Below are 52,389 nucleotides of genomic sequence, written 5' to 3' on the forward strand. Positions count from 1 at the left end.
GGGCTCGGCCGGCTCAGCGCCGGCGGCGACCGGCTCGCCGACGGCCTGATCCGGCTGGAGAGCGGCGCCGGCGAGTTGGCCTCCGGGCTGACCCGGCTGGGCGGCGGGGCCGGCGACCTCGCCGACGGTCTGGCCGACGGCGAGCAGAAGATTCCGGGGTACGACGACGCGGACGCCCGCTCCGGCGTCCTCGGCGATCCGGTGTCACTGGACCGCTCGGCCCGCCACCCGGCCGGCTCGTACGGGGTCGGCTTCGCGCCGTACTTCCTCGGTCTGGCGCTCTGGGTCGGCGCGATGATCACGTACATGCTGCTGCGGCCGGTCAACCGGCGGCACGTCATGTCCGGCGCACCCGCCTGGCGGGTCGCGCTGGCCGGGTTTCTGCCCGCCGCGGCGGTCGGGCTGGCCCAGGCCGGTGTGCTCTTCACCGTGGTGACACTGGTGTTGGGGCTGGCCCCGGTGCACCCCGCCGCGACGCTGGGTCTGTTGGCGCTGGTCTCGCTCGCCTTCACCGCGATCATGCAGTGGCTGGGCGCCCAGCTCGGCCCCGCCGGGCGGCTCGCCGCGCTGGCCCTGCTGATGCTCCAGCTCACCTCCTCGGGCGGCACCTACCCGGTCCAGACCTCGCCCGGCTTCTTCCAGGCGATTCACCCCTGGTTGCCGATGAGCTACGTGGTGGCGGGGCTGCGGCACACCATCAACGGCGGCCCGGCCGGCCCGGTGGTGACGGCGGCGCTCGTGCTGCTCGGCTTCGCGGTGGCGGCGCTGGCCCTGACCACCGGCGCGGCCCGTCGCTCACGCCGGCTCACCCCGGCGAAGCTGCACCCCGAGCTGACCATGTGAGGATGGGCCGGTGACGGACGGACGGTCGAGGCGGCGGGAGGACACGCGTCAGCGGCTCTTCGTCGCCGCGGTGGACCTCATCGCCGAGCGCGGTTTCTCCGCGACCACGGTGGACGACATCGCGGCCCGGGCCGGTGTCGCGAAGGGCACGGTCTACTACAACTTCGAGTCCAAGACGGTGCTCTTCGAGGAGTTGTTGCGCCACGGCATCGGCCTGCTCACCGCCGAGTTCCGGGCGGCGGTCGCCGGGCAGCCGCCGCGCGCCGCGCTGGCGGCCCTGGTCCGCGCCGAACTGGAGTACATCCGCCGGTACCGGGCCTTCGCCCAACTGCTGCTGTCGGAGATGTGGCGGACCAACCGGGAGTGGCAGCAGACGTTGCGGCTGTTGCGCGGCGAGGCGATCGCGGTGATCGCCGAGACCGTGCGGGCCGGGGTGGACAGCGGGGACCTGCCGGCCGATCTGGACGTGCCGACCGCCTCCTCGGCGTTGTTCGGGGTGGGCCTGGTGGTGGCCGTGGACTGGCTGGTGTTCCAGCCCGACCGGCCCATCGCCGACGTGCAGGAGGCGCTGCTCGGCATCGTGCGCCGGGTCGCTCAGACCTGACCGCAAGTCCTGCTCAGGGCGGGTAAATCGGTTGAGTCGACGGGGCTGCTGCCGGCACGCTGGGTGTTCCGCCACCCACGTCCGGAGGAACTCCGATGCGCCTGCTCCGTGATCTGTGGGGCACCTCGCCGCGCCGTCTGACGCTCGTGGCCGTCCTTATCGTGCTCGGCGCCGCCGGTCAGGCGGGCGCGTCGGCGCTCGCCGGCGCGGTGCTGGTACACCGGTCGACGAGCTCCTTCGCGGTGCTGGCCGCGGCGCTGGCCGCCGTGGTGCTCAGCGATCTCGTGGTGAGCCTGTTGATGGCCGGGCTGACCGCCGACTGGTCCGCGGACGTCCGTCGGCGGCTCTGCCGGGTCGCGCTGGGGCAGGACCTGCCGAGCCTCGAGACCACGCCGGTGGGCGAGCTGCTCGACCGCATCGACGGGGACGTCTACCAGGTGGCGTCGGCGGTACGTAACCAGGGCTCGCGCCTCGCCCAGGGGCTCTGTGTCGGCCTGCTGTCGATGGTGGTGGCGCTGGCCGTGTGGTGGCCGGCCGGGATAGCGATGCTGCTGCTCACGGTGCTGCTGGGGGTGGGACTGCGCCGGCCCACGGCGCGGATCGGCCCCGCCCGGATGGTCGAGGAGGAGGCCTGGTCGGACCTGGCCGCCGTGATGGAGGAGGCGGTGCACGGTCAGGACGACGTGCGGACCAGCCTGGCCCAGCCGTACGTGCTGCGGCTGTACGCCCGGCGCGCTGCCGCCGTGCTGTCCCGCGGCCACCGGGTCTGGGTGCTGTCCGCCCGGGTGGCGACGGTCGCCACCGCGACGATCCGGGCGGGCGTCGGCGTGGTGGTGCTCGGCGGCGCCTGGGCCCTGGCCACCGACCGGGTCGACGCCGCCCGGCTCACCGCGATCTGGCTGCTCGCCCTGGCCTTCGGGGCCACCGCCGAACACGTCAGCCGGATGGTGCCCGAGCTACAGGAGGCCCTCGGCGCGTGGGCCCGGGTGCAGTTGCTCCAGAAGGCCCGGCAGGAGCCGGTCGGCGGGGCCAGTCCGGCCGAGGGTGACCTGCGCATCCGAGACCTGACGTTCGGATACGAGGTGAGCGGCCCGGAGAGCGGGCGGGGTCCGGCCCTGCGCGGGCTCAGCCTGACCTTCGCGCGCGGCCGGTCGTACGCCCTGATCGGGCGGACCGGGTCGGGTAAGTCGACCCTGGCGAAGGTGCTCACCAGGGCCGTGGACGTGCCGTCGGGCACCGTGTTCCTCGGCGGCACCGACCTGTGTGACCTCGACGTCGAAGAGCTGCGCCGCTGGGTGGCGCTGGTGCCGCAGCGCACCGAGATCCTGGCCGGCACGCTCGCCGAGAACGTCGCGCTCTACGACCCGGAGCTGCTCGACGCCGCCGCCCGGGCGTTGGACGAGCTGGGCCTGGCCGGCTGGATCGCCGAGCTGCCCGACGGGCTCGCGACCCGGCTGGGGGAGGGCGGGCACGTGCTCTCCGCCGGCCAGGAGCAGTTGGTGGCGTTCGCCCGGATCCTGGTGCGCGATCCGCACGTGGTGATCCTGGACGAGGCCACCGCGCGGCTGGACCCGGTGACCGAGGCGCGGGTGCAGCGGGCCACCGAACGGCTGCTGCGCGACCGGATCGGCATCGTCATCGCCCACCGGCTCTCCTCGGTGCGTCGCTGCGACGAGGTGGTGGTGCTGGCCGACGGCGCGGTGGTCGAGGCCGGCCCCCTGGAGACGTCGACGCGCTTCGCCGAGCTGCTGGCGACCAGTCACGCCGCCGTGTACGCCGGCGGGGCGTCGGCGTTCCGGTCCGGCGGCGGCACCGACCTGCTGACCGGCCCGCAGAACGCCGGTAGCGACCTGTTGACCGGCCCGCAGACCGCCAGCACCGACCTGTTGACCGGCCCGGACGCCGCTGGCGCCGACCTGTTGACCGGCTCCGAGACCGCCGGCACCCGGCCGGGCGCTGGTCCGGTCGGACCGGCCGTGACGGGTGAGCCGGGCCCGGCGGCGCGGGCCGAGCCGCCGCCGTTGCCACCGACCCCGCCGGCCCGCACGTTCCGGGAGATCATCCGGCTCTGCACCAACGACCCTCGGTACGGCGCGGCGGCGATCGCGCTGTTCCTCGGGCTCAGCCTGCTCGGGCTGGACGGCCCGCTGCTGCCGTGGCTCTGGGCCGACCTGGTCGACGGGACCGGCAACCCGTACCTGCCGGCGCTGGGCATCGTGGCCGGGCTGCTGGTCACCCTGCCGCTGCCGTACTACACCCACGTCTGGTTCCCGCACTGGTGGGTGCGGCAGATGCTGCGGATCGGCCTGCGTCTGGTGCACGGCCAGACCGGCCCGCGCCGGGTCAGCTCGCACACCCCGGCCGAGGTCGTGGCGCAGGGCGGTGACACCGAGCGCGTGGTGCAACTCGCCGACAACGTGCTCGACCAGTCCGTCGCGCTGGTCCTGGTGGTCGCCATGACGGCGGTCACCGGCAGCGTCGTACCGGGGCTGTTCTTCCTCGGCACGATGGTCGTCTCCGGACTGGCCGCGACGCTGTTCGGTCCGAAGCTGGAGCGTGCCGCCCGAGCGACCGTGACGGCGCGGGCGGCGTTCGCCACCGCCCTGGTCTCGGCGCTCTCCGCGGCGCGGACGGTGAAGCTCGCCGGCGCCACGGCGGCGGTGCTGCGTCACCTCGCCGTCCTGGACGCGCTGCGCAGTGACCGGCAGCGACGGGAGATCTCCGTGCAGGTGTGGTCGCGGTCGACGCCGTCGGTGGCCAGTGGCCTGCTGCCGATCGGCGCGTGGGCCCTCTACCTGGGCGGCGAGCTGTCGGCCGGCGCGGTGCTGGTGGCGGTCTCCACGCTGGGCGCGGCCCGGTGGTTCGCCTGGACCACCGCGTCGTTGATCTCCCAGCTGCCGTCGGCGCGGGTGTGGACCCGCCGGACGGTGGCGATGACTGGCGTGGGCGCGTACACGGCGGCGGTGCCGGCGGTCGACCTGGCCGCCGGGACCGCGCCCGCGCCGACGTCGCCGCCCCGGCACCCGCTGCGCCGGTTGGAGCTGCGCCGCTTCTCGGTGGTGCACTCCGACGGCACGGTCGCCGTCCGGGACGTGGACCTGACGGTGCAGCGCGGGCAGTTGGTGCTGGTCGTGGGGCCGGTCGGGTCGGGCAAATCCTCGCTGCTGCGGGCGCTGGCCGGCATCGTGCACCACACCGGCGAGCTGTCGTGGAACGGCGACCCGGTCACCGAGCCCGAGCTGTTCCTGCGCCCCAACCAGGTCGGCTACGTCGGCCAGTTGCCCCGGGTGCTCTCCGGGACGGTGGCCGACAACATCGCGCTCGGCCACCAGGTGGACGCGGCCGGCGCGGTCAGCACCGCCCAGCTCGACCACGACCTGGCCGCCGCCGGCGGTGGGCTGGGTCTGCTCATCGGGCACAAGGGCACCCGGCTCTCCGGCGGCCAGCTACAGCGGCTGGCGCTGGCCCGGGCGCTGGCACCGCGTACCGAACTGCTGGTCGCCGACGACGTGTCGTCGGCGCTGGACGTCACCACCGAGCTGGCGCTGTGGCGGGCGCTGCGGGCGCACGGGGTGACCGTGGTCGGGTCGACCGCGAAGCGTGCCGCGCTGGTCCGCGCCGACCACGTGGTGGTGTTGCACGCCGGGGCGGTGGCGGCGCAGGGCACCTGGCGGGAGCTGGAGGGCGACTGGTCGCACCTGGCCGGCTGACGGTCGGGCGGCTGCCGGTGACGGCAGCCGCCCGTACGGGGTTCGGATCAGGCGCGGGCGTACTGGGCGGGTCCGCTGTACGCGACGCCGAGCTTCGCGGCGGCGCGGCGCGGCCAGTACGGGTCGCGCAGCAGTTCCCGGCCGAGCAGCACCAGGTCGGCCTCGCCGTTGGCGACGATCTGCTCGGCGTGCTCCGGCTCGACGATCAGGCCGACCGCGCCGGTCGGCACGCCCGCCTCACGGCGAATCTGGGCGGCCAGCGGCACCTGGTAGCCGGGGCCGAGCGGGATGCGCTGGTCCGGGCTGACGCCGCCGGAGGAGGCGTCGACCAGGTCGACGCCGACGCCGGCCAGCTCACCGGCGAGCACCACGCTGTCCTCGACGGTCCAGCCGCCCTCGACCCAGTCGGTGGCGGAGATCCGGGTGAGCACCGGCACGCTCTCGCCGACCGCGGCGCGCACGGCGCGGGCGACCTCCAGGGTGAGCCGCATCCGGGCGGCCCGGTCGCCGCCGTACGCGTCGGTGCGGTGGTTGGTCAGCGGCGACAGGAACTCGTTGAGCAGGTAACCGTGCGCGGCGTGGATCTCCACGGCGGCGAAGCCGGCGGCGAGGGCCCGCTCGGCGCCTGCGGCGAACGCCTCGACCACCCTGGCGATGCCCGCCGCGTCGAGGGCGGTCGGCGTCCGGTAGCCGGGCGTGAACGGCTCGGACCCGGGGGCGACGGGCGTCCAGCCGCCCTCGGCGTCCGGCACTCCGCCGCGCTCCGGCGCCCACGGCCGGTAGGTGGAGGCCTTGAAACCGGCGTGCGCGAGCTGGACGGCCGGCACGGCACCGTGGGCGGCGACGAACTCGGTGATCGGTCGCCAGGCGTCCACGTGCGCGTCGGACCACAGCCCGGTGTCCTGCGGGGTGATCCGACCCTCGGGGAGTACGGCGGTCGCCTCGGTCAGCACCAGCCCGGCCCCGCCGACCGCGCGGCTGCCAAGGTGGATGCGGTGCCAGTCGGTGGGCAGGCCGTCCGGTCCGGCCGAGTACTGGCACATCGGCGCCATGGCGATCCGGTTGGGCAGGGTGACCCCGCGCAGGGCCAGGGGAGTGAACAGGGAACTCATCAGGTCATCCTCTCCGAAACGGCGACGGGCCCCGGGTAGAGGGGCCCGTCGCCGTGCAGTGACTTGTCAGGCAGGGACGGGGCTGAGCTCGGGCCGGGTGTCGGCGACCGGCTCCGGGTCGACGAGATCCCGGCGGCCCGCGGACTCGTACGCGGCCCGGTCGAGGGTGCCCTCACGGGCGGCGACCACGGTCGGCACGAGCGCCTGCCCGGCCACGTTGGTGGCGGTACGGATCATGTCCAGGATCGGGTCGATGGCCAGCAGCAGGCCGGCGCCGGCCAGCGGCAGCCCCAGCGTGCTCAGGGTGAGGGTGAGCATGACGATCGCCCCGGTCAGGCCGGCGGTGGCCGCCGAGCCGACCACCGAGACGAACGCGATGAGCAGGTAGTCGGTGACGCCGAGGTGCACGCCGAACACCTGCGCCACGAAGATCGCGGCGAGGGCCGGGTAGATCGCGGCGCAGCCGTCCATCTTCGTGGTGGCGCCGAACGGCACCGCAAACGAGGCGTACTCGCGCGGGACGCCGAGCCGCTCGACGGAGCGCTGGGTCACCGGCATGGTGCCCACCGACGAGCGGGACACGAAGGCCAGCTCGATCGCGGGCCAGGCGCCGGCGAAGAAGCGCAGCGGGTTGAGCCGGCCGGCGAGGATCAGCACCAGCGGGTAGACCACGAACAGCACGATGGCGCAGCCGACGTAGACGGCGGTGGTGAACTTCGCGAGGGGTGCCAGCAGGTCCCAGCCGTACGAGGCGACGGCGTTGCCGATCAGGCCGAGGGTGCCGATCGGGGCGAGTCGGATGACCCACCACAGGGCCTTCTGCACGATTTCCAGCAGCGAGCGGTTCAGCGCCACGAAGGGCTCGGCGGCGTCGCCGACCAGCAGGGCCGCGGCACCCACCACGAGGGCGAGGAAGACGATCTGGAGGACGTTGCCCTCGACGAACGCGCCGACCGGGTTGGTGGGCACGATGCCGGTGAGGAAGTCCGTCCAGGAGCCGGTGTTCTTGGGCGGGGTCGCGCCACCCAGGTCGAGGCTCACGCCGCGGCCCGGGTTGACGAGCAGGCCGAGGCCGATGCCGATGCTCACCGCGATCAGTGCGGTGATGCCGAACCACATCAGGGTCTTCAGCGCGAGCCGGGCGGCGTTGGCCACGCCGCGCAGGCTGACCACGCTGACCACGATGGCGGTGAAGACCAGCGGCGGCACGGCCAGCTTGAGGAGCTGGATGAAGAGGCTGCCGACGGTGTGCAGGGTGCTGGTCAGCCAGCTCAGGTCGTTGCTGCGGGCCAGGAAGCCGAGCGCGACGCCGAGCACGAGGCCGAGAAGGATCTGCACGGAGAACGGAATTTTGCGCAGGCCGAAGGGCATGAAGTGTCCAATTGTCTGTTCTGGTCGGGGTAGGCGCGAGGAGGGCGGCTACGCCGGACAGATGCCGCTGGCCTGCAGTCGGAGATCGACATACAGGCGAACGGTGAGGCCCCAGACATTGGTCATCGCTCGCCGACAGTACGCCGATCAGCGCGATCTGCAAGGAACGGTGGCCGTGACGCTCCTTACAAGCCCCGCTCGCGGCGGGCCAGGGCCAGGGCCGTGCCGGTGGCCACGCCCCACAGCACCGCGAGCCCGAGAACCAGCCGCTCCACCACGCCGACCAGGGCGCCCCGGCCGACCACGAGCATGGCCAGGCCGACCGTCGCGCACAGCGGCAGGGCGAGCGCGGCCGTGCCGGCCGCCAACCGGCGGACCACCGGCCCGGCCGGCCCGGACACGGCCAGCGCGATCATGGCGAGGACCACCGCCGCCGTCGCCGCGATGCTCGCGCCCCCGTGCACCAGGTCGGCCACCGTGGTGCGCTCGAACGGCGGCAGTGGGCAGCCGGCGGAGCAGGTCACCGCCCCGGACACCGCGGTGAGCACCGCGCCGGTGGCGAGCAGCGCCGGCGCCACCCGCACCCCGGGAGGCAGCGCCGCGGCGATCAGCAGCAACGCGCCGGCCAGGGCGAGAACCCCGATCCGGTACGTCACGGCGTGCGCGCTGCCAGCGATGCCCGCCTCGCTCACGTACCCGGTGAGACCGGGACCGGGACCGGCGACGACCGCGACCGTCACCGCGACCGCGCCGGCCACCGCGCAGCCGGCTGCGGCGGACCCGGCGACCCGGCGGGCGACGTCCCCGCGAGCGACGGGTGCCGTCGCGGTGCCGGCCCGCCCCGGCTCAGCCACGCCCGTGCGGCGTCGCCCAACCGGACTCGTCGGGCCCCAGCGGCACGATGCCGGTCGGGTTGATCTCCCGGTGGGTGCCGTAGTAGTGCCGCTTGATGTGGTCGAAGTCCACCGTCTCGCCGAAGCCCGGGGTCTGGAACAGGTCCCGGGCGTACGCCCAGAGCACCGGCATCTCGGTCAGCTTGCTGCGGTTGCACTTGAAGTGCCCGTGGTACGCGGCGTCGAAGCGCACCAGCGTGGTGAACAGCCGCACGTCGGCCTCGGTGATCGCGTCTCCCATCAGGTAGCGCTGCCCGGCCAGGCGTTCGGACAGCGCGTCCAGTCGGGCGAAGAGCGCCCGGAACGCCTCGTCGTACGCCTCCTGCGAGGTCGCGAACCCGCACCGGTAGACGCCGTTGTTGACGTCGGTGTGGATCTCGGCCATCAGCGCGTCCATCTCCGGGCGCAGCGCGACCGGGTACAGGTCGGGTGCGCCGGGCGCGTGCAGTCGCCGCCACTCGGTGGAGAAGTCGAGGGTGAGCTGCGGGTAGTCGTTGGTGACCACCCGGCCGGTCAGCGTGTCGACAAGCGCCGGCACGGTCACCCGGCCGGTGTAGTCCTCGTCGGTGGCCAGGTACGCCTCGGAGAGGAAGCTGACACCGAGGACCGGGTCGAAGCCGTCCGGGTCGAGGGCGAACGCCCAGCCCCGCTCGTCCCGGATCGGGTCGACGGTGCCCAGCGAGATCGCGTCGTCCAGCCCGAGCAGGCCGCGCACGATCCTCGCCCGGTGCGCCCACGGGCACGCGCGGCACCAGATCAGCCGGTACCGGCCGGCCTCCAGTGGCCAGCGGTCCTGTTCGTCCGGGCCGCCACCCGGCGGGGAGGTCGAGTGGGGGGTGACCCGACCGGTGAAGCGGTTGGGTTGGCGGACGAAAGCGCCACCACGGCTGGTCTCTGCGCTGAACTGGGCCCGGGCCATGCCGCCAACCTATCCGCTGGGAGCGTGGATATCCTGGCGGCTGGGGAGTCCCCCCGCGACCCGGTGGACGCCCGCACCCTCACCCTTCCCACCCCCGAAGGACTCGCGATGACCGTGGCATACCTGGTGGCCGGTGTCCGTACCCCCATCGGCCGGTACGCCGGCGCGCTGGCCGGCGTCCGCCCCGACGACCTGGCCGCACACGTGATCCGCGAGCTGGTCGCCCGGCACCCGTCGGTGGACTGGGCCCGCGTCGACGACGTCGTGCTCGGCTGCGCGAACCAGGCCGGCGAGGACAACCGCAACGTGGCCCGGATGGCGGCGCTGCTCGCCGGCCTGCCCGAGGAGGTGCCGGGCAGCACCGTCAACCGGCTCTGCGGCTCCGGCCTGGACGCCCTCGCCATCGCCGCCCGGTCCATCGTGGCCGGCGAGGCGGACCTGGCGGTCGCCGGTGGGGTGGAGAGCATGAGCCGGGCGCCGTTCGTCGTGCCGAAGGCGACCTCGGCGTACTCCCGCTCGGCCGAGATGTATGACACGACCCTGGGCTGGCGGCTGGTCAACCCGCTGATGCGTGACGGCTGGGGGGTCGACTCGATGCCGGAGACGGCGGAGAACGTGGCCGCCGAGTACGGCGTCGACCGGGCCGAGCAGGACGCCTTCGCGTACCGCTCGCAGCAGCGCGCCGCCAAGGCGCAGGCCGACGGCCGGTTCGCCGAGGAGATCGTGCCGGTGTCCGTGCCGGCCGGTCGCCGGGAGACCCGACTGGTCGAGGTCGACGAGCACCCCCGGGAGACGTCGCTGGAGAAGCTGGCCGCGCTGCCCACCCCGTTCCGCGACGGCGGCACGGTGACCGCCGGCAACTCCTCGGGCGTCAACGACGGCGCGGTCGCGCTGCTGGTGGCCAGTGAAGCGGCGGTGCAGCGGTACGGCCTCACCCCGCTGGCCCGCATCGGCGGCGCGGCGACGGCAGGCGTACCGCCGCGGATCATGGGAATCGGCCCGGTGCCGGCCACCCGCAAGCTGCTCGACCGGGTCGGCGTGGAGCTGGGCGCGGTGGACGTCATCGAGTTGAACGAGGCGTTCGCCGCGCAGTCCGTGGCGGTGCTGCGCGAGTTGGGGTTGCCGGTCGACGCCGAGCACGTCAACCCGAACGGTGGCGCGATCGCGCTCGGGCATCCGCTGGGCGCCAGCGGCGCGCGGCTGGCGCTGACCGCCGCCCTGGAGCTGCGCCGTCGCGGCGGCCGCCGGGCCCTCGCCACCATGTGCATCGGCGTCGGGCAGGGCATCTCGCTGCTGCTGGAGTCGGCCGCCTGAGCGCGGAAAGTTACGTGAAGGGATCTGCCGTACGTGGGAGTTGTCGGCCTAGAGTGGTCCACACCACACGACCCGCGGGGTCGGCCGGCGGTCGCGCGCGCTCGTCGACGCCGGTGCCGCCTCGCGCCGCGGCGACGAACTGGGGAGCACACCGATGCCGGACGCACTGCCGACCGAGATTGACCTGACCAGGCCGAGCGCGGCCCGGGTGTACGACTATTTCCTGGGCGGGGCGCACAACTTCGAGGTCGACCGGCAGTTGGCCGAGCAGATCGCCAGCATGACCCCGAATCTCGCCGCCACCATGCGCTCCGGTCGGGAGTTCCTGCGCCGAGCCGTCCGGGTGCTGCTCGACGCCGGCATCGACCAGTTCCTCGACATCGGCTCCGGCATTCCGACAGTGGGCAACGTGCACGAGGTGGCCCAGGCGGCCAACCCGAAGGCCCGGGTGGTCTACGTCGACATCGACCCGGTCGCCGTCGCGCACAGCCGTGAGCTGCTCGCCGGCAATGACCTGACCGGGGTGATCCACGCCGACCTGCGCGAGCCGGAGCGCATCCTTGCCGAGACCCGGCGGCTCGGGCTGATCGACTTCAGTCGACCGATGGGCATCCTGCTGGCCGGGGTGGTGCACTTCATCCCGGACGCCGACGGTCCCGAGGAGATCCTGTCCACCCTGCGGGCCGCCGCCGCGCCCGGCAGCTTCCTGGTCATCTCGCACTCGACCTTCGAGGACCAGCCGCAGGAGATGCTGGACGCCCAGCGCCTCTCCGCCCGGACGGCCACCGAGATCACCCTGCGCTCCCGGGCGCAGGTCACCGGCTTCTTCGGCGACTGGACGGTGCTCGAACCGGGCGTGGTGCACATGCCACTGTGGCGTCCCGACTCGCCGGCCGACGTGGATGAGCACCCGGAGCGGTTCGGCGCCTTCGGGGGCGCGGCCCGGTACGACCAGCCCGCCGGCTGATTCCAGTGGCCGCCGTCCCGGACCCCACCGGGGTCGACGTCGGCCGGGGCGGCGCCCAGGGCTACGCCGCCGACTGGGCCCGCGCCGTACGCCGCATCGGTTTCGTGCCGCTCAGCGCGGCCGAGACCGAGCGGCTGTTGCTGCTGCACACCGTCCGGCTCGCCCAGGTGGTGCGGGCCGAGCCGTTCAGCGCCCGCCCCGCCGAGGAGGTCGGGCGGGCGCTGGTGGAGGCGCACCTGACCGAGCCCCGGGCGTTGGAGTGGTCGCTGCGCGCGCTCGGTGACGACTTCCCCGATCGGGTCCTGGCGTCCGGCGACCGGCCGGCCGACCTGGGCGAGCGGATCGCGGCGGTGCAGGGCGGGTTGGCCGCCGGGTTCGCCCGCGCGCTGCGCGACCGCACCTTCACCCAGCAGGAGCGCATCGCCCGCTCGGCCTGGCAGGCCCGCGACGAGGTCGAGCAGGCGCTGCGCGACAGTGAGGCGCGGTTCCGGGCGGTCTTCACCGGCGCGGCGATCGGGATCGGCATCGCCGGGGTGGACGGCCAGATCATCGACGTCAACACGGCGTTCGCCGACATGCTCGGCTACTCGATCGAAGAGCTGTGCGAGATGAACGTGGCGCAGCTGTTCCACGCCGACGACGCCGCCGGCATGTGGGAGCTGTACCAGGAGCTGATCGAGGGCAAGCAGGACTCGGTCCGCGTGGAGAAGCGCTACCACCGCAAGGACGGCACTATCGTCTGGACGGACCTGGCCGTCTCGTTGATCCGGTACGACGACGGGCGACCCCGGTTCACCGTCGCCATGATCGAGGACATCACCGAGCGGTACGAACTCCAGCAGCGGCTGCGTTTCCAGGCGCTGCACGACCCGCTGACCGGGCTGCCCAACCGGACCCTGTTCTTCGAGACGCTGGGCCGGGTCTTCGACACCGCCGGGCCCGGTCAACGGGTCGGGGTGTGCTTCCTCGACCTGGACGGCTTCAAGGCGATCAACGACAGCCTCGGCCACGACCTCGGCGACCGGCTGTTGGTGGCGATCGGCCGGCGGCTCGCCGAGTGCGTGGCCGACCACGGCCACCTGGTCGCCCGGATGGGCGGCGACGAGTTCGTCATCCTGGTCGACGGCGGCGACGACGTCGATGACGCGGTGGCCGTGGCGGAGGCCGCGCTTGCCGCCGTCGCCGCCCCGGTGCATCTCGGCGACCAGCAGTTGGCGGTCTCCGCCAGCGTGGGCATCGTGGACTGCCCGGCTGCGGAGACCACCGCCTCGGAGCTGATGAAGGCCGCCGACACGACGCTCTACTGGGCCAAGGCGGCCGGCCGCGGCCGGTGGGCGGTGTACGACCCGGAGCGCAGCGCCCGCGACCTCGCCCGGTCGGCGCTGGTCGCCGGGCTGCCGGCCGCGCTGGACCGGGGCGAGTTCGTGCTGCACTACCAGCCGATCGTGTCGCTGCTGGAGGGCACGATGCTCGCGGTGGAGGCGCTGGTCCGCTGGGAGCACCCGGAGCTGGGCCTGATCGGCCCGGACCGGTTCATCGGCCTCGCCGAGGAGACCGGCCTGATCGTCCGGCTCGGCGAGTGGGTGCTGCGGCGGGCCTGCCACGACGCCGAACGCTGGCGGCGGGAGTTCCCCGAGGCCCGGCTGGTGGTCAGCGTCAACCTGGCCGCCCGGCAGGCCGACGACCCGGCGATCGTCGCCACGGTGGCGGACGCGTTGGCCACCAGCGGCCTGCCGGCGGAGCTGTTGCAACTGGAGTTGACCGAGAGCGCCGTGATGGGTAGCGCCGGCGAGCCGCTGCGCAGCCTGCACCGACTCGCGGCGCTGGGCGTCCGGCTGGCGGTCGACGACTTCGGCACCGGGTACTCCAACCTCGCGTACCTGCGGCGGCTGCCGATCCACTGCCTGAAGCTGGCCGGCCCGTTCGTCGAGGGCATCCGCGCCGACGGGACGGACGCGGTGGCGGACCACCGCGACGAGCGGATCGTCGACGCGTTGGTCCGGTTGGCGCACGCGCTGGAGCTGTGGGTCACCGCCGAGGCGGTGGAGACCCCGGTGCAGGCCGAGCGGCTGCGAGCGCTGCGCTGCGACACCGGGCAGGGGCGGTACTTCGGCGCACCGTCGCCGGCCGAGGAGATCACCGCCCGGCTGCGGCGGGCGACGGCGTGAGCGGTGGATCGGGCCGGTCCCGATGGTGGCGACGGAAGGCGACGGTGTGAGCCTGAACGACTCGCAGACGGTGGTGACAGTGGTGGCCGCGCTGGCCATCCTGGCCGGGCTGGCTGGCGTGGTGGTGCCCGGCCTGCCGGCGCTGCCGCTGTGCTGGGGTGGGGTACTGGTCTGGGCGATCTTCGGTGGTGCCGGCCCGGGTGGCTGGGCTGTGTTCGCCGCCGCGACACTTGTCGCGGTCGGAGGCATCGTCGTGAAGTACCTGTGGCCGGGGAGGAACCTCAAACGCACAGGCGTGCCGACGTGGTCCCTGCTGGCCGGGGGCGCGCTCGGCCTGGTGGGGTTCTTCGTGATCCCCGTGGTCGGTCTGCTGCTGGGCTTCGTGGCGGGAGTGTGGGCCGCGGAGCGGCTGCGGCTGGGCAGCAACCGGCTCGCCTGGCCGTCCACCGTGCAGGCGCTCAAGGCGGCTGGCCTGTCCATGCTGGTGGAATTCCTGGCCGGCCTGACCATCGGCGCCCTCTGGGTAACCGGCCTCCTACTAACCTGACCCACCCCCCGCACCCGGGAGCGGAGGGGGCGGCGCGGGGCATTTGTGGGTACGGCGGTTGCCGTACGGAGAGAGAGGCGTGCCCCGCGCCGCCGCGGTGCCGGGCGGTCCGAGTGCCCGGTGGTGGCCCGTCGCGATCGGGCCTGGTCACGGGGTCAAGCATGCGGGCGGGCTGGACGGGCGGCAACGCAATTAGCCGGGACGGCGGTGAGATTCCCACCGGCGCTGTATTGACCTGTCTTGATCGGCGGGACGACACTTTGCGCACTCGTTCGCGGAACCACCTCAGGGAGGTGTGCAGTGGCCACGACGCCCGTGCCGACCGCAGAGCAACCGATCGACGACGACGCCCGACGACTCGCCGAACTCGGCTACAAGCAGGAGCTACGCCGCAAGTGGAGTGGCTTCTCCAACTTCGCCATCTCGTTCTCCATCATCTCGATCCTGGCCGGCTGCTTCACCACCTTCGGCCAGGCGTGGAACAACGGCGGGCCGGTCGCCATCTCCTGGGGCTGGCCGCTGATCTCACTGTTCATCCTGATCATCGGGTTCTGCATGGCCGAACTGGTGTCGGCCTACCCGACGGCGGGCGGGATCTACTGGTGGGCGGCGACCATGGGCCGCCCGGTGCACGGCTGGTTCACCGGCTGGCTGAACCTCATCGGACTGGTCGCGGTCACCGCCTCGGTCGACTACGGCTGCGCGACCTTCCTCAACCTCACCCTGTCGGCGCTCTTCGACGGCTGGGCCGGGACGTTGCGGCAGGCGTTCGTCCTCTTCGTGATCATTTTGGCGCTGCACGGCCTCATCAACATCTTCGGGCACCGGATCATCGACGTACTCCAGAACGTCTCGGTCTGGTGGCACGTGGCCGGCGCGGCCGTCGTGGTGGCCATCCTGGTGTTCGTTCCGGACGATCACCAGAGCTTCCAGTTCGTGTTCACCGAGCGGTTCAACAACTCGGGCTTCGGTGACGGGGACACCGGCGGGCTGACGTTCTGGTTCTACGTGCTGCCGCTGGGCTTCCTGCTCACCCAGTACACGATCACCGGCTTCGACGCCTGCGCGCACGTCTCCGAGGAGACCCGGGGCGCCTCGCAGGCCGCCGCGCGCGGGCTCTGGCAGTCGATCTTCTATTCGGCGGTCGGCGGTTGGATCCTGCTGCTGGCGTTCCTGTTCGCGGCCACCGACGTCGAGGCGGTCAACGCCGCCGGCGGCTTCTCCGGCGCCATCTTCGAGTCCGCCCTGACCCCGGTCTTCTTCAAGATCGTCATCATCATCTCCACGATCGGGCAGTTCTTCTGCGGGATGAGCTGCATCACCTCGATGAGCCGGATGGCGTACGCCTTCAGTCGGGACCGTGCGGTGCCGGGTTGGCGGCTCTGGTCGAGAGTGAACCGCAACGGCACCCCGGTCAACGCGATCATCGGCACCACGATCGCCGGCCTGGTGCTGACCCTGCCGGCGCTCTACGAGAGCTCGGCCGGCATCCCGATCGCCTTCTACGCGGTGGTCTCCGTCGCGGTGATCGGCCTCTACCTGTCCTTCCTCATCCCGATCGCGCTGCGGCTGCGCCTCGGCGACCGGTTCGTACCCGGCCCGTGGACGCTGGGGCGCAAGTACAAGCTGCTCGGCTGGATCGCGGTCATCGAGATCGCGGTCATCGCCGTGTACTTCGTGCTGCCGATCGTGCCGGCCGGCGTGCCCGGCAACGACGACTTCACCTGGTCGGCGGTGAACTACGCGCCGCTCGCCGTGGGCGGGGTGCTGCTGGTGGTCGCGGTCTGGTGGTACGCCTCGGCCCGGAAGTGGTTCGCCGGCCCGGTGCGTACCGTCGAGGAACCCGCGCCGGCGGCCGACCCGGCGCCGGTCGACGGCCCGGCCTGACACCCGCCCGGCGGGACGGTCATCGCGGCCGTCCCGCCGGTGCGGTCACCGGGTTTGCCGCCCTCGGCCCCGGGGGCATTGACGGTGATCCGGTTTGCCAGTAGACCTTGGTGATGGAGGCCCGCGAATGACGAAAGCTCCGCTCACGCTGGAACAACTGCGGGTCGCCGTCGCCGAGGGCGAGATCGACACCGTCGTGCTGGCCCTCGTCGACATGCAGGGCCGCCTGCAGGGCAAACGGTTCCACGCGCCGTTCTTCCTCGACCAGGTGGTGGCCAACGGCAGCGAGGGCTGCAACTACCTGCTCGCCGTGGACGTCGACATGAACACCGTCGACGGGTACGCGATGTCGAGTTGGGAGCGCGGCTACGGCGACTTCGCGATGGTGCCGGACTTCGCCACCCTGCGTCGGGTGCCCTGGCAGCCCGGCTCCGCCCTGCTGCTGGCCGACCTGACCTGGCTGGACGGCTCCGGTGACGTGGTCGCCTCGCCTCGGCAGATCCTGCGCCGGCAACTGGACCGGCTGGCCGAGCACGGGCTCACCGCGTACGCCGGCACCGAGCTGGAGTTCGTGCTGTTCCGCGACTCGTACGAGGACGCCTGGCGGCGCGGCTACCGCGACCTCACCCCGGCCAACCAGTACAACGTGGACTACTCGCTGCTCGGCACCGCCCGGGTGGAGCCGCTGCTGCGCCGGATCCGCACCGAGATGGCCGGCGCCGGGCTGACCCCGGAGAGCGCCAAGGGCGAGTGCAACCTCGGCCAGCACGAGATCGCCTTCCGCTACGACGAGGCCGTGGCCTGCGCCGACCACCACGTGATCTACAAGAACGGGGCCAAGGAGATCGCCGCCCAGGAGGGCATGGCGATCACCTTCATGGCCAAGCCGAACGAGCGGGAGGGCAACTCCTGCCACATCCACTTCTCGCTGCGCGACCGGACGGGCGCCTCGGCGATGCTCGGCGACGGGCCGGCGCACCTGTCGGAGACCGGGCAGCGGGTGCTCGCCGGGCTGCTCGCCACCATGCGGGAGTTCAGCCTGCTCTTCGCCCCGAACATCAACTCCTACAAGCGTTACCAGCCGGGCTCGTTCGCCCCGACGGCACTGCGCTGGGGGGTGGACAACCGCACCTGCGCCCTGCGGGTGGTGGGACACGGGCAGGGCATGCGGGTGGAGAACCGGGTGCCGGGGGCCGACGTCAACCCGTACCTGGCGATCGCCGGGTTGGTCGCGGGCGCGCTGCACGGCATCGAGCGGGAGCCGGAGCTGGGCGAGGAGTGCACCGGCAACGCGTACGACGACCCGCAGGCCGAACGGGTCCCCGGCACGTTGCGCGACGCACTGGCCCTCTGGGAGGCGTCGACGGTGGCCCGGGAGGCGTTCGGCGACGAGGTGGTCGCCCACTACGCCAACCAGGCAAGGGTGGAGCTGGCGGCGTTCGACGCGGCGGTGACGGACTGGGAGCTGACCCGTGGCTTCGAGCGCCTCTAACCCCTGGTCCGTCCTCCGTGATCTCGCACGTTGTGTCGGTGGTTCGTGCAGCACCTGCAAGATTGCGCAGGGGTAGGGGGTAGCGGCGTGACCGTGGTGGTGGATCCGGCCAGCGGGGAGGGGTTTCGGGAGGTTTCCGGGGCCTCGGTGGCGGAGGTGGACGCGGCGATCGCGCGTGCCGCGAAGGCGTTCGAGGCGTGGCGGGTCGTCGCGCCGGGGGATCGGGCCCGGCTGCTGCGGCGGTTCGCCGCCGTCGTCGACGCGCACCTGGACGAGCTGGCCGCGTTGGAGGTCCGCAACTCCGGGCACACCGTCGGCAACGCCCGCTGGGAGGCCGGCAACGTCCGCGACGTGCTGGACTACTACGCCGGAGCGCCGGAGCGGTTGACCGGACGGCAGATCCCGGTGCCCGGCGGCCTGGACGTCACCTTCCACGAACCACTCGGTGTGGTCGGCGTGATCGTGCCGTGGAACTTCCCGATGCCCATCGCCGCCTGGGGGTTCGCCCCGGCCCTCGCCGCCGGCAACACAGTGGTGCTCAAACCCGCCGAGCTGACCCCGCTCACCGCGCTGCGCCTGGCCGAGCTGGCGCGCGAGGCCGGCCTGCCCGACGACGTGTTCACCGTCATTCCCGGCGAGGGCGCGGTGGTGGGGGAGCGGTTCGTCAGCCATCCGGCGGTCCGCAAGATCTGCTTCACCGGCTCCACCGAGGTCGGCACCCGGATCATGGCCGGCTGCGCCGCCCAGGTGAAGCGACTCACCCTGGAGTTGGGCGGCAAGAGCGCGAACATCGTGTTCGCCGACGCCGACCTGGAGCGCGCCGCCGCGACCGCGCCGGGCGCGGTCTTCGACAACGCCGGCCAGGACTGCTGCGCACGGTCGCGGATCCTGGTCCAACGCCCGGTGTACGACAGGTTCCTGGAACTGCTCGAACCGGCGGTACGCGCGGTGCGGGTGGAGGACCCGTCCCGGGACACCGCCGAGATGGGTCCGCTGATCTCGGCGGCCCAGCGGGACCGGGTCGCCGGCTACGTGACCGGGGCGACTGTCGCCTTCACCGGCTCCCGCCCGGACGGCCCCGGTTTCTGGCACGCGCCGACGGTGCTGCTGGCCGACTCGCCGGCCGACCGGCACTGGCGGGAGGAGATCTTCGGCCCGGTGGTGTCGGTGCTCCCGTTCGACGACGAGGCGGACGCGGTCCGGCTCGCCAACGACACCGAGTACGGCCTCTCCGGCTCGATCTGGACCAGGGACGTGGGCCGCGCGCTGCGGATGGCCCGCGCCGTCGAGGCGGGCAACCTCAGCGTCAACTCGCACTCCTCGGTGCGCTACTGGACCCCGTTCGGTGGGATGAAGCGCTCCGGGCTCGGCCGTGAGCTGGGCCCGGACGCGCTGCACGCCTTCACCGACGTCAAGAACGTGTTCATCGCGACGGAGGAGTGACGCCAGTGCAGGGTCGATTGCAGGACCGGGTGGCAGTGGTCACCGGGGCGGGCAGCGGGATCGGGTTGGCCACCGTGCGGCGGTTCGCCGCCGAGGGTGCCCGGGTGGTCTGCGTGGACATCGACGAGGCGGCCGGCGAGAAGGCCGCCGAGGAGTGCGGCGGCGAGTTCGTCCGCACCGACGTGGCCGACGAGTCGGCGGTCCGCGACCTGTTCGACGGGGTGGCCGACCGGCACGGCCGGGTCGACGTCGCGTTCAACAACGCCGGCATCTCCCCGCCGGACGACGACTCCATCCTGGACACCGGCCTGGACGCCTGGGAACGGGTGCTGCGGGTCAACACCACGAGCGTCTACCTCTGCTGCAAGTACGCGATCCCGCACATGCGCCGCCAGGGCAAGGGCTCGATCATCAACACCGCGTCGTTCGTGGCGTTGATGGGGGCGGCGACGTCGCAGATCGCGTACACCGCGAGCAAGGGCGGGGTGCTGGCGATGACCCGGGAGCTGGGTGTGCAGTTCGCCCGCGAGGGCATCCGGGTCAACGCGCTCTGCCCCGGCCCGGTGGCCACGCCGCTGCTGCTGGAGCTGTTCGCCGCCGACCCGGAGCGGGCCGCCCGCCGGCTGGTGCACGTGCCGATGGGCCGGTTCGGGCAGCCGGAGGAGATCGCCGCCGCGGTGGCGTTCCTGGCCAGCGACGACGCCTCGTTCATGACCGCCGCGCAGTTCGTGGTCGACGGCGGGATCACCGGCGCATACGTGACTCCCCTGTGAGCGCGAGGAGTGAGCCGGTGTTGCGAGCCCCGCAGTCGCGAACGCTGGCCGTCTGGTGAGGCGGCCGCTGATCGGGATCAGCGCGTACGTCGAGCCCGCCGACTGGGCCGTGTGGCGCGGTGTGCGGGCGGTGCTGGTGCCGGAGGCGTACGTGCGGGCGGTGACCGCTGCCGGTGGTCGTGCGGTGGTGCTGCCCCCGGACGACTCCGACGGTGACGTGCTGGCGGTCCTCGACGGGCTCCTGCTGGCCGGGGGCGCCGACGTCGGTCCCGGGCGGTACGGCCAGCAGCCGCACCCGCGGACCGAGGACCGGCCGGACCGGGACGCCGGTGAGCTGACCCTGCTGGCGGCCGCGCTCGTCGCCGACCTGCCGGTGCTGGGTGTCTGTCGGGGAATGCAGCTGCTCGCCGTGGCGTACGGGGGCACCCTGCACCAGCACCTACCCGACGTCGTCGGTTCGGAGGCGCACCGTCCGGCCCCGGGGGTCTACGGCACCCATCCGGTGCGGTTCGCGCCGGGGAGTCTGGCGGCGAGGACGCTGGCCGGGGTGGACCGGGTCAACTCGTACCACCATCAGGCGGTCGCCACGCCGGGGCGGCTCGCGGTCAGCGGCTGGGCGGCGGACGGCGTGATCGAGGCGGTTGAGGACCCGGACCGTCCGTTCGTGCTCGGGGTGCAGTGGCATCCGGAGAACGAGTTGGACCCGCGTCCGATCACGGCGCTGGTCCGGGCCGCCCGCCGGCGAGCGTCCGGCCCGCCGGTGCGGGTCCGCCACGAGGGCGTGGACGCGGCGGGGTCGTCGACGGTGTGACGCAGGTCGCCCCGGCGGGGGACGGGCGCGATGGGAGGATCACCGCATGGGCAAGGTCTATCCAGAGATCGACGGTCGTCTGCGGGAGTTCATCGCGGGCCAGCCGGTCTTCTTCGTGGCCACCGCGCCGTCCGGGCCCGAGGGGCACGTCAACGTCTCGCCGAAGGGCATGACGGGCACCTTCGTGATCCTCGGCCCGCACCGGGTGGCCTACCTGGACTACCACGGCAGCGGCGCGGAGACCATCGCCCACCTGCGCGACAACGGCCGCATCACGCTGATGTTCTGCGCGTTCGACGGGCCCCCGAAGATCGTGCGCCTGCACGGCAGGGGCAGCAGCGTCGCGGTGACCGAGGCGGGCTACGCGGATCGGCTCGCCGAGTTTCCCGCGCCGCCGGACGTGCACGCCGTGCGGGCCGTGATCACGGTGGAGGTCGAGCGGGTCAGCGACTCCTGCGGTTATGCGGTGCCGCTGATGGACTACCGCGCGGAGCGTGACCTGTTGCTTACCTCACACTCCCGCCGTACGGCCGATGATCTGGTGACCTACCGCGCCACCAAGAATGCCGCGAGCATCGACGGACTGCCGGTCTTCTGACAGGTCAGGGCGCTCCCGGCGGCCTCCCTGGGCCCGCGTACGCCCCCGCGCTGCCGGGTCGGCGACGGGTGCGGCACGGGTAACCAGCGTCCAAGGGGCGTCATGCGTTACGTTGCTGGTCCGCCGGGGTACAAGTCGGAGCACGGCGCGTGAAGATCAACGGCTGCGGGGTACGGCCGAAGCGGGGGAGGCTGCATGAGCTCGGCCCAGGGGGGCGCGGATGCGGGGCATTCCTTCGCGGACGTCCACGAGACCTCCCCGCTGCTCGCCGCCGCGTACGCGGGCGGCGGTGAGCTGGGTGAGCGAATCCGCGCCTTCGACTGGTCCACCCACCCCCTGGGCGGGCCGTCCGGCTGGCCGGCGGCGCTCTCCAACGCGATCGGCATGATGCTCTCCTCCAGCGCGCAGATCGTCATGTTCTGGGGCGACGACCAGCTCGCCTTCTACAACGACGCCTACCGGCCGACCATCGGCAGCAAGCACCCGCACGTGCTCGGCCAGCCGGCCCGACACCACTGGGCCGAGACGTGGGACGTCCTCGGTCCGCTGCTCGACGGGGTCCGGCGCACCGGGCTCTCCTACCGCGGCGAGGACCACCCCTTCCTGCTGGACCGCTCCGGTTTCGTCGAGCAGACCTACTTCGACGTCTCGTACGACCCGATCCGGGGTGCCGACGGCGCGGTCAGCGGCGTCTACTGCATCGTCAACGAGACCACCGGGCGGGTGGTGGGCGAACGCCGGCTGCGGGCGTTGTCGGAGCTGGGCACCGAGCTGGCCGACGTGATCAGCGCGGGCGAGCTGGGCCGGACCGCCGCCGACGTGCTCGCCCGGCACTCCGCCGACGTGCCGTTCGCGCTGATCTACCTGGCCGACTCCACCGGCCGGTTCACCCTGACCGCCGCCAGCCGCGTCGACCCGGCCGCGGTCAATGTCCCGTCCGACACGGTCGGCGAGCTGGTCGCCGATGGCTCGCCGGCCACCATCGACGTGAGCGGTCTGCTCGCCCAGCCACCGGCCGACGCCGCCGACGTGGCGCTCGTGCTGCCCGTCAAGGCGGCCAACGAGACGGTCGGCGCGCTGGTCGCCGGCGTCGCCCGCCAGCTGCCGCTGGGCGACGAGTACCGCGACTTCCTCGACCTGGTGGCCGCGCAGATCTCCCGCGCGGTGGGCACCCAGCGGGCGTACGAGCAGGAGCGCGCCCGCGCCGCCGAGCTGGCCGCGCTGGACCGGGCGAAGACCAACTTCTTCGCCAACGTCAGCCACGAGTTCCGTACGCCGTTGACCCTGGTGCTCGGCCCGCTGGAGGACATGCTGGCCGACCCGGAGCTGCCCGCCGCCTACACCGACCGGCTCGTCGTGATGCACCGCAACGCGTTGCGCCTGCTCAAGCTGGTCAACACCGTGCTCGACTTCTCCCGACTGGAATCCGGTCGGCTGGCCGCCCGCTACCAGCCCACCGACCTGGCCGGCTACACCGCCCGGCTGGCCAGCACCTTCCGCTCGGCCACCGAGCGCGCCGGGCTGCGCCTGGTGGTGGACTGCCCGCCGCTGCCGGCGCCGGTCTTCATCGACCGGGACATGTGGGAGAAGATCGTCCTCAACCTGGTGTCGAACGCGGTGAAGTTCACCTTCGACGGCGAGATCCGGGTGCGGATCCGGGCCGACGACGCCGTCGCCCGGCTGGAGGTCACCGACACCGGCGTGGGCATCGTGCCGGCCGAGTTGCCGCACGTCTTCGAGCGGTTCCACCGGGTGCCCGGGGTGCGCGCCCGCACCCACGAGGGCACCGGGATCGGGCTCGCGCTGGTGCGGGAACTGGTCGAGATGCACGGCGGCGACGTCGGTGTGACCAGCCAGATCGACGAGGGCAGCACCTTCACGGTGACCGTCCCGTTCGGATCGGCGCACCTGCCCGCCGACCGGGTCGCCGCGTTCGCCCCCCTGCCCACGGGCGAGCCCGAGCAGGCCCGGCTGTACGTGGCGGAGACGGCCCTGTGGGCCGACGAGGACATGCCCGGGCCGACCGACCGTCAGCCGACCGACGCGGCCCCGGCCGGCCGGATCCTGGTCGTCGACGACAACGTCGACCTGCGCGAGCACGTGACCCGGTTGCTCTCCCCGACCTGGGAGGTGGTCACCGCGAGCGACGGTCTGGCGGCCCTGACGCTGGCCCGTGCGGGCGGGTTCGACCTCGTGCTCACCGACGTGATGATGCCCCGGCTGGACGGGTTCGGCCTGGTCGGCGCGCTGCGCACGGACCCCCGCACCCGCGACGTGCCGATCGTGTTGCTCTCCGCCCGCGCCGGTTCCGCCGAGGCGGTCGCCGGCCTCTCCGTGGGCGCCGACGACTACCTGACCAAGCCGTTCTCCGGGCAGGAGCTGATCGCCCGGGTCCGGGCCAACGTCGAGCTGGGCCAGCTGCGCGGGCAGATCATCCGTCGGCTTCGGGCGCTGGCCGACGCGGCGGTGGCGGTCAACACCGCCCGTTCCACCACCGATGTGCTGCACGTCGCCGCCCGGCACGCGCTCAGCCTCGCCGAGGCCGCCCGGGTCGTGGTCACCGCGGCCGGCGCCCGCGCCGAAGCCGACGGCGGTGGCGTCACCGCCACCGACCCGTCCTTCGTGGCCGCGCTGACCGGCACCACCCGCGAGCAGCTCGGCGAGTTGCGGGTCTGGCAGGCTGCCGGCGACGACGCGCAGGCCGACGAGGCCGCGCTCACCCAGCTGGCCCGGCTGGTCGGGGTGCGGCTGGAGAACGCCCAGCTCTACGAGGCCGAACACCGCATCGCCGCCACGTTGCAGCACAGCCTGCTGCCGAGGTCGCTGCCCCAGATGCCGGGCGCGGTCGTCGCGAGCCGATACCTGCCGGGCAGCGCCGACGTCGAGGTCGGTGGGGACTGGTACGACGCGATGAGGCTCGACGGCGACGACCTGGTGCTGGTCATCGGCGACGTGGTCGGCAAGGGCGTCCAGGCCGCCGCGGCGATGGGGCAGCTGCGCAACGCGCTGCGGGCGTACCTGCTGGAGGGCTTCGACCCGGGTGAGTCACTGACCCGGCTCAACCGGTTGGTCGGGTCCACCGAGGGGCGCTCGTTCGCGACAGTGGTCTGCCTGCTGTTCAGCCCTCGTACCGCCCGGCTGCGCTACGCCAGCGCCGGTCATCCGTCCCCCCTGCTGATCCGAGGAGACGACGTGGCGTTCCTGCACGACCGCGCGCTCGGCCCGCCGGTCGGCGTCATCCCCGACACGACGTACCGGACGGTCGAGGGGGAGCTGCCCGCTGGCAGCCGGCTGCTGCTCTACACCGACGGGCTGATCGAGGACCGTCAGCTCGGTATCGACGCCGCGCTCGCGCAGCTGCGCGCCGACGCCGCCACCCCCGGCGAACACGTGACGGACCTGATCGACACGGTGGTCGAGCGGGTCACCGGACGGCCGCGCCGCGACGACGTGGCGGTGCTCGCCCTGGAGGCGGCCGAGCTGAACCGGTTCGCGTTGCGGCTGCCGGCGGACCCGACCCGACTGAGCGTGCTGCGCAAGCGCCTGGAGGACTTCCTCGTGGCGCACAACGTCGGCGAGACGGACCTGTTCGACCTGACCGTGGCGGTGTCGGAAGCCGCCGCGAACGCCATCGAGCACCCCGTCCAACCCGCCGAGGCGGTGATCAGCGTCGAGGTGGCCATCGAGGACCGGACGGTGATCGCCACCGTGCGCGACACCGGGCAGTGGCGGGAGTCGACCGACTCCGGGTTCCGGGGGCGCGGCCTGTCACTGATCAAGGCGCTGGGTGACCTGATGGTGCGGCGTACCGACGAGGGCACCGAGGTGACGCTGCGCCGGCAGTTGCAGGGCTGACCCCGGACCCGGTGGCCGGGGTGCCGGCGGCCGGGTGCGTCGGCGATCTCAGACCGGGTCGAGCCAGCCCTGGTCGCCCAGGCCGGAGATCTCCAGCACCCGGCGGACCTGCCGGGACGGCAGCACGGTGAGCGTGCCGGAGAACTGCTGGGCGAGCCGGACCAGGGCGTGGATGGCCGCCGAGTCGAAGAAGGTCACGGCGCGCAGGTCGAGGGTGATCCGACGGGCGGGCTCGCGCAGGGCGGTCTGGAGCATCGTGTCGGCGGTCGCCATGTCGACCTCGCCGGTCACCACCACGCGGAGGTGCTCTCCGTCGATCTCCGCGCTGGCGGAGAAGACGGGTGGTGCTCCCCCTTGATCCACGCAGACACCATGGCACAGCCGACCTGGCAGGGCAACAACCGGGACTGCCGGGCCGTGGCACGGGTCACCAGCTCCTCCGGCGATAGGCTTGGGGCATGACCGTCCGTCCGCCGCTGACCCCAGGCACGCTCTCCCCGATGCGACCGGTGCCCGCCCACATTCCCCGCCCGGAGTACGTGGGTAAGAAGAGCCCGCAGCAGTGGCGCGGCTCGCACGTGCAGACGCCGGAGACCATCGAGAAGATGCGGATCGCCAGCCGGCTCGCCGCCCAGGCGACCCAGCTCGCCGGTGAGCACTGCAAGCCCGGCGTGACCACCGACGAGATCGACCGTCTGGTGCACGAGTTCCTCTGCGACCACGACGCGTACCCGTCGACGCTCGGCTACCGGAGCTACCCCAAGTCCTGCTGCACCAGCGTCAACGAGGTCATCTGCCACGGCATCCCGGACTCCACCGTCCTGACCGACGGCGACATCATCAACGTCGACGTGACCGCGTACATCGGTGGGGTGCACGGTGACACCGACGCCACCTTCTGCGTCGGCGAGGTCAGCGAGGAGGCCCGGTTGCTCGTCGAACGCACCCACGAGGCGATGATGCGCGGCATCCGCGCGGTCGCCCCGGGCCGCCAGATCAACGTGGTGGGCCGGGTCATCGAGTCGTACGCCAAGCGGTTCGGCTACGGCGTGGTCCGCGACTTCACCGGCCACGGGATCGGCGAGACCTTCCACAGCGGGCTCTACGTGCCGCACTACGACAGCCCCCGCCCCACCGACATCATGGAGCCGGGGATGACCTTCACCATCGAGCCGATGATCACCCTCGGCACCTACCAGTACGACATGTGGGACGACGGGTGGACGGTGGTCACCAAGGACCGCAGGTGGACCGCCCAGTTCGAGCACACCATCGTCGTCACCGACGACGGCCACGAGATCCTGACCCTGCCGTGACCGACACTCCCGCGGCCCTGCGCGAGGCACACCACGCGGACGTCTCCGGCGGCTGGCTGCGCCCGGCCGTCTTCGGCGCGATGGACGGCCTGGTCACCAACATCGCCCTCATCGCCGGCGTCGGCGGCGGTGGCGTGTCGCCGCGCAGCATCGTGCTGACCGGGTCCGCCGGCCTGGTGGCCGGTGCGATCTCGATGGGGCTCGGCGAGTACACGAGCGTGCGCTCGGCCAACGAACAGGTCGCCGCCGAGGTGGCCAAGGAGCGGCGCGAGCTGGAGCGGCACCCCGAGGCGGAGGCCCGCGAGCTGGCCGACGCGTGGGTGGCCCGGGGCCTGCCCCGCGACCTCGCCACCCAGGTCGCCGAGGCGGTACGGCGGGACCCGGAGGAGGCGCTGCGGGTGCACGTCCGCGAGGAGTTGGGCGTCGACCCCGACGACCAGCCGAGCCCCTGGGCGGCGGCGATCTCCTCGTTCCTGTTCTTCTCGGTGGGGGCGCTGATCCCGCTGCTGCCGTACCTGCTGGGCGCCACCGAACTCTGGCTGGCGCTCGCCGTGGGTGGGCTCGGCCTGTTCGCCGCCGGTGCCGTGGTGGCCCGGTTCACCAACCGACCCTGGTGGACCAGCGGCCTGCGTCAACTCGTGCTGGGCGCCGCCGCGGCCGGCGCCACCTACCTGGTCGGCTCACTGATCGGAGTGCAGGGCGGGCTGTGACGCCGGTCAACCGGTGAGCAGCTCGTCGATCGTGCCGTCGACCGGGCGGCCACGCGCCGCCAACTCCTCGGCCTGCCGCGCCAGCACCGCGCCGACCTCCGTCATGTCCGCGCCGGCCAACCCCGTGCGCCGCACCGCGTCACCCGGATCGCGGAAGTAGGTGCGGCCCAGCAGGCCGGTCACGGTCGCCGCGGCCAACCGCGCCTCACCGAGCATCAGCAACGCCTGGTCCGTCTCGTACCACTCGGCCAACCGGGCGGCCCGGGAGTGCGCCGCGCTGCCCCGGTACCAGGCCTGCCGCGCCGCGGTGCTGAACTCCGTCGGCCGGGCCCGGGCGAGCCGGCCGAGATGCTCGTCCCGCAACGTCCGCAGCCAGCTCGTCGGGTCGTAGAGGGACCGGGTGGTGACGTACCGGTCGGCCGTCAGCGGCCACAACGGGGAGAGCACCCGGGCCTGCCCGAGGTAGTCGTCGGCGGCGGCCACGGTCAGATCGACAAGCACCCCGTCCACCCGCCGGGTCGCCGGCGGCGGCCCGGCGCCCGGCCGGTAGGTGACCACCAGCATCCCCACCTCACCGTCCCCGCCACCGTCGTCGTCGCCGTGCGCCAGGGGACCGTGGACCGCGATCGCGAGCACCTCGGCCGGAAACCGCCGCCGGACCACCTCGGCGACCCGCTCCGCCACCGTCCACCGTCGATCGTCGAGGCTCCGGTCGACACCCGACCGCTCACTGCTCGCGCTCACTGGTCAGCCTTTGTTCGCGGCTGCGGGGCTCGCAGGACCGGCTCACTCCTCGCGCTCACGGGTCAACCTCCGCCTGAAGCGACTGGCGTCAGCCTAGCCAGCCGACGGGGGGTCGGCCGGCACGCCGCGCCCGGTCGGCACCAGCCGGAAGATGCGGATCTCCCGGCCGCCGGCCCGCTCGACGTACGTGCGGTACGCCGGCCACTCGGTGACCAGCAGGTGCCACAGGCGGTCCCGTTCGGCCCCGGTGGCCGGGTCGGCCCGCACCGGGAACCGGCGACCCTTCACGTCCACCTCGGCGGCCGGGTCGGCGAGCAGGTTCATCGCCCAACCGGGCTGGTGGGTCTGCCCCCAGTTGGAGCCGATCACCGCGTACGCGTCGCCGTCGGCCACGTAGAGCAGCGGATTGCTGCGCGGCTTGCCCGAGCGGCGACCGGTCGTGGTGATCACGAGGGACGGGAGCACACCGAGCGCGACCACCCGGCCCCGGGTGAGCCGGCCGACGATCCGGTCGGCGGGGACCAGCAGGCGGGCGGCGGACCCGAACCAGCGGTGGTGGCCGAGTCGACGGGTGAGGGTTGCGAGCGCTGACACGTGGCTCAGTCTGCCGGCTGCCCCGCCCCGACGGCACCCCCGGACGGTCCGGTTCCGGCCCCCGGCCCCCGGGTGGCCCGGGTTCAGTCCAGGCGCCGTTCGATCGGCAGCCCCGACCGGGTGAACAGGCCCGCGCCGAGCATCGCCACCACCGGCACCAGCACCAGCACGCCCAGCGCCGGCCACGGCACCAGGTACGGGTACGGCTCCCGTGCCGGCCAGGCCGTGGCGTACTCCCGGTTGGCCGAGAACAGCACGATCGCCGCGGTGCCGAGCCCGGCCACGATGCCGAGCACCGAACCGAGACCGGCGATCACCCCGGCCTGACAGATCGCCAGCAGTCGGCGTACCGCAGGGGCCGCGCCGACCGCGGCGAGGGTGGACAGTTCGGCCCGGCCCTCCGCGGCGGCGAGCGCCGTGGCGATCCCGGCCGCGCCCACCGTGATCATTCCGGCCGCCGCGGCGAGCAGCAGCAGCAGCGGTGAGTCGTCGCGCGGGGCGGCGCCCTGCTCCACCTGGAGGGAGAACGTCCCGAAGGCCCGCAGGTCCTTGGCGAATCGATCCTGCCGGCGCTGGCTGGGCGGCGCCGGAGTGTCGACCACCCAGCCCGCCTGGACAGGGCTCAGACCGAGTTGTCGGGCGGCGGACGCGGAGAGCAGGAGGCGTGGCTGGCCGACCGTGGGCGGCAACGCGTACCCGGGCAGGTCGTGCCGGGTGGTGGTCGCCTCGTCCCGCCCGGCCCGCACCTCGTTGACCTGCACCGTCACCCGGCCGTCGTGCAGGTAGCGCGGGTCGGTCACCACCACGCCCCCGGCGCGCAGCACGGCGGTGGCGGCGGCGGTCGCCGCCGCGTCGGCGCCGGTGAGCAGCGGCAGCGCGCTGCCGTCGTCCACCACTGTCTCGACGCCGTTGCCGAAGTAGTCCGCGGCACGGTTCCGGCAACGCGGGTCGGCCCGCGCCTGGCGACGCTGCGTCGCCGACAGCCTGTCCCCGGGCACAAAGGGGCAGACGCGCTCGGGCGGGATCTCCGGCCCGACGGAGCAGTAGTCCGCCGCGCCGTCGGTCGAGGAGCAGAGCGGCGTGCGTACGGGTGCGACGGCGGTGGCGCCCAGCTGCGCCCGCGCGACGGCGTCGATCTGGGCCAACGTCGGCTCCGGCTGCCGGCCCGGCTCCTGGGGGTTGATGAGGACGTGACCGGTGGGCAGCATCGGCTGGTAGGTGCGCGCGTCGCGGACCCCGTCGCTGGCCAGGTATCCGCCGAGCGCGACGCTGCTGGCCACCGCCGCCATCACGGCGCAGATGGCCGGCGCCGCGGCGGCCCGGTTGCGGCTGGCGTCGCGCAGCGCGATGCGGGGCGCCAGCGGCAGCACCCGGCCGAGCCGGGCGAGCGCGCCGATCAACGTCGGCGTGCAACAGACCAGGCCCAGCTCACCGAGGATCAGGCCGGTCAGGATCACCGCCGGTGATGTCCGGCTGGCCCCGAACGCCGCGAGCGCCGCCCCACCGACCACCAGCGTCAACCCGAAGGTCAGGGCGCGGGCCCGGGGCGGCGGCGGGGTACGTCGCCCGGCGAGCCCGGCGACGACGTCCTGCCGGGCCGCCGTCCAGGCCGGCGCGAGCGCGGCCAGCACCCCGGCCAGCACCGCGACCCCGCCGAGCACGACCAGGGCCGAGGGCCAGCAGCGGTACCCGCCGAAGCGGGCGCCGAAGACGTACTGCTCCATGAGTGGACGACCGGCGAACGCCGCGCCGACACCGAGCAGCAACCCCGCCGCGGCGCCCAGCACGCCCAGCACCACCCCGTCGGCGAGCACGACCCGGCGCAGTTGGGCCGCGTCCCCGCCGGCCACGGCGACCAGCGCCAGGTCCCGGCGCCGACGGCGGACCCCCACGGCGAACGCCGGTCCGACCAGCAGCACGACCTCCAGCAACCCCAGACCGGCGATGAGCACGCCGGTGCTCAGGTCGGTGGTGTCCGCGTAGCCGATCCAGCTGCGGGACGACGTCGCCGAGGCGGGCAGGTGGCGCGGCGCGACCACCACCCCGTGGTCGTTGAGCCGCGACACCATCGCCGCGTCGACGACGCCGGGAACGTCGACCAGCCAGCGGCTCTCCGTCTGCGGATCGGCCCGCCCGACGGCCGCCGGGTGCAGCGCCACCACCGGGCCGAGGTCGTCGGGAAACTCGACAACCCCGACCACCGTGTACGTCCTCGCCCGGTCGGCGGTGGCCACGGCGTCGCCCAGGCGTACGTCCAGGCGGCGCAGCGCCGCCGGGCTCACCGCGACCTCGCCGGGTTGCTGCGGCGCCCGCCCCGACCGGAACCGCACCAGACTCCGGGCCAGCGGGTCGGCGAGGTCGAGAACCCGCCCCTGCAGGGTCTCGTCGCCTCTCGGGCCCCGCACCGTCACCGGGCCTCCGGCGCGGACCTCGGTGACCCGGCTGCCGGGGCCGAGCAACGCGGTCACCTCGGCGGCGGTGGCCGGGCGGCCGATCGCTGACTGGCTGTCGTCACGGGGATACCAGCTGTCGCCCCACTCGTCCTGGATGACCGGGGTCTCGGCGAACCACCGCAGCTCCGCGTCGGCGACGCCGAGGCGGCGGTCGACACGCTCCTGCGGGGTCAGTTCGGACATGTCGTAGCTCGTGGCGAGGAAGGCCAGCACCAGCACCGGCAGGGCGATCATCGCGAGCACCAGGGCGGTACGCCGACGCGCCCGGCGCGACTCGCGTCGGGCGATCCGCAGCGCCGCCCGCCACGAGCCGGTCAGTTCGGCGAACCGCCGCCGCCCGACGGGCGTGGGCGGTGTCACCGGTCCGACCGCCGGGGGATCGACGCGGCGGCGTGCCAGCGGCGTCCGGCGCAGGGTCAACGGTCGCTGCCGGACAGCAGTTGCTCGACGCTGCCCAGCGGGGCCGTCGTGTCGACCAGCACGCCGTCGCGCAGGAACACCACCCGGTCGGCCCAGCCGGCGTGGCGCGCTTCGTGGGTGACGAGGATGCCGGCGGCGCCCGCGTCGACCCGGCGGCGCAGCAGGTGCAGCACCGCCTCGCCGGTCTGCGAGTCGAGCGCCCCGGTGGGTTCGTCGGCGAGCACCAGGCGCCGCTCGCCGACCAGCGCGCGGGCGATCGCCACCCGCTGCTGCTGACCACCGGAGAGCTGGTCCGGGAAGCGGTCACCCAGCGCCGGCAGGCCCACCTCGGTCAACGCGGCCAGAGCCGCCGCACGGGCCCGCCGGCCGCCGACGCCGTCGAGCTCCAGCGGGAGCGCGACGTTCTCCAACGCGCTCAGGCTGGCCAGCAGGTTGAGCTGCTGGAAGATGTAACCGATGCGGCGGCGGCGCAGCTGGGCCAGGCCGCGGCGATCCAACGCCCCGAGCGGCTGGCCCTCGACCCGGACGTCGCCGCGGGTCGGGCGGTCCAGCCCACCGGCGAGGGCCAGCAGCGTCGACTTGCCCGAACCGGACGGGCCCATCACGGCGACCAGCTCGCCCGGCCGGACGACCAGGCTGACACCGCGCAGCGCGTGGACCGCGGCCGGGCCGGACCCGTGGGTGCGGTGGACGGCGCGCAGCTCCAGCACCGCGTCGTCCATTCCGCTCACCGTCGCGCCTCCTCGTCGGCCCACCGCGCGCCGTCGGACGCCCCGGCGTCGGGCGGCCGGGTCGGGGGTGGCGTCGGCCCGTTGGGCTGGAGCCGGACCAGACTGGTCTCGCAGTGGTCCAGCCACCGCACCTCAGCTTCGGCCTGGAACACCATCGAGTCCAGCACCAGCCGCCACGGCAGGTCCTCCGGGCGGTCGCTGCCGTACTTCAACCGGGTCAACTCCTGCAACGTGCGCATGGTCGCGCTGCGCTGGGCCTGCACCACCGAGCGGACGTCCACTCCGGGGGTGGTGAGCGCCAGGGCCAGTTTGATCGCCAGCTCGTCGCGGGGGCGGTCGGTGCGGCTGATCGGGGTGGCGAACCACAGCGCGAGGTCCGCCCGACCGGCGTCGGTGATCTCGTACGGGCGCTGCCCGGCCTCGCTCTCCGGCAGCGGGCGCACCAGACCGTCCCGTTCCAGCCGGGACAGCGTGGTGTAGACCTGCCCGATGTTCAGCGGCCAGGTCGAGCCGGTCGACTCCTCGAACGCGGCGCGCAGCTGGTAGCCGTACATCTGGCCGCGTTCGAGAAGGGCGAGCAGCCCGTGACGGATGGACATGGCAACGGAGTATGCATACCTGGTATGCGCTCCGCAACCGGAGTGGACCAGGTTCAGGTCGGGCGGCCGGGAAATGCGACAGTCGCCGGGGTCACCCCTGCGGTCTTGCGCCACCGCGTGGCCCGTACGGCGTACTCGACCAGGGCGGCCAGCGCCTGGTCGCGGTCCGGGCCCGTGGTGGACGCCAACGCGGCCCGCCAGTGCGCCGCGGTGCGCTCCTCCACCTCGACGGCCAGCCGCAACGCGCTCGCCCGGTCGATGACGGGAAACGGCAGCGCGTACCCGGCCCGGCCCGGTGGAACGGTGCCGCCGGTGGTGCTGAGCTGCACGACCAGCCCGTCGCGCCGTCGTCGGTGTGCGGCCTCCGCCTGGTGTGCGGCCTCGCGTGCCGCCCCGGTGAGCCGGACGCCGATCCGCCCGTAGGCGTAGATGGCCGCGTACTCGGCGGAGAGGGCGGCGGCGAGCGCCTCCCCGGAGGTGGGCTGCCTCACTTCAGTGCCTCCTGGTGGGTGGCCCGCGCGGCGGCGATCGACCCGAGCAGCGCCGCCCGCTCGGCGGGCGCCGCCGCGCAGGCCGCGGTGGCGGACTGCTGTGCGGTCTTCTCCCGCGCGCGCAGGGCGGCCAGCGCGCCGGCCGGCTCGGTCGCCGCGGTGGCGCTCGGGTCGGCGGCGGGTGTGGACGGGAGAGCGAGGCCGATCACCCGGGCCAGCTCGGTGGCGTGCGCGGTGTGTGTCTCGGCGATGGGGCCGAGGCGGTCGGCCAGCTCCGGGTGGGCGGCGGCGCTCGCCCGGTACGCGGCGGCCAGGCCCAGCGACTCGTCGACCATCGGGCGCAGCGGGTCCGGCGGTGGCGCCGGCTCGTCGTCGCGGTCGAAAAGATCACAGCCGGTCAGCGGCGCCGCTGCGCAGCCGAGCGCCAGCAGCGCCCCGACGCGCAGGAGGTTTCGCCGGTTATGTCCGGATACTTGGTCGCGCGGTGTCGTTCTGCCGATCCCCACCGGGCCAGTGAACACCATCCGGGCCGGTCCGGGGGCCATCGCCGTCGGTGCGCCGCCCGGTCCGCCGCCGGGCAGGCGCGTTACGCTCTGCGCAGCCACCGGCGCGTCCGCTCCGGTGGCGTGCCGGCATGGCGGGACGAGGGTCCCGGTCGACCAGGGAGAGGGTGCGCAGATGACGCAGCGTGGCCGTGCCACCAGGTCGACGGGTCGACCCCGCGACGGCGCGGGCTCCCGCGGTCCGCGCGACGGCGCCGCCCCGCGCGGCGGCGGTGATCTCGCGGCACGGCGTACCCGGCTGCGGACCGTGATCGAGCCGGTGGTCAACGGCGTGGGCTACGACCTGGAGGACCTGTCGGTCTCCCGGGCCGGCCGCCGGCACGTGGTGCGGGTGATCGTGGACGCCGACGGCGGCATCGACCTGGACGCCGTCGCGGACGTCTCCCGCGCGGTCTCGGCCGCCCTGGACGCCGCCGAGGAGACCGGCGGCGACATTCTCGCCGGGGAATACCAGCTCGAGGTCAGCTCGCCGGGTGTGGACCGGCCGCTCACCCTGCCCCGGCACTGGCGGCGCAACGTGGGCCGGCTGGTCAAGGTCACCGTCCGGGGCGCGGTCGCGCTGCCCGGCCAGCGCGGCGAGCAGCCCTCCGGGGACCGCCAGCTGACCGGCCGGGTGGTCGGGGCCGACGACGAGGGCGTGCGGCTGGAGACCGACGACGGCCAGACCGTGTGGGCGTACGCCCAGCTGGGCCCGGGCCGCGTGCAGGTCGAGTTCACCCGCCTCGCCGAGCTGGGTGAGCCGGACGAGTTCGACGACGCGGACGAGACCGACGAGAACGACGATTCAGACGACATCGACGACGAAGATGATGTGGAGGACGAGGAGAGGTGAACATCGACCTCGCGGCGCTGCGCGCACTCGAGCGCGAGCGGGAGATCCCGTTCGACACGATTCTCGCGGCGATCGAGACCGCGTTGCTGACCGCCTACCGGCACACCGACGGCGCCGAGCCGCACGCCCGGGTGGAGATCGACCGCAAGTCCGGCGCGGCCCTGGTGTACGCGCAGGAGATGGACGACGACGGTTCCCTGGTGCGTGAGTGGGACGACACGCCGCACGACTTCGGGCGGATCGCCGCGATGACCGCCAAGCAGGTGATCCTCCAGCGTCTGCGGGAGGCCACCGACGAGGTGCACTTCGGCGAGTACGTGGGCCGCGAGGGTGACCTGGTCACCGGCGTGGTGCAGGCGCACGAGACCCGTACCGAGAAGGGCATCGTCAGCGTCGACCTGGGCAAGCTGGAGGGCGTGCTGCCGCAGTCCGAGCAGGTGCCCGGCGAGCGGTACGCGCACGGCGAGCGGATCCGGTGCGTGGTGGTGCACGTGGCCAAGGGCATGCGCGGGCCGCAGATCACCCTGTCCCGGTCGCACCCGGCCCTGGTCAAGAAGCTGTTCGCGCTGGAGGTCCCGGAGATCGCCGACGGCACGGTCGAGATCGGCGCGATCGCCCGTGAGGCAGGTCACCGTACGAAGATCGCCGTCCGTTCCACCACCCCCGGGGTGAACGCCAAGGGCGCCTGCATCGGCCCGATGGGCCAGCGGGTGCGCGCGGTGATGAGCGAGCTGCACGGTGAGAAGATCGACATCATCGACTGGTCGGACGACCCGGCCACCTTCGTCGGTAACGCGTTGTCGCCGGCCAAGGCGCTGCGCGTCGAGGTGGTGGACCTGGCCGGTCGGGCCGCCCGGGTGACCGTCCCGGATTTCCAGCTCTCGCTCGCCATCGGCCGCGAGGGGCAGAATGCCCGACTCGCTGCCCGGTTGACCGGTTGGCGGATCGACATCCGGTCCGACGCGGAGCAGACCGCCCCGGCCGCGCGCGGCGCGGCCGAGCATGTGCCGGAGCCGGGCGGCGCGATCTCGGGCAGCTAGGGGTAGACTTCCTCCAGTGGTACGACGCGCGCAGCCGGAGCGCACCTGTGTGGGTTGCCGGCAACGTGCGCCGGCCAGCGAATTGCTGCGGGTCGTCGCGATCGGGGACGAGGCTGGTCACAGCCTCCGGCCTGATCCGCGCCGCAGGCTGCCGGGTCGGGGAGCGAACATGCACCCGGATCCGGCCTGCTTCGCGCTGGCGGTGCGGCGCCGAGCCTTCGGGCGAGCGCTGCGCATCACCGAGGTCCTCGACCACGGTGTGCTGGCAGAGCACGTCGATGCGCCAACCACTACGTCCGGTCAGCCCGACCGGGCGAGGGTCGCTAGCAGGGTAGGACGACCGACATGAGCACACGATGAAGTCCCTGAAATGACCAGGCTTCAAGTGCACGAGTGAGGTCGCTGCGGGTGCTGCCCGCACGACCTCGGAGTGAGGAGTGCAGTGGCAGGCAAGGCCCGCGTACACGAGCTTGCAAAAGAGCTCGGGGTCGAGAGTAAGACCGTTCTCGCCAAGCTGAAGGAAATGGGCGAGTTCGTCAAGTCCGCGTCCAGCACGGTCGAGGCGCCCGTCGCCCGACGGCTGCGTAACGCATTCGTCGCGTCGTCCGGTGCTCCGGCGCCGGCCGCCCCGTCGGCGCCCGCGCCGACGCCGGCTTCGACGCCGACCCCGACGCCGTCTCCGACCCCGGGCGCCCCCCGGGTCTCGGCGAAGCCGATGCCGCCTCGGCGGCCGGCCGCGCCGGCACCCGGTCCGAAGCCCAAGGGTCCGGTGCCCGGTGCGCCGCAGTCCGCGGCCCCGGTCGCCAAGCCGGCGAGTGCCCACGACATCGAGGTGGCGGCCGCGGAGGCGCGTGCCGCCGCGCTGAAGGCTGAGCAGGAGGCCGCGGTCAAGGCCGCGCAGGCCGCCCGCCAGCAGCAGCGGGAAAACCCCGTTCGCCGGGAGCCTCCGGCAGACGGCAACCGCCCCGGTCCGCGGCCGGGTCCGGCCGCGATGCCGCCCCGTCCCGGTTCGCCGGCCGCTCGGCCGAGCACGCCGGCGCCGGGTCCCGGTGCCCGACCGGGCGGTCGTCCGCCGGCGCGCGGCGCCGGTAACAACCCGTTCGGCATCCAGGGTGGCCAGCAGCAGCGGCCGCCGGCCGCGGGTGCGGGTGGCCCCCGGCCCAACAGCCCGGCGGGTATGCCGCCGCGGCCGAGCCCGAACTCCATGCCGCCGCGGCCCAGCCCGGCGTCCATGCCGAGTCAGCGTCCGGCTGCCGGTCGTCCCGGCCCGGGTGGCGCCGGTCGTCCCGGTGGCGGCGCGGGTCGCCCCGGTGGCGGTGGCGGCGGTTTCCGTGGTGGTCCCGGCGGCGGCGCCGGTGGTGGCGGCGGTTACCGCGGCGGCCCCGGTGGTGGCGCGGGTGCCGGCGGTGGCGGTGGCTACCGTGGCGGTCCCGGCGGCGGTGGCGGTGCTCCCGGCGGTGGTTTCCGTCCGGGCGCTCCCTCGGGCGGCGGCGGTCGTCCGGGTGCCGGCGGTCGTGGCCGTGGCGGCGGCGCCGCGGGTGCCTTCGGGCGTCCGGGTGGCCGGCCGACGCGTGGCCGCAAGTCCAAGAAGCAGCGCAGACAGGAGTTCGACAACCTGTCGGCTCCGACCATGAGCTCGGGTGCTCCCCGGGGTCAGGGTCAGGTCGTCCGGCTCTCCCGTGGCGCCTCGCTGTCGGACTTCGCCGACAGGATCAACGCCAACCCGGGTTCGCTGGTCCAGGAGATGTTCAACCTGGGCGAGATGGTCACCGCGACCCAGTCCTGCTCTGACGACACCCTGCAGCTGCTGGGTGAGCACCTCGGCTTCGAGGTGCAGATCGTCAGCCCGGAGGACGAGGACCGCGAGCTGCTCGCGCAGTTCAACATCGACCTCGACGCGGAGGTGGCCGAGGAGCGTCTGGTCAGTCGTGCGCCGGTCGTGACCGTCATGGGTCACGTCGACCACGGTAAGACCAAGCTGCTCGACGCGATCCGTAAGGCGAACGTCGTGGCCGGCGAGGCCGGTGGCATCACCCAGCACATCGGTGCCTACCAGGTCCACGTCCCGCACGAGGGCGAGGACCGCGCGGTGACCTTCATCGACACCCCGGGTCACGAGGCGTTCACCGCCATGCGTGCCCGTGGTGCCCAGGTGACGGACGTCGTGATCCTGGTGGTCGCGGCGGACGACGGCGTGATGCCGCAGACCATCGAGGCGTTGAACCACGCCAAGGCGGCCGACGTGCCGATCGTGGTCGCGGTCAACAAGGTCGACAAGCCGGAGGCCAACCCGGACAAGGTCCGCCAGCAGCTGACCGAGTACGGCCTGGTCGCCGAGGAGTACGGCGGCGACACCATGTTCGTCAACGTGGCCGCGAAGCCGGGCATCGGCATCGAGGAACTGCTCGAGGCTGTCCTGCTGACCGCCGACGCGTCGCTGGAGCTGACCGCTCCGATCGACGGGCCGGCGCAGGGTGTGGCCATCGAGGCGCACCTGGACAAGGGTCGCGGTGCGGTGGCGACGGTGCTCGTGCAGAAGGGCACCCTGCGGGCGGGCGACTCGATCGTCGCCGGTGGGGCGCACGGCCGGGTCCGGGCCATGCTCGACGAGAACGGCAACCAGCTCACCGAGGCCGGTCCGGCGCGTCCGGTCATGGTGCTGGGTCTGACCGCGCCTCCCGGCGCGGGCGACACGTTCCTCGCCGCGGCGGACGACCGTACGGTGCGGCAGATCGCCGAGCAGCGGCAGGCACGGCGGCGGGCGGCGTCCTTCGCCAACTCCCGTGGTCGGGCCACTCTTGAGACGCTCATGGAGCAGCTCAAGGAGGGCGAGAAGACGTCGCTCAACCTCATCCTCAAGGGTGATGTCTCCGGTTCGGTGGAGGCCCTGGAGGACGCGCTGTTCAACCTCGACATCCCCGAGGAGGTCCAGCTCAAGGTCCTCGACCGGGGCGTCGGCGCGATCACCGAGAGCAACGTCATGCTCGCGAGTGCCTCGTCGGAGCCGGTCACGATCATCGGCTTCAACGTGCGGGCCTCGAACAAGGTCCGCGAGATGGCCGACCGCGAGGGCGTGGAGATCCGGTACTACACGATCATCTACCAGGCCATCGAGGAGATCGAGGCAGCGCTCAAGGGCCTGCTCAAGCCGGAGTACGAGGAGGTCGAGCTGGGCAGCGCGGAGATCCGCGACGTCTTCCGCTCGTCCAAGATCGGCAACATCTCCGGTTGTATCGTCCGGTCGGGCATCATCCGACGCAACGCGAAGGCGCGCCTGCTGCGGGACGGGGCGGTCGTGGCGGACAACCTCACGATCACCTCGCTCAAGCGGTTCAAGGATGACGCCACGGAGGTCCGCGAGGGCTTCGAGTGTGGTCTGACCCTGGGTGGTTACAACAACGTCCAGGTCGGCGACGTCATCGAGACCTTCGAGATGCGGGAGAAGGCTCGCGCCTGATCCGGCAGTGACACGCTGATCAAGGGGTTTACGCCAACCGGCGTAAACCCCTTGATCATGCGGGGCGGGTTGCCGGTATCGTCCGGGGCGATGTTCACCGGAAACGCGGTCTTCGACCTGCTGCTGCCGGGCGACTCCCGGTCGCTCAAAGCCAAGAGATCATATGTACGGCCGATCGTGGCGGCGCTGCGCCGCTTCGAGGTCTCGGCCGCCGAGGTGGGTGCGCTCGACCTGCACGGTCGAGCGGAGATAGCGGTGGCCGTGGTCGCCGCCGAAGCGGCGCACGTCCGCGAGGTGCTCGACTCCTGCGAGCGCCTGGTGGCCGCGCGTCCCGAGGTCGAGTTGTTGTCGGTCCGACGCCGGCTGTACGGCGTGGACGACGACTGACCCGGGGTGCCGGCGGTGCCGGGCGACCGGTGCCGCCGCGAAGGTAGTGTTCGAGATGTTGGCCGGTCGGGCCGGCGGCCCCGGGGTCGCCGGGTCGGCCGGGAGCAGGACGCCGTGGAGGTGGCGAGATGTCTGATCCGGCCAAGGTACGCCGGCACGCGGAACGGGTGCGTGAGCTGGTCGCGTCGGTGGTGCGGAGCCAGATCAAGGACCCGCGGCTCGGCATGATCACCATCACCGATGCCCGGATCACCGCTGACCTGCGCGACGCGACGGTCTTCTACACGGTCCTCGGCGACGCGGTGGCCCAGGCGGACACCGCGGCGGCTCTGGAGAGCGCCAAGGGGCTGCTGCGCAGCACGGTCGGCAAGGCGCTCGGGCTGCGGCACTCGCCGACGCTCACCTTCGTCCTGGACGACGTGCAGGACCAGGTCAAGCACATCGACGATCTGCTCGCCGCCGCTCGCAACGCCGACGCGGAGGTGCAGCGGCTGGCCGCCCGGGCGGAGTACGCGGGCGAGGCGCAGCCGTACCGGGTCGACGACGACGAGACCGAGGACGAGACCGACGACGACGAGGCCGACGTGGCCGCCGACGTCACGGAGATCCCCCGGGGTGGGGCAGCGCGGTGACGGGCGCCGCCGGTGCCCAACTCGTCGCGCCGGTCGACGCCGGCCCGGCCGAGGCGGACTGGGCCGCGGCCCAGGCGCTGATCCGCGCCGTCGGGCCGACCAGCCGGGTGCTGTTGATCTGCCATGTCAACCCGGACGGCGACGCGTTGGGCAGCATGCTCGGCTTCGGTCTGGGCCTGCGCCAGCTCGGCGTACACCGGTTGCAGGCGACCTTTCCCGGGCCGCCGGAGGTGCCCGAGCCGTTCCGGGGGCTGCCCGGCCTGGAGCTGCTGGTCCCGGCGAGCGCCGCGGACCCGGCTCCGGATCTGGTGATCTGTTTCGACGCGGCCAGCGAGTCGCGCCTCGGTGAGCTGGCCGGTCGGTTGTCGACGGCTCCTGCCGTGCTGGTGCTCGACCACCACGCCTCGAACCCGGGCTTCGGCACCGTCAACCTGGTCGACCCGCGGGCCGCCGCCACGTCGGTGGTGGCCGAGCAGTTGTTGGCGCGACTGGGCGTACCGCTGGATCGGGCCATCGCCGAGTGCCTGTACGTGGCGCTGACCACGGACACCGGCTCGTTCCGGTTCGAGGCGACCACTCCGGCGGTGCACCAGCTTGCCGCCCGGCTGCTGTCCACCGGCATCTCGCCCGGGGACATCTCCCGGCGGGTGTTCGACACCCGACCCTTCGGCGCGGTCCGCCTCTTCGGGGAGGTGCTCGGCCGTGCTCGGCTGGAGCCGGCCGCCGCCGACGGCCGGGGGCTGGTGTGGACCTTCGCCACCCTCGACGACCTGGCCCGCCACGACCAGCGCCCGTACGTCCTGGAGGCGCTGATCGACTCGGTGCGCTGCACCGCCGAGGCGGACGTGAGCTGCGTGCTGAAGCAGACCGCCCCCGACGAGTGGGCCGTGTCGATGCGGAGCAAGGGCGCGGTGAACGTCAGTCGCGTGGCGGTGGCGCTGGGCGGGGGTGGCCACACGTTCGCGGCCGGGTTCACCGGCCGGGGGACCGCCGAGCACGTCGTCGAGGCGATCCGCGGCGAGCTGGCCGGGGCACTGATCACCGGCGACGCCTGACCGCTCCCGGGCCGTCCGGCGCAGCTGACCAGGCCCGTTCACGTTTCCGTCCGGGGCGGGAAGTTCAGGGTCAGCTCCGGGGGGTGTCGGTCTAGCCGCGCTCCGTGAGAACGGGAAGAATTGCGGGATGGAGCAGCCGCACGACCTCACCGTGGAGGCCCCCCGAGCCTGGGACCGGCCCGCCGTCTCCGTCCCGGTTCTCCTCTGCCTGTCCCTCGTTGGCGGCCGGTTCGCGTCGTTCTCCACCGAGGCCAATCTCTACACGCTCGGCACCGGCGGCGTGTTGATCTGGCTCGGTCTGAGCAACCGGGTGCCCCGGCGGCCGGCGCCGCGTCGGCTGGGCCCGGGAGCGGCCTGGTGGGCACTGCCGGTGGTGGTCTTCGGGGTCTTCGAGGGCGCGACCTTCGTGTTGGCCGTGGGCGACGACTTCCCCACCTTCTCCCGGTTGGCCGACCCCTTGCTGGAGGATCATCTGACCCGGTCGGCGGCCTGGTTCGCCTGGCTGGCCGCGTTCTGGGGGCTGGTGCGGCGATGATGCGGGCACTCGCGATCGGCGGTTTCCTCACCGCCCTGGCCCTGTTCGTCGGGGTCGAGTGGCTGGCCCGGCGGGAGGGATCCCGCATACCGACCCTGGGCGAGGTCTGCGCGTACGTGATGCGCTACGAGGTCGGTTCGGTGCCGGTGGGCAGGATCGGTCTGTTCGGGTTCTGGTGGTGGCTGGGCTGGCACTTCCTGGCCCGCTGAGCCGGGCTGCCACCGTCCAAATGGCGGGAACCGGGAGCAGCATGTGGACCTGAACGATAACTTGGGAGGCGGCCGGCATCACGTGGTGATGCAGGTCGTGGGCGGTGGTGCCACACCTCGCGCTGCCTCCCTCCAGGGTCGGACCGACCCGGGCTCACGCTGCCCAGTCGGCTGCTCCGGTAACCCCGGACCGCCGTGGGGCGCTCAGCACGACCGCCCGTGAGGGCTGCCGCGCGCCGGTGGCTCGCACCCTGGAAGGAGCGCCACCATGCCGAACAAGCCCAAGCCCGAGACCACCACCGACGACGCCCGCGAGCAGGCCCGCCGCGCACTGCAGACGTCGATGGACACCCGCCAGTGAGTCAGTCCTCCGGGCGGTGACGCCGCCGATGGAGTAAGTCCTCGGCGGGATTGCGATCCTTACCGTCGTCGTGCCAGGATCGGCGGCGATGAGCCACCCTGCCACCACCGACCGATCCGCCTCGCCACGCCGCATCGCCGGCCTCGCGTTGCCGGCCCTCGTCGTCCTCGCCGCCGAGCCGCTCTACGTGCTCGTCGACACGGCCGTCGTCGGTCACCTCGGTCGGGTGCCCCTGGCGGCGCTCGCCGTCGGCGGCACGGTGATGACGCTCACCGCCTGGCTCGGCACCGTCGTCGCGTACGGCACCACCGGGCGGTCGGCCCGCCGCTTCGGCGCCGGCGACCGGGCGGCGGCAGTGGCCGAGGGAGTCCAGTCGTCGTGGCTCGCGTTCGGCGTCGGGCTGCTGGTCGCGATCGGCATGCAGATCGGCGGGGGCGCGCTGGCGCGTACCCTCGCCGGAGGTGCCGGCGACGTGGCCGACGCCGCCGCCGGGTGGCTGCGGATCGCGGCGCTCGGCGCCCCCGGCCTGCTGCTCGCCGCCGCCGGCAACGGCTGGCTGCGCGGCGTGCAGGACACCCGGCGGCCGCTGTTCTTCGTGCTCGGCCCCAACCTGCTCTCCGCGCTGCTCTGCCCGCTGCTGGTCTATCCCGGTGGGCTCGGCCTGACCGGTTCGGCGGTCGCCAACGTGGTCGCCCAGACCATCGCCGGCGGGCTCTTCGCCGCGGCGCTGGTCGCCGAACGGGTCTCGCTGCGGCCCCGACCGCGGGTGATCCGCCAGCAACTCGTGCTCAGTCGGGACCTGCTGATCCGGGGCGTGGCGTTCCAGGCCAGCTTCCTCTCCGCGACGGCCGTCGCCGCCCGCTTCGGCGCCGCCGCCGTCGGCGCACACCAGATCGCCCTGCAGCTCTGGTTCTTCACGGCCCTGGTGCTCGACGCCCTCGCCATCGCCGCGCAGTCCCTGGTCGGTGCCGCGCTCGGCGCCGGCGACGCGGCGGACGCCCGCGCGCTGGCCCGCCGGATCGGCCTGCTCGGCGGCGTCTGCGGCGTCGCCTTCGCGCTGCTCATCGCCGCCGGCGCCGGCGTCGTGCCGTCCTGGTTCAGCTCCGACGAGCAGGTACGCGAGCAGGCCATGGTGGCCTGGCCGTGGTTCGTCGCCATGCAGCCCCTGGCCGGGGTGGTGTTCGCGCTCGACGGCGTGCTGATCGGCGCGGGCGACGTCCGCTACCTGCGCAACCTCACCATCGTGGCGGCGCTTGGCGGTTTCCTGCCGGCCATCTGGCTGGCGTACGGGCTCGACCTGGGGCTGGGCGGCATCTGGGCGGGGCTCACCCTCTTCGTGGCGATCCGGCTGGTCGCCCTGCTGCTGCGCCTGCGCAGCGGCGCCTGGGCCGTGGTCGGCGCGATCCGCTGACGGCCTGCCCCCGGCTCAGCAGTCCTCGCCGTCGCCGGGACGCCAACCCGGGTCGTAGATGTCCCCGGTCGGCGCGGTGTTCGGCAGGCCCACCTCGGGCGCGATCTCCAGGTCGATCCGGCCCTTGCGGATCGCCGCGCAGGTCGCGTTGAGCACCGTCACGTCGGCGCTGTCCACCCACAGCCCGGCCGAGCCCGCCCGCACGTCGTCGGGGTGCGGCACGTGCCAGACGACCTGGTCCCGGAGGGTGACGAGTTCGGCGCCCGGGGCGTACGCCTGCGGGCGGGGCAGGTCGAAGGAGTAGACCCAGATGAACCGGGTGGTGATCGCCAGCACCCGGATCCCGTCGCTGTCGGTCGTCGACCGGTACTCCACGGTGCCGCTGGCCCGGATGCCGTCGGCGAGGTCGAGGTTCGGGTCGGCGGCGCGGTCGACCAGGGTGGCGTAGTTCAGGTTCGTCCCCTGCGCGAAGTCCTTGCGCAGGTCGGCGCGGGCGTCCGGGGCCAGCAGGGCGAGGAACTGGTCCGGATCGCCGAAGAGCATGGACGGGTCGAGTCGGCTCTGGATCAACGCCCCCTTGACCTTCGCCAACGCGTCACCGACCTGCTTGGCGGTGAACGGCGCGGCAGCCTTGGCCGCCGGGAGCGTGATGGCCGCCGCGCCCACGGCGAACGTCTCTGCCGGCGTGCCGACGAACGGTCCGAGGCTGTTGCCGCTCTCGTCGACCGGCCGGGGCGGCGCCGTGGAGGAGCCCTGACCCAGCAGCGGCTCCCCGTCGTGGATCCGCTGCACGGCGCTGTACCCGCTCCAGGCCAGCACGGCCAGCAGCACCAGGGCGACCAGCCCGCCGACGCCGCCGAGCAGCTTGCCCGCGTGCTGCTCCCAGCCCAGCCGCAGCCGATCAGCGCCGGTCACGGGGGTTTCGGTCGCCGGCCCCCGCATCCAGTCCGGCACCCGGATGTCGTCGGTCTCGCTGGCGACCGCGTACGGGTCGGTGGTGTTCGGCGGGCTGGCGGGGTCTTCGCTGGTCATCGTGTAGTCCTGGTTCGGCGGGAACGGGCGTGTGATCTTCGCATTCGGCCGACGACGGCGCTGTCCCGTTCGGCGCGCCCAGCAGCAGCCGGCACCCGGGCGCCGCCGTGGCGACAGCGGGCCGGGGTCGGCCGGAGGGCGCCGGGCGACTCCGGTCGCCGAGAGGCTGTCTGGCAGGCTTGGGCGACGTGAGCACCGATGGTCTGATCGTGGTCGACAAGCCCGGCGGCATGACGTCGCACGACGTGGTGGCGCGGATCCGCCGGCTGGCGAAGACCCGCCGCGTCGGGCACGGCGGCACCCTCGACCCGATGGCCACCGGTGTCCTGGTGATCGGTGTGGGGCGGGCCACCCGACTGCTGACCTACGTGATCGGCGCGGGCAAGAGCTACACCGGCACGATCCGGCTCGGCCAGGCCACCGTCACCGACGACGCCGAGGGCGACGTGATCGCAAGCACCCCGGCCGGTCACGTCACCGACGAGGCCATCCGCGCCGCGCTGACGGCCCTGACCGGGGAGGTCGACCAGGTGCCGAGCGCGGTCAGCGCCATCAAGATCGACGGGCAGCGGGCGTACAAGCGGGTGCGCGACGGCGAGAGCGTCGAACTGCCGGCGCGGCGGGTCACCATCTCCCGGCTGGAGGTGCTGGCGATCCGCCGCACCGAGCCGGACGTGGTGGACGTGGACGTGGACGTCACCTGCTCCTCCGGCACGTACATCCGGGCCATCGCCCGGGACGCGGGCCTGGCGTTCGGCGTCGGTGGGCACCTCACCGCGCTGCGCCGGACCGCGGTGGGTGGCTTCACCCTCGCCGAGGCGGCCACGCTCGACGAGCTGGAGCAGCGCGCCCCGGCCGTGGTGAACCTGCCGCTGGACGCGGCGGCCGACCGGTTCTTCCCGCGCCGGGAGGCGACACCCGACGAGGCGAAGGTGCTCGGCCACGGCGGGCCGCTGGACCCGGCCGGCATCACCGGGCCGTACGCCGTCTTCGGACCGACCGGCGGGCTGATCGCTATCGTCAGCGAGCGGGACGGGCGGGCCCGCGCGGAGATCGTGCTCGCCCCGGCTTGACGGCGGGACGCAGGTCCGCCGGCTTCCGGCCGGCGGTGTCGACCCGCCGACCAGCGGGACAGCAGGAAAGGAACGGCATGCAGCGGTGGCGGGGGTACGACGCGGCGCCCGGCGGCTGGGGGCGCTCGGTCGTCACCATCGGCGTCTTCGACGGCGTGCACAAGGGGCACCAGGCGACCATCGGGCACGCCGTGGCCCGGGCCCGGGAGTTGGGCGTGCAGTCGGTGGTGGTCACGTTCGACCCGCACCCGGCCGAGGTGGTCCGCCCCGGCTCGCACCCGGCCGTGCTCACCGAGCCGGCCCGCAAGGCGGAACTGATCGAGGCGCTCGGCGTGGACGTGCTCTGTGTGGTGCCGTTCACCCCGGAGTTCTCCCGGCTGCCGCCCGAGCAGTTCGTGCACGACATCCTGGTCGAGCACCTGCACGCGGCGCTGGTGGTGGTGGGCGGCAACTTCCGCTTCGGGCACCGCGCGGCCGGCGACGTGGCGCTGCTGGAGCGGCTGGGGAAGACCTTCGGCTTCGGGGTGGAGGGGGGCCCGCTGGTCGCCGAGGACGGCACGGTCTTCTCCTCCACGTACATCCGCTCCTGCGTCGACGCCGGTGACGTGGGCGCCGCGGCGGCCGCGCTGGGCCGCCCGCACCGGGTGGAGGGCGTGGTGGTCCGCGGTGACCAGCGCGGCCGGGTGCTGGGGTTCCCCACCGCGAACCTGCTCTGCCACCGGTACGCGGCGGTGCCCGCCGACGGGGTGTACGCCGCCCGCCTGATCCGTCGCGGTCAGTCCGAGCCGCTGATGTCCGCGGTGTCGGTCGGCACCAACCCGACCTTCTCCGGTCGGGAGCGGCGGGTGGAGGCGTACGCGCTGGATTTCGACGGCGACCTGTACGGCGAGCGGCTGGCCCTGGACTTCGTGGCGCACCTGCGCGGTCAGGTCCGCTACGACTCGATCGAGCCGTTGATCGCCCAGATCGAACAGGACGTCGCACGCACCCGGCGCGCTCTGAGCTGATCATCCACCGGGCCGCGCAGGCCCTTGGCCGGCTGTTACCCGTGGGTGCTGGTAGTCTTGCGGGGACGTCGGGTGACCGGCGTGGGGCCTCGCGTGCCTGCTCGACGCCGCGGGTGCGAGGTACCGGTCCGTTCCCGGTCCATCGGGACGACGGACACCTACTTGATCAACCCATCGAAACAGGGAGAACATGGCGCTCGACCAGGAAGCCAAGGCCAGCATCCGCGCGGAGTACGCGACCGCCGAGGGCGACACCGGTTCGCCGGAGGTCCAGGTCGCGGTCCTCACCAAGCGGATCGCCGAGCTGACCGAGCACCTGAAGGTGCACAAGCACGACCACCACAGCCGCCGTGGGCTGCTGCTGCTGGTCGGCCGTCGCCGTCGGCTGCTCAACTACGTCCAGAAGAAGGACATTGCCCGCTACCGGACGCTCATCGAGCGGCTCGGTCTGCGCCGGTGACGTGACGGGGGAGTGGCCCACCGGCCGCTCCCCCGATCGGCGTCCCACCTGAAGAACACGGGCCGCGCGACCAACCCGAGAGGGAGCCGGTCAGCGTACCGGTCTCCGGTAGTGGCCCCCGGGAACCCGGCAGTACGCCGGCCACCCGGGCGCTTCGATCGAAGACCGGCCGGCTGAGCAGCTCCCCGACGTCGCGGGCCCACGACGCGAAGGAGCACGACAGCACATGACCGAGACCAAACTCGGCACCGAATCCCGCACCGCCGTGATCGACAACGGGTCCTTCGGCACCCGCGAGATCACCTTCTCCACCGGTCGACTGGCTCGCCAGGCCGCCGGTTCCGTCATCGCCCAGCTGGGCGAGACGGTGGTCCTCTCCGCCACCACCGCCGGTAAGCACCCGAAGGAGCAGTTCGACTTCTTCCCGCTGACCGTCGACGTCGAGGAGCGGATGTACGCCGCGGGCCGCATCCCCGGCTCGTTCTTCCGCCGTGAGGGTCGGCCCAGCGAGGACGCGATCCTCACCTGCCGCCTGATCGACCGGCCGCTGCGCCCGTCCTTCGTGAAGGGCCTGCGCAACGAGGTCCAGGTCGTCGAGACCATCCTCGCGCTCGACCCGCAGCACCCGTACGACGTGGTGGCCATCAACGCGGCCTCGATGTCGACCAAGCTCTCCGGCCTGCCGTTCTCCGGCCCGATCGGCGCGACCCGGGTCGCCCACATCGACGGCCAGTGGGTCGCCTTCCCGACCCTGGAGGAGCTGGCCCGCGCCACCTTCGACATGGTCGTGGCCGGCCGCACCCTCGACGACGGCGACGTCGCGATCATGATGGTCGAGGCCGAGGCCACCCCGAACGCCGTCGCCCTCATCTCGGCCGGTGCCACCGCCCCGACCGAGGAGATCGTCGCCAGCGGCCTGGAGGCCGCCAAGCCGGCGATCCGTGAGCTGTGCCGCGCGCAGAGCGAGCTGGCCGAGGTCGCCGCCAAGCCGGTCACCGAGTTCCCGGTCTTCCTGGACTACCAGGACGACGTGTACGACGCGGTCGCCGACCTGGCCCGCGGCGAGGTGGCCGAGGCGGTCACCATCGCCGGCAAGGCGGACCGCGAGGAAGCCCTGGACCGGGTCAAGGCCCGGGTCGCCGAGGAGTTGGGCGCTCGGTTCGAGGGTCGGGAGAAGGAGCTCAGCGCCGCCTTCCGCTCGCTGACCAAGTCCGAGGTGCGCAACCGCGTGCTGCGCGAGCAGGTCCGCATGGACGGCCGCGGCCCGCGCGACATCCGGCCGCTGACCGCCGAGGTCGGCGTGCTGCCCCGGGTGCACGGTTCGGCGCTGTTCGAGCGCGGCGAGACCCAGATCCTGGGTGTCACCACGCTGAACATGCTCCGCATGGAGCAGATGGTGGACACGCTGTCCCCGGAGAACCGCAAGCGCTACATGCACAACTACAACTTCCCGCCGTACTCGACCGGTGAGACCGGCCGGGTCGGCTCGCCGAAGCGGCGCGAGATCGGCCACGGTGCGCTCGCCGAGCGTGCGCTGATCCCGGTGCTGCCGTCGCGCGAGGAGTTCCCGTACGCCATCCGGCAGGTCTCCGAGGCGCTCGGCTCCAACGGCTCCACCTCGATGGGCTCGGTCTGCGCGTCGACGCTCGGCCTGCTCTCCGCGGGTGTGCCGCTGAAGGCGCCGGTCGCCGGCATCGCCATGGGGCTCATCTCGGACGAGGTGGACGGCAAGACGCAGTACGTGACGCTTACCGACATCCTCGGCGCCGAGGACGCGTTCGGTGACATGGACTTCAAGGTCGCCGGCACGCCGGAGTTCGTCACCGCGCTGCAGCTCGACACCAAGCTCAACGGCATCCCGTCGGACGTGCTGGCCGCCGCGCTGCAGCAGGCGAACGAGGCCCGGCAGATCATCCTCGGTGTCATGCGGGCCGCGATCGAGGCTCCGGCCGAGATGTCGGACTACGCGCCGCGGGTCACCACCGTCAAGATCCCGGTGGACAAGATCGGCATGGTGATCGGCCCGAAGGGTCAGACCATCAACGCGATCCAGGACGAGACCGGCGCCGAGATCTCCATCGAGGACGACGGCACGATCTACGTTGGCGCCACCAACGGCCCGTCGGCCCAGGCGGCCGTCGACCGGATCAACGGGATCGCCAACCCGACGCTGCCCAAGCAGGGCGAGCGGTTCCTCGGCACGGTGGTCAAGACCGCCGCGTTCGGCGCGTTCATCTCGCTGCTGCCGGGCCGCGACGGCCTGCTGCACATCTCCAAGGTGGGCGACGGCAAGCGGGTCGAGCGCGTTGAGGACTTCCTCAACGTCGGTGACCGGGTCGAGGTCGAGATCGCGGACATCGACGCCCGCGGCAAGATCTACCTGGACAAGGTTCGCCCGGAGGGCGCCGAGGCTCCGGCCGCCGGTGAGGCCGCTGGCGGCGACCGACCGGCTGGTCGGGACCGGGGTGACCGGGGCCCGCGTGACCGCGGTGACCGTGAGCGTGGCGGCGACCGTGGCGGTCGTGGCCCGGAGCGCGGCGGCGAGGGCGGCAACGGCGGCAACGGCGGCGGCGAGGGTGGTGGCGAGGGCGGCGAGCGTCCGCGCCGCCGGACCCGGCACAGCTGACCACCAGCACCTGCAACACCCACCCCTCGTCGAACCGGGAGCAACACGTGAGTCGGGCCTTCAGTGCGCCGTTTCCACCGGATCGACGGGGGGTGGCTGCGTCCCGGGACAATGGGGCGGGCCGCTCCGGCGGCGCCGCCCGCGCGGTGACCCGGACGCTCAGCGACGACCCGCTGGGCGGCACGGTACGTCGTACCGTGCTGCCCAGCGGCCTGCGCGTGCTCACCGAGGCGATCCCGGCGATGCGCAGCGTGTCCTTCGGCATCTGGGTGGCGGTGGGTTCGCGGGACGAGACCCGTCCGCAGGCCGGTGCCGCGCACTTCCTGGAGCACCTGCTCTTCAAGGGCACCCACAAGCGCACCGCCTTGGAGATCTCCTCGCAGATCGAGGCGGTGGGTGGCGAGACGAACGCCTTCACGACGAAGGAATACACCTGCTACTACGCCCGCGTGCTGGACGAGGACCTGCCGCTGGCGATCGACGTGATGTGCGACCTGGTCGCCGACTCGCTGCTGGAGCCGGCCGACGTGGAGACCGAGCGTGGCGTGATCCTGGAGGAGATCGCCATGCACGACGACGAACCCGGTGACGAGGTGCACGACCTCTTCGCCCGGGCCGTCTACGGCGACCACCCGCTGGGCCGACTGATCTCCGGCACCGAGGAGACCGTCACGCCGATGACCCGCAAGCAGATCCAGTCCTTCTACCGGGGTCGCTACACCGCACCACAGATCGTCATCGCCGCCGCCGGCAACCTCGACCACGCCGCGGTGGTCAAGCTGGTCCGGCAGGCCGTGCGCGGCACGCCACTGGACAGCGACCCGGCCGCACCGGCCGCACACCGCGCGGCCACTCCGGCGGTACGCACCAAGCCGGCCACCACACTGGTCGAGCCGAAGGAGACCGAGCAGGCGCACGTCCTGCTGGGCTGCCCCGGCATCGACCGCACCGACGACCGGCGCTTCGCCCTCGGGGTGCTCAACAACGTCCTCGGCGGGGGCATGTCCAGCCGCCTCTTCCAGGAGATCCGTGAGCAGCGCGGCCTGGCGTACTCGGTCTACTCCTACGCCAGCCAGTACGCCGACAGCGGCCTGTTCGCCGTCTACGCCGGCTGCGCGCCGGGCAAGGTGGACGAGGTGCTGGCCCTGACCCGCGCCGAGCTGGCCCGGGTGGCCGCCGACGGGTTGACCGAGGCCGAGGTGGCCCGGGGCAAGGGGATGAGCAAGGGCTCGTTCGTGCTCGGCCTGGAGGACACCGGCTCCCGGATGAGCAGGCTGGCCAAGGGTGAGCTGCTCTACGGCGACCTGATGCCGGTGGACGAGCTGCTCCGGCGGGTCGACGAGGTCAGCGTCGCGGACGTGAACACCCTCGCCGCTGAGCTGCTCAGCCGGCCGATGTCGCTGGCCGTGGTCGGCCCGTTCGGCGAGGGCGACTTCTCCGCCTGAGGCCCGTCGCCCGCAGGGCCGGGGGCACATCCCGGTCGGTGGAGCGGACCGGATCCGGCGGCGGTGGCACGTCCCGATTGGGATAGGTTGTGCCGCGTGACTGACGAGCAGGAGAAGACCCGCGTCGGCGTGTTCGGTGCCCGCGGCCGGATGGGCATCGAGGTCTGCAGGGCGGTCGACGCCGCCGACGACCTCGAACTGGTGGCGTCGATCGACCAGGGCGACAGCCGTTCCGCCGTCTCCGGTGCCGACGTGGTCGTCGACTTCACCACGCCGGACGTCGTCATGGACAATCTCAAGTGGTCCATCGAGCAGGGCATCAGCGCGGTGGTCGGCACGACCGGCTTCACCGAGCAGCGGCTGGAGCAGGTGCGCGGCTGGCTGGCCGAGAAGCCGGAGGTCGGCGTGGTCATCGCCCCGAACTTCGGCATCGGCGCGGTGCTGATGATGCAGTTCGCCGCGCGGGCCGCCCGGCACTTCGAGTCCGTCGAGATCATCGAGCAGCACCACCCGCGCAAGCTGGACGCCCCGAGCGGCACCGCCACGCACACCGCCCGGCAGATCGCCCAGGCTCGCGCCGAAGCCGGTCTCGGCCCGGTGCCGGACGCCACCAAGGACGAGGTGCCGGGTGCGCGCGGCGCCGACATCGACGGGGTACGCGTCCACGCGGTGCGCGCCACCGGCCTGGTCGCCCACCAGGAGGTGCTCTTCGGGGGCACCGGCGAGACGCTGACCATCCGCCACGACTCGTACGACCGGGTGTCCTTCATGCCCGGCGTGCTGCTGGCCGTCCGCGCGGTGCGCAACCGTCCCGGCCTCACGGTGGGCCTGGACCCCCTCCTCGGCTGACCCCGCCCCTCCTCGCAGATCTTGGACAGTTTCCGTTAGCTGACGGAAAC

At 73.2% G+C, this 52,389-nt stretch carries 45 protein-coding genes; 32 read left to right on the forward strand and 13 right to left on the reverse strand.

Going from position 1 to position 52,389, the window contains the following annotated elements:
• From ABZU46_RS14330 to ABZU46_RS14340, 3 genes are all read left to right on the forward strand, one after another.
• Positions 1-843 (forward strand): YhgE/Pip family protein (locus tag ABZU46_RS14330; protein ID WP_354857589.1); only part of this gene is annotated, 843 nt, incomplete at its 5' end.
• 10 nt (positions 844-853) lie between these two features.
• A complete protein-coding gene (locus ABZU46_RS14335) occupies positions 854-1,447 on the forward strand; it encodes a TetR/AcrR family transcriptional regulator (RefSeq protein WP_354857591.1) in 594 nt (197 codons plus the stop codon).
• Between the two features lie 95 nt (positions 1,448-1,542).
• On the forward strand, positions 1,543-5,157 hold the full coding sequence (locus ABZU46_RS14340) for an ABC transporter ATP-binding protein (protein WP_354857594.1): 3,615 nt from the start codon (positions 1,543-1,545) through the stop codon (positions 5,155-5,157).
• 47 nt (positions 5,158-5,204) lie between these two features.
• Here the strand turns inward: ABZU46_RS14340 and ABZU46_RS14345 are convergent, their stop codons facing one another.
• The 4 genes from ABZU46_RS14345 to ABZU46_RS14360 form a co-directional block, all read right to left on the reverse strand.
• On the reverse strand, positions 5,205-6,269 hold the full coding sequence (locus tag ABZU46_RS14345) for an NADH:flavin oxidoreductase/NADH oxidase (RefSeq protein ID WP_354857595.1): 1,065 nt from the start codon (positions 6,267-6,269) through the stop codon (positions 5,205-5,207).
• Between the two features lie 66 nt (positions 6,270-6,335).
• A complete protein-coding gene (locus ABZU46_RS14350) occupies positions 6,336-7,628 on the reverse strand; it encodes a dicarboxylate/amino acid:cation symporter (protein ID WP_354857680.1) in 1,293 nt (430 codons plus the stop codon).
• Between the two features lie 197 nt (positions 7,629-7,825).
• Positions 7,826-8,494, reverse strand: a complete 669-nt coding sequence (locus tag ABZU46_RS14355) for a DUF998 domain-containing protein (RefSeq protein WP_354857598.1) — start codon at positions 8,492-8,494, stop codon at positions 7,826-7,828.
• Entirely contained in the window at positions 8,487-9,452 is a 966-nt protein-coding gene (locus ABZU46_RS14360; protein WP_354857600.1) for a glutathione S-transferase C-terminal domain-containing protein, read from the reverse strand. Before ABZU46_RS14360 ends, ABZU46_RS14355 begins: the two co-directional genes overlap by 8 nt.
• A gap of 108 nt (positions 9,453-9,560) precedes the next feature.
• On the opposite strand from ABZU46_RS14360, the gene pcaF reads away from it, so the two are divergent.
• The 11 genes from pcaF (at position 9,561) to ABZU46_RS14415 (ending at position 25,307) form a co-directional block, all read left to right on the forward strand.
• Positions 9,561-10,766: a 3-oxoadipyl-CoA thiolase gene (gene pcaF / locus ABZU46_RS14365; protein WP_354857602.1), complete on the forward strand. Its 1,206-nt coding sequence runs from the start codon at positions 9,561-9,563 to the stop codon at positions 10,764-10,766.
• Between the two features lie 154 nt (positions 10,767-10,920).
• Positions 10,921-11,733 (forward strand): SAM-dependent methyltransferase, encoded by an 813-nt coding sequence (locus ABZU46_RS14370; RefSeq protein WP_354857605.1) that lies wholly within the window; start codon positions 10,921-10,923, stop codon positions 11,731-11,733.
• 5 nt (positions 11,734-11,738) lie between these two features.
• Positions 11,739-13,901, forward strand: coding sequence for an EAL domain-containing protein (locus tag ABZU46_RS14375; protein ID WP_354857608.1), 2,163 nt, complete (start codon positions 11,739-11,741; stop codon positions 13,899-13,901).
• Positions 13,902-13,947: 46 nt separating this feature from the next.
• Positions 13,948-14,448, forward strand: coding sequence for a DUF456 domain-containing protein (locus ABZU46_RS14380; RefSeq protein WP_354857609.1), 501 nt, complete (start codon positions 13,948-13,950; stop codon positions 14,446-14,448).
• 300 nt (positions 14,449-14,748) lie between these two features.
• Positions 14,749-16,335: an amino acid permease gene (locus tag ABZU46_RS14385; protein ID WP_354857612.1), complete on the forward strand. Its 1,587-nt coding sequence runs from the start codon at positions 14,749-14,751 to the stop codon at positions 16,333-16,335.
• A gap of 127 nt (positions 16,336-16,462) precedes the next feature.
• Positions 16,463-17,827: a glutamine synthetase family protein gene (locus tag ABZU46_RS14390; RefSeq protein WP_354857614.1), complete on the forward strand. Its 1,365-nt coding sequence runs from the start codon at positions 16,463-16,465 to the stop codon at positions 17,825-17,827.
• An 87-nt stretch (positions 17,828-17,914) separates the two neighbouring features.
• The gene (locus tag ABZU46_RS14395) at positions 17,915-19,270 is read left to right on the forward strand and encodes an aldehyde dehydrogenase family protein (RefSeq protein ID WP_354857616.1); all 1,356 of its coding nucleotides are present in this window, start codon (positions 17,915-17,917) and stop codon (positions 19,268-19,270) included.
• A 5-nt stretch (positions 19,271-19,275) separates the two neighbouring features.
• Positions 19,276-20,043, forward strand: a complete 768-nt coding sequence (locus ABZU46_RS14400; RefSeq protein WP_354857619.1) for a 3-oxoacyl-ACP reductase — start codon at positions 19,276-19,278, stop codon at positions 20,041-20,043.
• A 55-nt stretch (positions 20,044-20,098) separates the two neighbouring features.
• The gene (locus ABZU46_RS14405) at positions 20,099-20,854 is read left to right on the forward strand and encodes a gamma-glutamyl-gamma-aminobutyrate hydrolase family protein (protein ID WP_354857620.1); all 756 of its coding nucleotides are present in this window, start codon (positions 20,099-20,101) and stop codon (positions 20,852-20,854) included.
• 46 nt (positions 20,855-20,900) lie between these two features.
• Positions 20,901-21,452, forward strand: a complete 552-nt coding sequence (locus ABZU46_RS14410; RefSeq protein WP_354857623.1) for a pyridoxamine 5'-phosphate oxidase family protein — start codon at positions 20,901-20,903, stop codon at positions 21,450-21,452.
• Between the two features lie 195 nt (positions 21,453-21,647).
• On the forward strand, positions 21,648-25,307 hold the full coding sequence (locus tag ABZU46_RS14415; protein ID WP_354857625.1) for a SpoIIE family protein phosphatase: 3,660 nt from the start codon (positions 21,648-21,650) through the stop codon (positions 25,305-25,307).
• Positions 25,308-25,355: 48 nt separating this feature from the next.
• On the opposite strand, the gene ABZU46_RS14420 is transcribed toward ABZU46_RS14415, so the two are convergent.
• Positions 25,356-25,670, reverse strand: a complete 315-nt coding sequence (locus ABZU46_RS14420; RefSeq protein ID WP_354857627.1) for an STAS domain-containing protein — start codon at positions 25,668-25,670, stop codon at positions 25,356-25,358.
• Between the two features lie 95 nt (positions 25,671-25,765).
• Between ABZU46_RS14420 and map the strand changes: the two genes are divergently transcribed.
• Together map and ABZU46_RS14430 are read left to right on the forward strand one after the other, a co-directional pair.
• Complete coding sequence (gene map / locus ABZU46_RS14425) at positions 25,766-26,623, forward strand: type I methionyl aminopeptidase (protein WP_354857630.1); 858 nt, start codon at positions 25,766-25,768, stop codon at positions 26,621-26,623.
• Positions 26,620-27,333: a VIT1/CCC1 transporter family protein gene (locus ABZU46_RS14430; RefSeq protein WP_354857632.1), complete on the forward strand. Its 714-nt coding sequence runs from the start codon at positions 26,620-26,622 to the stop codon at positions 27,331-27,333. The genes map and ABZU46_RS14430 overlap by 4 nt, the downstream gene beginning before the upstream one ends.
• 6 nt (positions 27,334-27,339) lie before the next feature.
• On the opposite strand, the gene ABZU46_RS14435 is transcribed toward ABZU46_RS14430, so the two are convergent.
• The 7 genes from ABZU46_RS14435 to ABZU46_RS14465 form a co-directional block, all read right to left on the reverse strand.
• The gene (locus tag ABZU46_RS14435; RefSeq protein WP_354857635.1) at positions 27,340-28,077 is read right to left on the reverse strand and encodes a nucleotidyltransferase domain-containing protein; all 738 of its coding nucleotides are present in this window, start codon (positions 28,075-28,077) and stop codon (positions 27,340-27,342) included.
• A 93-nt stretch (positions 28,078-28,170) separates the two neighbouring features.
• On the reverse strand, positions 28,171-28,671 hold the full coding sequence (locus ABZU46_RS14440) for a nitroreductase/quinone reductase family protein (protein ID WP_354857637.1): 501 nt from the start codon (positions 28,669-28,671) through the stop codon (positions 28,171-28,173).
• 83 nt (positions 28,672-28,754) lie between these two features.
• Positions 28,755-31,484 (reverse strand): FtsX-like permease family protein, encoded by a 2,730-nt coding sequence (locus ABZU46_RS14445; RefSeq protein ID WP_354857640.1) that lies wholly within the window; start codon positions 31,482-31,484, stop codon positions 28,755-28,757.
• 56 nt (positions 31,485-31,540) lie between these two features.
• Positions 31,541-32,266, reverse strand: a complete 726-nt coding sequence (locus tag ABZU46_RS14450; protein ID WP_354857683.1) for an ABC transporter ATP-binding protein — start codon at positions 32,264-32,266, stop codon at positions 31,541-31,543.
• A 5-nt stretch (positions 32,267-32,271) separates the two neighbouring features.
• A complete protein-coding gene (locus ABZU46_RS14455; RefSeq protein WP_354857643.1) occupies positions 32,272-32,874 on the reverse strand; it encodes a PadR family transcriptional regulator in 603 nt (200 codons plus the stop codon).
• A gap of 53 nt (positions 32,875-32,927) precedes the next feature.
• Positions 32,928-33,365 carry a ferritin-like domain-containing protein gene (locus ABZU46_RS14460; RefSeq protein ID WP_354857645.1) on the reverse strand — a complete coding sequence of 146 codons (438 nt, stop codon included), beginning with the start codon at positions 33,363-33,365 and terminating at the stop codon, positions 32,928-32,930.
• The gene (locus ABZU46_RS14465) at positions 33,362-33,889 is read right to left on the reverse strand and encodes a hypothetical protein (RefSeq protein ID WP_354857647.1); all 528 of its coding nucleotides are present in this window, start codon (positions 33,887-33,889) and stop codon (positions 33,362-33,364) included. The genes ABZU46_RS14460 and ABZU46_RS14465 overlap by 4 nt, the downstream gene beginning before the upstream one ends.
• A 154-nt stretch (positions 33,890-34,043) precedes the next feature.
• On the opposite strand from ABZU46_RS14465, the gene rimP reads away from it, so the two are divergent.
• From rimP to ABZU46_RS14515, 10 genes are all read left to right on the forward strand, one after another.
• Entirely contained in the window at positions 34,044-34,760 is a 717-nt protein-coding gene (gene rimP / locus ABZU46_RS14470) for a ribosome maturation factor RimP (RefSeq protein WP_354857650.1), read from the forward strand.
• The gene (gene nusA / locus ABZU46_RS14475; RefSeq protein WP_354857652.1) at positions 34,757-35,800 is read left to right on the forward strand and encodes a transcription termination factor NusA; all 1,044 of its coding nucleotides are present in this window, start codon (positions 34,757-34,759) and stop codon (positions 35,798-35,800) included. Before rimP ends, nusA begins: the two co-directional genes overlap by 4 nt.
• A gap of 16 nt (positions 35,801-35,816) precedes the next feature.
• A complete protein-coding gene (locus tag ABZU46_RS14480; protein ID WP_266251254.1) occupies positions 35,817-36,149 on the forward strand; it encodes a YlxR family protein in 333 nt (110 codons plus the stop codon).
• Between the two features lie 93 nt (positions 36,150-36,242).
• Positions 36,243-39,257, forward strand: coding sequence for a translation initiation factor IF-2 (infB, locus tag ABZU46_RS14485; protein WP_354857655.1), 3,015 nt, complete (start codon positions 36,243-36,245; stop codon positions 39,255-39,257).
• Between the two features lie 90 nt (positions 39,258-39,347).
• Positions 39,348-39,644, forward strand: coding sequence for a DUF503 domain-containing protein (locus ABZU46_RS14490; RefSeq protein WP_234588255.1), 297 nt, complete (start codon positions 39,348-39,350; stop codon positions 39,642-39,644).
• 128 nt (positions 39,645-39,772) lie between these two features.
• The gene (gene rbfA / locus ABZU46_RS14495; protein WP_354857657.1) at positions 39,773-40,276 is read left to right on the forward strand and encodes a 30S ribosome-binding factor RbfA; all 504 of its coding nucleotides are present in this window, start codon (positions 39,773-39,775) and stop codon (positions 40,274-40,276) included.
• Complete coding sequence (locus ABZU46_RS14500; protein ID WP_354857660.1) at positions 40,273-41,331, forward strand: bifunctional oligoribonuclease/PAP phosphatase NrnA; 1,059 nt, start codon at positions 40,273-40,275, stop codon at positions 41,329-41,331. The genes rbfA and ABZU46_RS14500 overlap by 4 nt, the downstream gene beginning before the upstream one ends.
• Positions 41,332-41,458: 127 nt before the next feature.
• Positions 41,459-41,866: a hypothetical protein gene (locus tag ABZU46_RS14505; RefSeq protein ID WP_354857662.1), complete on the forward strand. Its 408-nt coding sequence runs from the start codon at positions 41,459-41,461 to the stop codon at positions 41,864-41,866.
• Positions 41,866-42,075, forward strand: coding sequence for a DUF6186 family protein (locus tag ABZU46_RS14510; protein ID WP_234588302.1), 210 nt, complete (start codon positions 41,866-41,868; stop codon positions 42,073-42,075). Before ABZU46_RS14505 ends, ABZU46_RS14510 begins: the two co-directional genes overlap by 1 nt.
• 449 nt (positions 42,076-42,524) lie before the next feature.
• Entirely contained in the window at positions 42,525-43,847 is a 1,323-nt protein-coding gene (locus ABZU46_RS14515) for an MATE family efflux transporter (RefSeq protein ID WP_354857665.1), read from the forward strand.
• A gap of 15 nt (positions 43,848-43,862) precedes the next feature.
• On the opposite strand, the gene ABZU46_RS14520 is transcribed toward ABZU46_RS14515, so the two are convergent.
• A complete protein-coding gene (locus ABZU46_RS14520) occupies positions 43,863-44,879 on the reverse strand; it encodes a hypothetical protein (RefSeq protein WP_354857666.1) in 1,017 nt (338 codons plus the stop codon).
• 188 nt (positions 44,880-45,067) lie between these two features.
• Here ABZU46_RS14520 and truB point away from each other — a divergent pair, with 188 nt between their 5' ends.
• The 6 genes from truB to dapB all read left to right on the forward strand — a co-directional run bounded on the left by truB (position 45,068) and on the right by dapB (position 52,339).
• The gene (gene truB, locus ABZU46_RS14525) at positions 45,068-45,952 is read left to right on the forward strand and encodes a tRNA pseudouridine(55) synthase TruB (RefSeq protein WP_354857669.1); all 885 of its coding nucleotides are present in this window, start codon (positions 45,068-45,070) and stop codon (positions 45,950-45,952) included.
• Between the two features lie 77 nt (positions 45,953-46,029).
• A complete protein-coding gene (locus tag ABZU46_RS14530; protein WP_354857671.1) occupies positions 46,030-46,959 on the forward strand; it encodes a bifunctional riboflavin kinase/FAD synthetase in 930 nt (309 codons plus the stop codon).
• A gap of 190 nt (positions 46,960-47,149) precedes the next feature.
• Positions 47,150-47,419 (forward strand): 30S ribosomal protein S15, encoded by a 270-nt coding sequence (gene rpsO / locus ABZU46_RS14535; RefSeq protein ID WP_007456699.1) that lies wholly within the window; start codon positions 47,150-47,152, stop codon positions 47,417-47,419.
• Between the two features lie 226 nt (positions 47,420-47,645).
• The gene (locus ABZU46_RS14540; RefSeq protein WP_354857674.1) at positions 47,646-50,045 is read left to right on the forward strand and encodes a polyribonucleotide nucleotidyltransferase; all 2,400 of its coding nucleotides are present in this window, start codon (positions 47,646-47,648) and stop codon (positions 50,043-50,045) included.
• A gap of 47 nt (positions 50,046-50,092) precedes the next feature.
• The gene (locus ABZU46_RS14545) at positions 50,093-51,490 is read left to right on the forward strand and encodes a pitrilysin family protein (protein ID WP_354857676.1); all 1,398 of its coding nucleotides are present in this window, start codon (positions 50,093-50,095) and stop codon (positions 51,488-51,490) included.
• A gap of 96 nt (positions 51,491-51,586) precedes the next feature.
• Positions 51,587-52,339 carry a 4-hydroxy-tetrahydrodipicolinate reductase gene (gene dapB, locus ABZU46_RS14550; RefSeq protein WP_354857678.1) on the forward strand — a complete coding sequence of 251 codons (753 nt, stop codon included), beginning with the start codon at positions 51,587-51,589 and terminating at the stop codon, positions 52,337-52,339.
• The last annotated feature ends 50 nt before the right edge of the window (positions 52,340-52,389 follow it).

It is taken from the genome of Micromonospora sp. NPDC005197, from assembly GCF_040608295.1.
GTDB lineage: Bacteria > Actinomycetota > Actinomycetes > Mycobacteriales > Micromonosporaceae > Micromonospora.

Coding starts and splice junctions, on each gene's coding strand:
- ABZU46_RS14340 (WP_354857594.1), top strand. CDS start 1,543: ATGCGCCTGCTCCGTGATCTGTGGGGCACCTCGCCGCGCCGTCTGACG.
- ABZU46_RS14345 (WP_354857595.1), bottom strand. CDS start 6,269: ATGAGTTCCCTGTTCACTCCCCTGGCCCTGCGCGGGGTCACCCTGCCC.
- ABZU46_RS14360 (WP_354857600.1), bottom strand. CDS start 9,452: ATGGCCCGGGCCCAGTTCAGCGCAGAGACCAGCCGTGGTGGCGCTTTC.
- pcaF (WP_354857602.1), top strand. CDS start 9,561: ATGACCGTGGCATACCTGGTGGCCGGTGTCCGTACCCCCATCGGCCGG.
- ABZU46_RS14370 (WP_354857605.1), top strand. CDS start 10,921: ATGCCGGACGCACTGCCGACCGAGATTGACCTGACCAGGCCGAGCGCG.
- ABZU46_RS14390 (WP_354857614.1), top strand. CDS start 16,463: ATGACGAAAGCTCCGCTCACGCTGGAACAACTGCGGGTCGCCGTCGCC.
- ABZU46_RS14410 (WP_354857623.1), top strand. CDS start 20,901: ATGGGCAAGGTCTATCCAGAGATCGACGGTCGTCTGCGGGAGTTCATC.
- ABZU46_RS14415 (WP_354857625.1), top strand. CDS start 21,648: ATGAGCTCGGCCCAGGGGGGCGCGGATGCGGGGCATTCCTTCGCGGAC.
- map (WP_354857630.1), top strand. CDS start 25,766: ATGACCGTCCGTCCGCCGCTGACCCCAGGCACGCTCTCCCCGATGCGA.
- ABZU46_RS14450 (WP_354857683.1), bottom strand. CDS start 32,266: ATGGACGACGCGGTGCTGGAGCTGCGCGCCGTCCACCGCACCCACGGG.
- ABZU46_RS14455 (WP_354857643.1), bottom strand. CDS start 32,874: ATGTCCATCCGTCACGGGCTGCTCGCCCTTCTCGAACGCGGCCAGATG.
- ABZU46_RS14465 (WP_354857647.1), bottom strand. CDS start 33,889: ATGGTGTTCACTGGCCCGGTGGGGATCGGCAGAACGACACCGCGCGAC.
- rimP (WP_354857650.1), top strand. CDS start 34,044: ATGACGCAGCGTGGCCGTGCCACCAGGTCGACGGGTCGACCCCGCGAC.
- ABZU46_RS14490 (WP_234588255.1), top strand. CDS start 39,348: ATGTTCACCGGAAACGCGGTCTTCGACCTGCTGCTGCCGGGCGACTCC.
- rbfA (WP_354857657.1), top strand. CDS start 39,773: ATGTCTGATCCGGCCAAGGTACGCCGGCACGCGGAACGGGTGCGTGAG.
- ABZU46_RS14505 (WP_354857662.1), top strand. CDS start 41,459: ATGGAGCAGCCGCACGACCTCACCGTGGAGGCCCCCCGAGCCTGGGAC.
- ABZU46_RS14510 (WP_234588302.1), top strand. CDS start 41,866: ATGCGGGCACTCGCGATCGGCGGTTTCCTCACCGCCCTGGCCCTGTTC.
- ABZU46_RS14515 (WP_354857665.1), top strand. CDS start 42,525: ATGAGCCACCCTGCCACCACCGACCGATCCGCCTCGCCACGCCGCATC.
- ABZU46_RS14520 (WP_354857666.1), bottom strand. CDS start 44,879: ATGACCAGCGAAGACCCCGCCAGCCCGCCGAACACCACCGACCCGTAC.
- ABZU46_RS14530 (WP_354857671.1), top strand. CDS start 46,030: ATGCAGCGGTGGCGGGGGTACGACGCGGCGCCCGGCGGCTGGGGGCGC.
- rpsO (WP_007456699.1), top strand. CDS start 47,150: ATGGCGCTCGACCAGGAAGCCAAGGCCAGCATCCGCGCGGAGTACGCG.
- ABZU46_RS14540 (WP_354857674.1), top strand. CDS start 47,646: ATGACCGAGACCAAACTCGGCACCGAATCCCGCACCGCCGTGATCGAC.